Raw genomic sequence first — 57671 nt, 5'->3', positions numbered from 1 at the left:
GTAAAAAAGGGAAAGTGACGGATGCTGAGGGTTTAAATTCGTTAATCAACGAGTATGGTATCGGCAAGTCTGCAACGTTCGCTATTAACGAGCTAGTAACTAGATTTAATAACGTTTTCTCTGAAAACCTAGATGCAGATATGGAACACGTTATTCTCCTCGCCGAAATAGCACCTAGTAAAAAACTTATGGGTCGAATTTCAACAGGTCGTTCCGTAACCTCAGGCATGGCATCATCTTTAATTATTGACGTTGCTGTGTCAATAAGTAGCAATGGAGATGTGGTTAATTTTTCAGTTTCTTCATTAGGTGAGCCATCATCATCTTACAGTAAGATTAAACCTATAACTTGTTCATACGAAGGGAGAAATTATCTCGCAATTGATTTGGGGGAAGTCGGAAAGTATAGATGCTCGAAAGCATACGCATTTGACGGCTACTCCGTAAATAGTAATTTATATGTTGCTTATCGGGATGATTGCTCAAACATTCAACCAGCCAACACCAAGAAAATGCGAGTTAATGGGGAGTTTGTTTTAACTGAGGATGAAAAAGCAACAACCTCTGAAGCCGAATCTGGAACTAATGATAAGCTGTTAGATGCGGCTGGCGGCCACGCGATACTGAATAAGTATGGGATCGGAAAAACCCCAGTTATAAATAGTGAAGTAGATCTAAATAATTTAATAGGTCAATCAGGATACCTTGGATTTCGTAGCTTTAGGTGCTTTGGTGGTATCAAAGGACTAACAGGAGGAATTACTTCACAAGACAAGTTCAATGTGATTTGGCTTGGAGGCTTGGGGGGTCGTCAGGTTACCACGATAATTACAGACTATATCGGAACGAACCTGTACACATGGAACTCATCAAACGGTGAATTTAGCGAAATAATCAAATCCACAGACAGAGCAACCAACACTCAGGCTGAGAGAAGCGATGATTTTGTTTATATGACACCAGCATCTAGCAGCCATGTTGCGTACGGTAAAGACCAAGTATTGCGGGATGTAACTTCAGATCGCATCATCGGGTCTACTTACACTAACAACAAGCCAAAACCGATTACCATCACATTGCGCGTAAGCTTATCAAGTCAGGGCGGATTTGTAGCAATCGATCTTAACGGTGAGGAGTTTTGCGAAGCAAAAAACGAAACAACAACAGGAGTGGCACAGCAGTTAATTTGTGTTGTGCCCCAAGGAGCTAAATATAAAGTCAGAAAAGCTGGCTCTAATACTCAAATGAATTATTGGAAGGAACTTAGTTAATGATTTATTTCAAAGATGAACACGACAACGTTTATGGATATGAAGAAATAGACCTTTTACACGACAAAGAAATAAATATTCAGATTTCTTCGCTGGAACAAGAAGGCAAAAATGAAGCATTAATTGCTGAACTAAGAAGTAAAATACTAATTAGTGAGGATTTAGTGCAGATTAGTGAACAAGAAGCTAGAGATATAACTTCACCATCTCAAGAAGAACGAGCACAGCAGCACGCGCGCGAAGAGCATTGTTGGGTTAAATCCGAGCTCGACAAAGTAGAAGTACAGCTGATGTATCACTGGACAAGCGACCCGCGCGCAAAAGCAACCGTTGAGGCATGGTCGCAATACGCGCAACAACTACGCAACTACACATCAACGGGTGATGACGGAAATCCGTACATCAGAGATGGTGAGACGCGCCCAGTTTCACCGCTGGATGCGCCAGCACAGGAGTAACCCATGCTCTCACTATCTGGCACCCCTATTCAGCTGAAAAACCTCAAAGTCACCGCTAGGCATCGCCTAGCAGGTGACGATATGTCAGGACAATCAGCAGCAACAGACCAAGCCGAAACAGGCGATAAAGCTAAAGTGCTGGCTGTGACAGGCACCCTGAACTATGCAGAGCACAATGCACTAAGCCAGCTGTTCGCGTTGTCCAGCGCAAAAGATAAAGGTGCCCGCAAGATTTATCGCATCCAAAACCGCACCGCGAAAACCGTCAAAATCCGTGAGGTGAAGTTTCAAGGCACAATCACGGCACAGGAAGATGCGCAAAAACGCCAGTGGATGATCAGCTTTGAGTTGGTGGAGCATCACAGCGTGCCCGAACGCCAAGAGCAGCGCGAAGACGATAAAAAGGCACAGCAACAAAAAGTGGATGGCGCGACGACACCGGTAGAGAACGGCGAAGCCACCGCACAAGCCGATGTGCCGCCGGATACCGACGTGGAGCTGACCGGCTTCATGGGTTTGCTGAAAAAGCTCGATGAGGCGCTAGCATGAACAACCAGCGCTTTGTCATCCAAGCATACATTGGCAAACAGAAAGTAAACGTTAGCAGCCACCGGCTAACGTTTAACTACAACAGCCCCGGTACCGCGATGCTCACCGTAAAAGCCGAGCCAGAAAAAAACGCGATTGTGGCAATCGACATCGGCTGGGGTGAAAGCGTTAAACGCACGTTTATCGGTTTTATCGAGCGCACAACACGAGAAGCTGAGGGCTACACACGCATCTTTTGTCGCGAACTAGCGGCGATGCTCTATCACCCACTGGATGTGATCATACGCCACCCGACCCTGATGCAAACGCTGAGCAATGTCACCGAGCAAACCGGCTTGCAATTCGTCGTGCCGGAACGCGCATACAGCCAAAGCGCCATCCCCTGCTTTTATTCAGTTGGCAACGGCTATCGCATCATGGATGAAATAGAGCAGGCGTTCAGCGTGCCGGATTTATTCTGGCAGCAACAAGGCAATGGCCAAATCTACGTAGGCAGCTATCAAGATAGCTACTGGGCATCCAAACCAGTCAGCATTCCACAAAGCATCATGCAGCCGCACAACGGAAAAAAATCCGCAAAACTTTCGTGCGTTCCCCACGTAAAGCCGGGGGCAATCGTCAACGGCCGCCGCTTGCAAAAAGTTGAACACATCAAAACAGAAACGGTGCTCGAATGGATGTAAAAGCAATAAAGCGCATCATCTACCGCCTATTCCCTGAACTGACAGGCAAATGGCACGTGCCGCGCTGGGGTAAAGTCGTCGCCCTACCTGAGCTGCCGAGCGAGGGCGATTTGTCCGATCGATTCTATCCGCACTATGCCGCCGATATCGCACTACTCGACGAAAAAGGCCGCGAGCTGGATAAGCCAGTGCTGCAAGCAGTGCCGCTCCCCGTGCCCGGCATTGGTGATCATGCAGGCCGACTAGAGCCGCCCAATATTGGCGCAATCGTCGAGCTGGGCTTTATCTTTGGCCAGCCAGACAAACCCTTTATTCGCACCGTGCTCCCACTGGGTTGGAAGTTGCCAGCCATCAAAGAGGGAGAAAGCCGATACCAACAGCGCCAAGGCGTTTACCACCTTGTTGACCAACAGGGAAACTTTCGCAGCATCACAGACAAGCTAGCGCAACTGCACTGCGACTTACGCGAAGTACGCGCGCAAACAGAACAAGACCACCGCAGCCCCAAAAGCTGGTTTGGCTCAGAACAAGAGAACGTGCTGCGTTTACTCAGCGAGCTAATGCAAGTCGTCACCGACCTATCAAACACATGCGCTAGCCACACGCACAGAAGCCCCGAGACTGGTGCACCAACTAGCGCGCCACATCAAGCCGCCACATTCACCGGCCACGGCAAAGACTCAACAAAACTGAAAGACCGCCTAGACCCCATCACCAAATAACCCGCCAAAGGATCACCCGCGCACCGATGGGTGCGCTTTTTTACGCGCCTAACAACGCCACACAGCACCGCAGTACACTCACAGACATAATCACGCACCAAGCCGACAAACACACCGCTACGCGCCAGAAAACGCGCTCGAAACTCACGTAACAGAGCGCCCACGTGACGGAATCCGCACTCCTCCTCCCCGCCCGCGACGTTTTCGGGGTAAAAAATTTCGCAATAATCCTGAGTGCAAAAATATAGCGCCAAACCCCGCCAATACTGGGGTTTGGCGTCTAATCCAAAATTTCAAAAATTGAAAAAATTTTCAGTTAATTGCAAAAGCAAGGATCCCAAAAGATCGCGCTAGTGTTTGCAAACTATTGATTGGTATGGGTTGCACGTGTTTTTCGTCACAATTGCAACGATCTAACGCAGCGAATAAACGATCTTGAGAAGAGGCAGAAGAGTCAGAGTTGGCGGGGGGTCGAGAGCGGTTTGGAGGTAAAACAGAATTTCAATTAATCGCAACACTGAGCGAGTTGCTGTTTGTCCAAACAAAAAGCGTTAAGGGGGACTGTTTAGGGATACCGAGGGAGACCAGATAAAAAGAGCAGGTTTGCAGTCTCCCTATGAGTACCCCTTTCACCATAACACACTGTTTTTATTAATCAGTAAAACCAATCGAGCATGGGCGCAACAGAGAAACGCTGCATCACCGTTTTTGGCGTCATATCAGGGCTGGCGGCGGTTTTGCTGGGGGTAGTCATGGTCTCGAATCTCTGCAAATTACGTTGAACGACGGTCGTTTTCGACAAGCGGACGCGGATTATACACATTGCATCGGTAAGATTTAAGCAGAACCATCCCGCTTGACCACGAGGCAGAGGAAACGCATAAGCTAATAGTATGGCAGCCGTTATGATGGCTTAAACGAAGCGTGCCCCTGTGAACCTATAACTGCTGCGAGAGCCGAAAGTATTTCTCTGCCACCAAGTAGCTGATCACCGCCTCTTTTTGTCGGTCGCGGAATTGATTCACCCATTGGTGAGCATTGTTGATGATCGCTTGTGCTTCATTTGGATGAGTGAGGTAATAGTCGATAACTGCCTCTAGGTTAGAGAAATCCGCATTAACCTCGGCATAGTGAACACCGGGAATCAATCGGCCCTCCATAAACCAAGTTTCATACTCCATTGGTGGTGACAAACAAAGCGAGTTAGATGACATGATCCATTTTAAATTGGTGGCAACGTCTTTCCCTTCCACACTGAGAATAAACTTATGCTGTAGCTGCGTTTTCGGTGTCAGCGGGGCTTTTCGGTAGGCTTGGTCAGTATCATCCACGGGCCGTGAATTCCCGACATCAATGGTTGGATGCGTGTAAAAGCGCTGAAGAAGCTGGCGGCGCTTGTCATTGAAGCATCGCCCGCGCCATACCGCGCTATCGCGTTTTTGCCCAAACGGTACGGGATCATTAATAAATTGGAAGTGACGCACCGCATTGAGCTTGAGCAGGACGGCGTTTTGATTGTCGCCATGAATCGGTCGGCTTTTTACAAATGCTGGCGTGAATGGTGGTTGTGTCACATCGCCGCCTAAGTAATGTAGAAACAAGCCATTTGGGAACCAGCGCATTACCCGCAATATATCGAAAAAATACACCGAGCCGTGATCTTGTCTCACTCGGCCCGTCTGGTGATCACAGTATTGCTCGGACAAGCAAAATGGTGCAGCCATACGGTTGTAGTAGCTGACGCGCTGGTCGATATCGGATTGATGCTGCTGATAAATGGGTAAAAGTTGCCGGCACATCCATGAGCGATACCAATCATTAGGGATCGCATTGAGTGCCAAGTTATAGCTATAGTAGCGGAGTTTTTTCACCCTCTTGCTCCGTCAATCCGTTGGCGGGTGTCGGTTTACAGCAAAGCCTAATCGAGCAAGGTGACGAGCAAATGAAATGGGCGAGAGAGCCAGTTACTCTGCTCTCTCGCAACAAGACTTATTCGATAGTGAATTTGCCTTTCATTACCGTCCAATGGCCGGGGAAAGAGCAGAAATAAGTTAAGTCTTTGCCTTGCAACCCATCGGTTGAGAAGGTGATAGTGGTGCTTTCGCCGCCGCCAACCAGCTTAGTGTGTGCCAAGATGCGGTCGTCGCCTTGTGGTAGATAGTCGTTATCTGCCCCTGCACCGGCGCCTTTCATGGCGATATCTTGCAAGTTAGACGTTTCCGACAGCACCCAGTTGTGGCCCATAGAGGTCACAGGCATTGAGCCTTGATGCTCAAGTGTTAGCGTGACTTCGCTGCAGCTTGCTGGTACGGACAACGATGACTGGTCGTAGGCCATTTTATCGCCGGTGGTGACAGTTAACTCACACTCATTGGCAGCCGCTTGCGTTGAAACAGACGCGAACGCCAAGGCGGCGAGGGCTAACAGTTTTTTCATCGGTACATACTCCTATTATGGATGTAAAGGTATGTTTTTAATGCCTGTGGCACGCTGTCATCATACTGACATAACAGCGCAAAACAGTTAGCCGATTCAAAAATCGACTGATTGGTTTTTATTTTTACTTCTATCATTACTGTAGGGTGACTGATCGCGATCAAGTGATATTGGACTACCTATTTACACTTGTGGCAAAGCGCATAGGATGACGATAGGTGGGGTGCGATGTTATACAGCTATGATAAGATAACTGACTGACTGTTAGCACTTTGAGGCGCTATGACCAACACCACTGGGTTACTGCACCACGCACAGCAGCTTTGTGAACAACGCGGCGTGCGATTAACGCCACAGCGAACGCGCGTTTACGAGATTATCGCCAACTATTCACGCGCGATCACCGCCTATGAGCTGCTAGATGAGTTGCGTGAAACAGAGCCACAAGCCAAACCGCCAACGGTTTATCGTGCGCTAGACTTTCTGTTAGCGCAGGGGTTTGTGCATAAGGTGGAGTCAACTAATAGCTATATCGCTTGTTGTCATCTTGGCCACCAGGGGCACTGCTCCCAACTGCTCATCTGTGATCAATGCGGCACCGTGGAAGAGTGTCACACTGAGGAGCTTTCTGAGGCGTTGCGTGAAAAGGCGCAAACAATGGGGTTTAAGGTTCAACATCACGTGATTGAAACCCATGGTACCTGCGCACAATGCCTAGCCCACTAATACTGAATTGATTAGGACGGACATTCTTTATGGAAGCACAATTCGTCAACCCATTTCTTACTTCACTGATCAATGTGCTACAGACGATGGCACAGCTGGAAATCCAGCCAGAGAAGCCTCACTTGAAAAAGTCAGAGATCGCCAAAGGGGACGTTTCTGGGTTAATTGGTATGGTCGGCCCACAGACTAAGGGCTCCTTTTCCGTTACCTTTGATGAAGATATGGCGCTTGAAATCATGCAGCGTATGCTCGGAGAGCGGTCCGAGTCGATTGATGAAGAAGTGACGGATATGGTCGGTGAGATCACCAATATGGTGACAGGTGGCGCGAAGCGTATTTTGTCAGAAAAGGGCTTCGAATTTGAGATGGCGACCCCTGTAGTCGTATCCGGCAAAGGCCATACCATCAACCACAAAAGTGATGGTCCAGTGATCATCATGCCATTTAAATCCCCGCACGGCACTGCCTTTATTGAGATCTGTTTCGATCACTAAGCGGACGTACGTCGCTGACGGCCACAAAATATAAAAACGCCGCGATAACCATCGCGGCGTTTGACTTTCTCAATCGCGGTTAGCTCAGCTTAGGCTTGGCGCCACTGCTTAAACGCGTTGATCAATCCATTGGTCGAGCTATCGTGGCTTTCAACCTGTTGCGCATCACCGAGCTCTGGCAGGATGTTACTCGCCAGCTGTTTACCCAGCTCAACACCCCACTGATCAAAGCTGAAGATATTCCAAATTACCCCCTGGGTGAAGATCTTGTGCTCATACATGGCAATCAAAGCGCCGAGTGTATAAGGGGTCATTTTCTCTACCAAGATCGAGTTGGTTGGGCGGTTACCTTCAAACACTTTAAATGGCGCAATCGCAGCCACGTCTTCGGCGGATTTGCCCGCTTGCATTAACTCGGCTTCAACTTGCTCACGGCTCTTACCAAACGCGAGCGCTTCCGTCTGGGCGAAGAAGTTCGCCATCAATTTTGCGTGATGATCGCCAATCGCATTGTGGCTGTGCACAGGGGCAATGAAGTCACATGGGATCAGCTTGGTGCCTTGGTGAATCAGCTGATAGAAAGCATGCTGACCATTGGTGCCTGGTTCACCCCAGATGATTGGGCCGGTTTGGTAGTCAACAGGATTACCGTTGCGGTCGACATACTTACCGTTTGATTCCATATTGCCTTGTTGGAAATACGCGGCAAAACGGTGCATGTATTGGTCATACGGTAAAATCGCTTCTGATTCCGCCCCGTGGAAGTTGTTGTACCAAATACCAATCAACGCCAATAACACCGGCATGTTTTGTGCCATGGGTGCGGTTTTGAAGTGGTTATCCATTTGGTGCGCGCCATCGAGTAAGGTGACAAAGTTGTCATAACCTACGCCCAAGCAGATAGAAAGACCAATCGCTGACCACAGTGAATAGCGGCCGCCAACCCAGTCCCAGAATTCGAACATGTTGGCCGTATCGATACCAAATTCAGACACCGCCTTTGCGTTGGTAGAAAGCGCAGCAAAGTGCTTCGCCACCTGTCTCTCATCGCCTGCTGCGTTCATTAACCAGTCACGCGCCGTGTGCGCGTTGGTCATGGTTTCTTGGGTGGTAAAGGTTTTTGACGCCACCAAGAACAAGGTGGTTTCCGGGTTAAGGGCTTTTAACGTCTCGGCCATGTGGGTGCCATCGACGTTAGAGACAAAGTGCAGGTTGAGATGGTTCTTATAAGGGGCGAGTGCCTCGGTCACCATATAAGGGCCCAAATCTGATCCCCCGATACCAATATTCACTATATCGGTGATCGCTTTACCGGTATAACCTTTCCATTCGCCACTGATCACGCGCTCGGAGAAAGACTGCATCTGTGCCAATACCGCGTTGACCTTAGGCATCACATCTTCGCCGTCAACCATTATAGGCGTGTTGCTGCGATTCCGTAGTGCTGTGTGGAGTACCGCGCGATCTTCTGTACGGTTGATTTTCTCACCGCTAAACATTGACTCAATCGCTTCAGCCACCCCGGTTTCGTCGGCGAGTGCCAATAACTTAGTCAGTGTCTCTTCACTGATCAGGTTTTTGGAATAATCCAACAGAATGCTGTCTTCGAATTGCGTTGAGAAGTGGGCAAATCGCTCTGGATTATCAGCAAACAGATCTGCCAGTGTATAGTCCTGCGCTTCTTCAAAATGGGCGGTCAGTGATTGCCACGCCACGGTCTGAGTGGGATTCGTTGTCTTTAGCATCATGTCATCCAAATCGCGTTGTGAGTGCTGCTGTGGGTATCACAGCAGGCAAGGATCCTGTATAACGTCAGCACCACCACGCTGTACGCAGCGGTCATTGGTGTAATATTACATAATCATGGCTCGATTCTCACATGCAATCGCTGTGAGTAGGTTGCGATCAATCATAGAATAGTTGGATCGCCTTTGAGCCAACTGCATACAATAAAGATCACAACAAGGATTGCTTATGTGGTATCAAACTGAGATTCGTCTACGTGCCCGGCCGCGCGGCTTTCACCTAATCACCGACGAGATCGTTCACGCACTTCCTATGCTAAGCGATATTGATGTGGGTATGGTACAGGTGTTTATCAAGCACACCTCGGCGAGCTTAACCCTCAATGAAAACGCCGACCCAACCGTGCGCCAAGATATGGAAGCGCACTTTAACCACTCAGTGCCTGAGCGTGCGCCTTATTATCGCCACACCGACGAAGGAGACGATGACATGCCAGCGCACATCAAAGCGTCATTATTAGGCGCAAGTATCACTGTCCCCATCAGCCAAGGTCAATTGAATCTCGGTACGTGGCAAGGGATTTATCTGGGCGAGCATCGCGATCAGGGCGGCACGCGTACCTTGGTGGTGACCTTGCAAGGCGCGCCACAAGCCAACGTCTAATCTCGCTGGCCAACATGCGTTCAGAGAGGGGTGACGCCGCCTAACCCGTCGCCCGCTGATCAGAGGGGATGGTCAGGTATTGGCGAGGCACACGGCCAGTTACTTGGCATACGAGCTCATAGCCGATGGTGTCGACGAGACGTGCAATCCGTTCAACTGGTAGCTCAGGCCCCCACAGTACCGCTTCGTCGCCCACGCTATCGGTTGCATCTGGGCCAAGATCAACAGTGATCATATCCATCGATACCCGCCCGGCGAGTGGCACTTCACGGCCATTCAACCAAACAGGGGTGCCATCGGGAGCCAGTCGAGGGTAGCCATCGCCATAACCGATGGCTATTACACCAATCAGCGTGTCGCACTCGCTACGCCAGCGCGCGCCGTAGCCTACCGGTTCACCGGCTTTTAGCTTGCGAACGGCCATCACCCTTGAGGTTAAGCGCATCGCCGGTTTCAGGCCCAGCTGTTCACCCGTCAGTTCAATCCGCGACGAAATGCCGTATAGGCAAATACCGGGACGCACCCAATCAAAGTGACTCTGCGGCCAAAACAAGGTCCCCGATGACGCTGCCAGAGAGCGTTCTCCAGGCAGCCCTTCCGTCACTTGTGTGAAGGTATCTATTTGCGCTTGCGTAATGGGATTATCCATCTCGTCGGCGCAACCGAAATGGCTGAGAAAGCCAATTTGCGGCGCCACATTGTCACACGCTTTCAAGGCAGAGAGTGCGTCTGGCACTTGCTCAGGCTCAAAGCCTAAGCGATGCATTCCAGAGTCGACCTTTAACCATACGGGTAAAGGCTCACTCAGTGCTGCGTTGGTCAGCATGGTAACTTGCTCATGGCAGTGCACCGTGGCGGTCAGCTGGTGTTCAACCAATAGCGGTAGCTCGTCGGCTTCATAGAAACCTTCCAGCAAGACAATAGGCAAGCGTATACCGGCCTGGCGTAACGTCAGTGCTTCTTCAATCCGTGCCACCCCAAAGGCATCGCTATAAGGCGCAAGTGTGGTGGCAACCGACACTAACCCGTGGCCATAACCATCGGACTTCACCACTGTCATCACTTTGCTATTGGGCGCTTGGCGACGCATCACCTGGATGTTGTGTACCATCGCCTCCGGGTCGATAACGGCTTTGGCGGCATTGGTCATGATAAAAGGATTACTCGTCATCAAACGCCGGCCCTGCATAATTATCAAATCGCGAATACTGGCCTTGGAACGTCAGCCGCACCGAGCCAATCGGGCCGTTACGCTGTTTACCAATCAGGATTTCTGCAATCCCTTTCATCGCACTTTCCGGGTTATAGACTTCGTCTCGGTAAATAAACATGATCAAGTCAGCATCCTGCTCAATCGCGCCTGATTCACGCAAGTCTGAGTTTACCGGGCGTTTGTCGGCGCGCTGCTCCAACGAGCGGTTAAGCTGTGATAGCGCCACCACAGGCACATTCAACTCTTTGGCGAGCGCTTTGAGCGAGCGAGAAATCTCAGCAATCTCAAGGGTTCGGTTCTCTTGCAAACCAGGCACCCGCATCAGCTGCAGATAGTCGACCATGATCATGCTGACCCCACCGTGTTCACGGGCAACGCGGCGCGCTCGCGAGCGCACATCGGTGGGCGTCAAGCCGGAGCTATCATCGATGTACATGTTCTTTTTCTGCATTAAGATCCCCATCGATGAGGAAATACGCGCCCAGTCTTCATCATCAAGCTGGCCGGTACGGATCTTGGTTTGGTCAACCCGTGATAGCGAGGCCAACATACGCATCATCAGCTGTTCCGCTGGCATCTCGAGCGAGAAAATGAGTACCGGCTTTTCTTGATCCATCGCCGCATTTTCACACAGGTTCATCGCAAAGGTGGTTTTACCCATTGAAGGACGAGCCGCCACGATCACCAGATCAGAAGGCTGCAAACCTGCCGTCTTCTTGTTCAGATCAGTAAAGCCTGTCGATACGCCCGTGACGCCATCTTGTGGGGTTTTAAAAAGCTCTTCGATACGTTCAAGGGTTTTACTGAGCACCGAGTCGATATGTTGCGGCCCTTCTGTCTCGCTGGTGCGCGACTCAGCAATGGCAAACACCTTACTCTCTGCCATATCGAGCAGATCTTCTGATGTGCGACCTTGGGTATCATAACCGGCGTCCGCAATTTCATTCGCCACCCCAATCAAATTACGCACCATAGCCCGTTCACGAACAATATCCGCATAAGCGACGATATTCGCTGCACTTGGGGTGTTTTTCGCCAACTCTGCGAGATAGGCAAACCCGCCCACATCATCCAAATGTCCGCCTTTTTCTAAATGCTCAGACAGGGTGATTAAATCCAGCGGCTTGCCTTCATCGAGCAACGACTTGGTAGACTCATAAATCAATCGATGCGGGCGGCTGTAAAAGTCATGGCCAACCACTTTTTCCGCAACCGCATCCCAGCGCTCGTTATCCAACATCAAGCCACCCAGCACAGACTGCTCGGCTTCGATGGAATGCGGGGGCACTTTAAGGTTAGCGACTTGCTGATCTTTTGCGGGTTTACGATTGTCTGCCATAAAAACTCACCTATTGCTACTGGAGGTCATTATACCCGCTGTCCTCGCAAGACGCTGCCCCACGCAGCATTTTTTTCCCAACGCTGAAGAAGTCGCCGCGATTTTAACGGAAATTTGACCGCTTATGGCGCCCATGCACCTAGGATAAGGCGCGATATTGTCAATAGGTGATTCATAATGAAAACGCCGTCTCTTTTTCTTCTGATGTCCGCACTGTCTATGCCATATAGCCACGCCGCGGAAGCCGATTCGTCGCCTTGGCAAAGCGAGCTGTCTTTAGGCCTACAACAGTTGAGCGGCAATGCCGATTCACAGACAGTCAACGGGGAAGTCAATGGTCAATATGATGGCGAACAAACACGTTATCAAGCCAGCGCGAGCGTGCTACAAGTGGAAAAAGATGGAGAAGAAGATAAACGTAAAACCGAGTTAGAAACCCAAGCAAACCGCGGTATTAGCGCACGCAGCTATGTTTTACTCAACGCTACCTATGTCGCAGATCGCTACGGTCCTTATTTCGATGATTTTATGCTAGCGACAGGACTCGGTCATCAATGGTGGCAAAGTGACACACTCTCACTGAGCACAGAAGTGGGGCCAGGGTATCGCTACCAGCGCCCCAACCTTGATGAAATCGACGATGACGATCTCATCATGCCTTACTCGGTTCGCGAGCCGGTGATTCGTGCACAAGCCAAAGGAGAGTGGCAACTGGTCGACAGTGTTCGCTTAGAGGGGAGAAGCATAGTGATATCAGGTGCCAGTAATACCAGCGTGGAAGGCGCCGTCACTCTGGCTTCCACCATTACTGAGAAGCTTTCGATAAAAATAACCAGCAAACACAATTATATGACGGATGTACCACCAGGACTCAAAAATCACGATAGCGTGCTCACACTCGGTCTTCGTTATCAGTGGCTATAAAAGACGAAAAAAAACCAGCCCGAAGGCTGGTCTTTTATCAACGTATTGATGCGCAATTACGCAGCAACAACGTTTACTTTTACCGTTGCGAACACGTCATAGTGCAGCTGTACGCTGATTTCGTACTCGCCAGTGTGACGCAGTGCGCCCTCTGGTAGACGAACTTCGTTTTTCGCAATTTCAACGCCGGCTGCAGTCACAGCATCAGCGATGTCACGGGTACCGATAGAACCAAACAGTTTACCTTCATCACCCGCTTTAGAAGCGATTTCAACCGCTTCTAGTGCTTCAACTTTCTCTGCACGCGCTTGAGCAGCGGCCAGTTGCTCAGCAACTTTTGCTTCTAGCTCAGCACGACGTGCTTCAAAATGTTCGATGTTGGCTTTGGTTGCCATAACTGCTTTACCCTGAGGGATAAGGAAGTTACGCGCATAACCAGATTTAACAGTTACCTGATCACCTAGGCCACCCAGGTTACCGATTTTATCAAGTAGAATAACTTGCATTCTTCAATCCTCTCTAACTTGGACAGTTCCGATTACTGATGCTTGTCAGTGTACGGCAGCAGGGCCAGGTAACGAGCGCGCTTGATAGCACGAGCCAGTTGACGCTGATACTTAGCACGAGTACCAGTGATACGGCTAGGTACGATTTTACCTGATTCGGTAATGTAGTTTTTTAGAGTCGCTACATCTTTGTAGTCGATCTCTGTAACGCCTTCTGCAGTGAAACGGCAGAATTTACGACGACGGAAGAAACGTGCCATGGGCTTATCTCCTGATCTAAATGTCTATGATGTTGTCGGCGTGCAATACCAATTTTCCCTCGCCTTGTCGGCTGGTTTGGTAGGCGAGAAACCCGCTTACCTTGATATGGCTGCCTAAAGCTAAATGTTGCGTTTGTTGTGTTGACACTTGCCCGCTGGCTACCACTGATAAGCGACAAAACACTTGTCGAGGTAGGTCAGCTTCAACCTGCGTGGAACGATGCTCTAGCACAAAGTGACAGTGCGGAATTCCAGCGGGGCTTTGGCGACGGACCGGACCTTTACTGATAACACCAGCAAGCTCCAACCGATTGGTCATCACAGCAATTACTCAGCTGCGTTTTCGCCTTCAGCTTGCGCTTCAGCTTTTGCTTCTGGTTTCGCTTCTGCACGCTCTTCGCGCTCAGGGCGATCTTCACGCTTAGCGGTACGCTCTTCTTTAGCCTTCATCATCACAGATGGCTCAGTGATAGCGTCTTTGGTACGCATGATCATGTTACGGATCACCGCGTCGTTGAAGCGGAACATGCTTTCCAGCTCGTCAATCACAGCCTGCTCAGCTTCTACGTTCATCAGAACATAGTGTGCTTTGTGCAGTTTGTTGATTGGGTAAGCCAGTTGACGACGGCCCCAGTCTTCTAGACGGTGAATCTGACCGCCTGCATCTTTGATAGACGCAGTGTAACGCTCGATCATGCCAGCAACTTGCTCGCTCTGATCAGGGTGCACCATGAATACGATTTCGTAATGACGCATTGAGTTGCTCCTTACGGATTAATCAGCTTCCACAATTGGCTCGGTCGTCCAGCGGAAGCAAGGAACGAAAAGTAAAAGACCGAGAATCAGGCGCGAGATAGTACAGAATTGCAGCGGTATAAGCAAACAGATTTTCTCTTTATCTGCCAATCTTTCTGTCACCGTGTCACCACAACGTCACAAGGCCCTCGCTGCGTTTTTATCGTAACACGCTCCTTACCCTCACCCTTTAAAACATAGAATATGCAGGCCACTTAATTCGCTTAAAACAACAACCTACTGATAACATTCTCCGTGATATCGGCCGAAAAAACATGACTAATCGCAAAAAAATCAAGAAATCAAGCCTGCAAACTGTCAAGTTTGTTCAATTTCCCACCAACATCACGCTATTGATGTACTTATTTTTTACCGATAATTAATTTCTGAACCCGCGCTCAAATTATTGCATCCTCGCCTCCATTTCTTGGCAAACATTGCCCAATATAACGATTTCATTGCCTAGGATAGACCTATAAGTCGGTTTTTTACTGCAAAAAGCGTAGGGAAGAACGCATCAAGCACTGACTGCATTGATGAAATTCGCTTCAAAAATTTTGGGAGCAAAATATGAAACTAATGACGCCATCGCGTGCCGTCGCGCTAGGCTTGGCGGGGCTCGCATTAAGTAGCCCCAGCGTGTACGCTGCGGTTGATTGCCAGCCATTGCCCGCTTGGCAGGACGGAAATACCTATACCTCAGGGGATCAAGTCAAAGCAGACAATACCGCCTATGAGGCAAGGTGGTGGACGCAAGCCGATCCTGCGACTCAATCTGGCGAGTGGAAAGCATGGAAAATCCTCGGCCAGTGCGCGGGCAGCGTTAACCAAGCCCCTAACGCAACCTTAACCGTGTCACCGTCTGGGCCCGTTGAGGTTAGCGACACACTCACCTTCACCCTCGCCGGAAGCGACACGGATGGCACGGTGACCTCATTTGCGCTCTCCCAAGGCGACACCGTCTTATATGAAGGTGCAGAAGCGACCACCATTGACTGGAAAGCTGAACAAACGGGGCGTTTTACCTTTACCCTCACCGTGACCGACGACAAAGGCGCCACCGACACCCAAACATTGCAACAGGTGGTGGGTGATGACCCAACCGGCGGCGATGAGTATGCCTGTCGCCCGGCGGGTTTATACACAACCCCAGATGTCGAGGTGCCGTATTGCTCTGTGTATGACGAAAACGGCCTTGAAGACATGGGCGCTGATCACCCTCGTCGTGTTATCGGCTATTTCACTAGCTGGCGAAACGGCGCTAACGGCCAGCCCGCTTATTTAGTCAGCGATATTCCTTGGGAAAAGATCACCCACATTAACTACGCCTTTGCTCACGTCAACGCGGACAACCAACTGTCTATCGGCGATCCTAATGCCCCCGATAACCCCGCGACCCAGATGACTTGGCCAGGCGTGGCCGGCGCAGAGATGGATCCAACCCTGCCGTACAAAGGCCACTTTAACTTGCTCAACAAGTATAAAAAGCAGCATCCCGACGTGAAAACGCTGATCTCCGTGGGCGGCTGGGCCGAAACCGGGGGCTACTTCGGTGAAAACGGCGAGCGCATCGACAGTGGCGGTTTCTATACCATGACCACCAATGCCGATGGCAGCGTCAACCAAGCCGGCATCAAGGCTTTCACCGACAGTGCCGTCGCCTTCTTGCGTCAGTATGGCTTTGATGGTTTGGACATTGATTATGAATACCCATCGTCGATGAAAGACTCTGGCCACCCTGACGATTTCGAGTACTCCAACCCACGTCGCGCGCACTTGAATAAATCCTATCAAGTGCTGATGAAGTCGCTGCGTGAAGCGCTCGATAAAGCCAGTGCACAAGATGGCAAGCACTATATGCTGACCATCGCCGCACCGTCATCGGGTTACTTATTGCGCGGGATGGAAACCTTCCAAACCACCCAATACTTAGATTACGTCAACATCATGAGCTATGACCTGCACGGGGCATGGAACGATCATGTTGGCCATCAAGCGCCGCTGTATGACACCGGAGAGGATTCCGAACTTAAACAGTGGAATGTCTACCAAACCCCTGAATTTGAGGGGATTGGCTATTTAAATACCGACTGGGCAGCCACCTACTTTATGGGCGGTATGTCACCCGGCCGCATCAATATCGGTATCCCGTATTACACCCGCGGCTTTAAAGACGTACAAGGCGGCGATAAAGGCCTTTGGGGACGCGCGCCATTGCCAAACCAAAGTGAGTGTCCAGCCGGCACTGGTGTCGGTGAGAAAAACAAATGCGGCAACGGTGCAGTCGGCATTGATAACCTTTGGCATGATGTGGACGAGCTCGGCAACGAAGTGCCTGCTGGCTCCAACCCTTTATGGCATGTGAAAAACTTGCTCGATGGCAAACTCCCGGCCTATGCGGCGGAATACGGACTTGACCCTGAGCAAGACCCCACTGATCGCCTTACTGGTAGTTATCAGCGTTACTACGATGACATCGCCAAAGCGCCATGGGTTTGGAACGAGGAAAAACGCGTATTCCTGTCGATGGAAGACGAAACCTCGATGGCCGAGAAAGTGGACTACGTAATCAACAAAGGCCTAGGCGGGGTGATGTTCTGGGAGCTGGCGGGGGATTATCGCTATGATGATCAGCGTCAAGCCTATTTTATGGGTGACACCCTGACCTCGCTGGCATACCAAACCTTTAAGCAATCCGGCAGCGACTACTCACTGCAACGCGGCGATGCCAACTTCCAAGTGCCAAGCGAGCAAGTGGATGTCACGTTTGACGCGCTGAACTTCCCAGTGGGCGATGACAACTACCCTATCCGCCCGACGTTCCGCTTTACCAACCACTCGGATCTGGACTTATCGGGCGCCACCATCAGCTTTGATGTGCCAGTGTCTACGTCGGCCATTTTTAAATCTGACTGGAACGCTCAGAAAAAGCTGCGCATGGAAGTCGTGCGTGATAGCAGCAACGCCAGTGGTAACAACATCGGCGGGTTTGATACCACGCTTCATCGCTTTGCCATCACCTTGATTAACGAATGGGGTGGCATTGAGCAAAGCTTTAAGCCGGGTGAAACCTTGGACGCTCAGGTGATGTACTACATGCCGATCACTAACCCGACCAATATCACCATCGAAAAAGATGGCCAGCGCTATGCGGTAAAGCAGGAGTATCCAAGCCTTCCGCCTGCGCTCCCCGGTAGTACCGGCCAAAGTGGCGGAGAGTCTCAGTGTCCCGGCGTCGATGTCGCCAGCCTGAGTACCTACCCCAACTGGCCTAACGGGAGCAATCATGCCAGCGGTGGCGACCAACTTATCTACCAAGAGGCGGTGTGGGAAGCCAAGTGGTGGACCCAAGCGGCCCCCGGTGGTCAAGCTTGGCGCCAAGTCTGCAGCCTCTAATCCATTTCTGGTCTTGAATACGGGGGCTAAGTGCCCCCGTTAAGGAGTCGTTATGTTCAAGTCTTCGTTTACTCAACTTTCCTGCCGTACCGCCATCGCCCTTGCATTGGCGGCAAGCAGTACACAGGTGATGGCACATGGCTATTTAGAAAGCCCCAAAGCGCGCCAGGCGATTTGCCATGAGCAAGGGGGTTATTGGTGGCCTTCAGATGGGTCAGGTATCCCTAACGCCGCCTGTCGCGCGGCGTTCTTAGAATCGGGGCACTACCCGTTTGTGCAACACCATGAATCGGCGCAATTGGTGGCGGATTATCGCAATATGAATGCCGTGAAAGCAGCCGTTACCGATGGCAACTTATGTGGCGCCGGCGATCCCAATAAAGCCGGGATCAGTTTGCCCTCACCGGACTGGCAACGCACCGAGGTCACCCCAGATGGCAATGGTCAAATTGACGTGCGCTTTCGCGCCACCACACCTCACAACCCAAGTTACTGGGAAATTTATCTAACCAAGCCAGATTACAACGGCGCGACCGATGCGCTGACGTGGGATAATCTCGAAAAGATCGACACCTTTGGCGATCTGCCCATTGTGGTCGGCGATGACGGTAACCGTTATTACGAGATGACCGTGACCTTACCCGCCGATCGCCAAGGTGATGCCATTCTCTATAGCCGTTGGCAACGCATTGATCCGGCCGGTGAAGGCTTCTACAACTGTGCCGACATCACCATCACCCCTAGTCAGACAGCGCCAGCCCAGTGGCACGAGCTGGGCTACTTTGTCGCGCATCCACAAATGGCAGCATTAGGCGATCGCGTGCGTGCCCGCTTGCACAATCGCCAAGGCCAAGAAGTGGTGGATGTCACACTCACCCTGACCGACCAAAATGTAGCTAATTGGCCACAAGCGCTGGCCAATCTTATCGAACAACAAGCTAACGAGCCCTTGCGTATCGGGGTGATGCGTCACGGCGAGATCCAGTTTAATGCCGATGACGTGGTGCAAAACCAAGTCTTTAGCCACCACGATAGCTATAGCTTCAATCTGTCGGTGATCCCGGCTACCGACGAACCCACCAGCAACCTGCCCGCGTGGCGCGCTTCTGAGGTCTATGTGGCCAAGGATCGCGTGCGCTACGGCGACAACATCTACCAAGCCAAATGGTGGACACGCAACGAGCAACCCGGCGCTGCCCTTGTTTGGCAACGCGTGACACAATAAGGAGCAAACATGAAGCCAATGACCCTACTCTCTCTGGCGATTGCTGGGGCACTGGGTGCCAGCCACGCCGTGGCGGCCCCCTCAACCCCAAGTTTGGACTGGAAGCCACAAAACTATTCTTTTGTTGAAGTCGACGAATATGGCCGCGGATCGTACAAAGATCTGGTGCAACGCGTGGATGAAGTCCAAATTGAAATTAAATGGAATGCCTGGTCCGGTGATGGCGGTGACAGCTACAAGGTGTACTTTGACGATCAGGTCGTCAATCAAGGCACCTTACCGGCAGGCACCAAGTCTGGCACAGTTACATTCCCTTATGACAAAGGCGGCCGCCATCAACTTAAACTCGCCTTGTGTGAAGGCGGCGTGGATGGCCAGTGTGCGACCAGTGCCGCCAAACCCATCGTGATCGCAGACACCGACGGTGTGCATCTTGACCCACTGCCGATGAATGTCGACCCCAACAACAACGACTACCCCAAACAACCTGATACCGTGGTGGGGGCATACTTTGTCGAATGGGGCATTTATGGTCGTAACTTCGATGTCAGTCAGGTGCCCGCGGGGAATCTCACCCACATCTTGTATGGCTTTATCCCCATTTGTGGCCCCAATGAGTCATTGGGCGACATCGAAAATGGCAACAGCTTGCGCGCGCTGGAGCTTGCCTGCCAAGGCTCAAAAGACTATGAAGTGGCGATCCATGACCCTTGGGCGGCGATTCAGAAAAAACTGCCCGGCACGCCAGCTAAAGATCCGATTGGTGGCACCTACGCGCAAATGATGGCGCTCAAACAGCGCTACCCGGATCTGAAAATTCTCCCTTCGGTGGGTGGCTGGACCCTATCCGACCCCTTCTATGATTTCACCGACAAGGCCAACCGTGATGTCTTTGTTGCCTCAATGAAAGAGTTCCTGCAAACCTGGAAATTCTACGATGGGGTCGACATTGACTGGGAATATCCAGGCGGTGGCGGTGCCAACCCTGATTTAGGTGACCCAGATAAAGATAGCCAAGCCTACGCGGCCTTAATGCGTGAGCTGCGCGCGATGTTGGATGAGCTCGAAGCCGACACGGGCCGTGAGTACCAACTCACCTCGGCCGTCGGGGCCGGTTATGACAAAATCGCCAATGTCGATTACAGCGCCAGCGCGCCGTACATGGATTACATCTTTGCCATGACCTACGACTTTTTCGGCGCGTGGAACAATGTCACCGGTCACCAAACCGCGATTTACTGCGGCAGCCATATGAGCGCAGATGAATGTGATGGTACTGGCGTCGATGACAACGGCGAGCCCCGTAAAGGCCCTGCCTACACGCTCGATAATGGCGTGCAATTACTGCTCGAAAGCGGCGTGCCACCGGAGAAAATGGTGATCGGTACTGCGATGTACGGCCGTGGCTGGGAAGGCGTTTTCCCTGCCAATGCGACCGATCCTAGCAACCCAATGACCGCCCCCGGTAACGGCCCCATCAAAGGCAGCACCGCTGATGGTATTTGGGAAGCGGGCGTGATTGACTATAAAGGCGTCGTTAAATCAATGCTCGGCAGCGCGGGGAACGGTATCAATGGCTTCCAACCCGGTTATGATGAGCAAGCTGAAGCGGCCTACGTTTGGAACCCAGATAACGGCAAGCTAGTCACTTACGACAACCCACGCTCGGTCAAAGCCAAAGGCCAGTATGTGCGTAATCATAACTTCGCCGGTTTGTTTGCTTGGGAAATCGATGCCGACAATGGCGATATCCTCAATGCGATGCACGAGGGATTAGCACAGGATGGTCAACCACCCGTCAATAATGCTCCTACCGTCACCCTTGCGCAGCAAAGCTATACGCTGGCGCCCGGAGCGTCGTTAACCATTGCTGCCAATGGGCGCGATCGGGATGGCGATGCCCTGACCTATCGCTGGCAAGGCGATGCGGCGTTGGCGCTGACCAATAGCGACACGGATTCGGTCACAGTGACCGCCCCCGATGTGAGCACCAGCACCGACTATTCTCTGTCGGTGACGGTATCGGATGGCCAAGCCAATGCCGAGGCCAATGCGACTATCGAGGTGGTGGTACCGGGTGAAAACCAAGCCCCTACCGTGACACCTATCGCCCCAGTTAGCCTGAAAAGCGGTGAGCAAACCCGCGTGACGGTTGAGGCGAACGACCCAGATGGCGATACACTCAGCTACACCTACCGTGCATCCGGCGATCTGGCCGCTTCTGGCACCGGTGATCAGGTATCGCTAACCGCGCCCACAGTGACGGAGAGTCGCGACTATGTGGTCACGGTCGAGGTCAGCGATGACGACAACACCACGCAAGCACAATTCACGGTCACCGTGACGCCGGCCAGTGGCTTGCCAACGTGGGATGAAAATACCGTGTATGTGGGCGGCGATCGCGTCCTGTATCAAGGGGTTGAGTATCGTGCCAAGTGGTGGACCAAGGGTCAGCGCCCAGACCAAGGCGGGCCATGGGAGCGCGTCGGGGATAGCCAATCCAACCAAAGCAGTGAATGGCAAGCAAACGTCGCTTATTCCGGCGGCGATGAGGTTGAATACAACAACCAACGCTACCAAGCCAAGTGGTGGACCCGAGGCGAAAAGCCAGGCAGCGCCGCGGTCTGGCAATTACTGTAATGGTTTTTCACTTCCCAAAATGACAAAACGCCCCAAGCCGGGGCGTTTTTCTTCAACGGTGAACAAGAGAGGCGGTACTTAGGGTATTTAGCGACGCTGATGCACCGCTTCATACAAACAGACGCCAGTCGCCACGGATACATTCAAGCTCGACACGCTGCCCGACATCGGGATCCGGATCAGCTCATCACAGGTTTCACGGGTCAAACGGCGCATGCCATCTCCTTCTGCGCCCATCACTAAGGCCAACGGTCCCACTAATTTGGTGTCGTAGACATCATGATCGGCCTCACCCGCGGTGCCCACAAACCACACGCCCTGCTCTTTGAGCGCACGCATGGTTCGCGCCAAGTTGGTGACGCGCACGAAGGGCACGACTTCAGCCGCGCCACAGGCCACTTTTCGCGCCGTGGCATTGAGCTGCGCGGACTTGTCTTTCGGGACAATCACCGCACTGACTCCCGCCGCATCCGCGGTACGTAAGCACGCCCCCAAATTGTGCGGGTCAGTGACACCATCAAGTACCAGCAACAAGGGGCTCTTGGTATTAGCGAGGATCGCCTCCAAGTCATTTTCGTTATACTGACGGCCCGCTTTGACACGGGCAACAATCCCCTGATGCGATGCACCTTGGGTTTTGTCGTCTAACGCTTTGCGGCCGACTTGCTGAATACTGACACCCAGCATCGCAATCTCATTGAGCACAGGTACCAGACGTTCATCCTGACGCCCCTTTAACACCATCACTTCAATAAAGCGGGAAGGATCGGTCGCTAAAATCGCTTTAACGGCATGGATACCGTAAATTACTTCATTACTCATGATTTACTTCTTTTTCTGACCCGCTTTGGCTTTTTGTTTCTTCGCCTTTTTCTTACGCGCTTTTTCCGCTGGCGATTTCACTTTACGCTTTTTGCCGTTTTTATCTGCAGGCGCCTTATCGGCTTCAACATTTGGCACCGCACCGCGTTTGAGCTGTTGGCGAACCGAGGTTCGCTCACGACGGGCTTGCGGGTCTTTATTCGACTCCGCACGGCCTTTCTTGCGTTTATCGCGCGCGGTTTTGCCCGGGCGACGAGCTTTGCGTTCAGAGCCTACCAGCTCAAAGTCGATTTGTCGCTCATCCAAGTTCACCGCCAAGACTTTCACGGTCACCTGATCGCCGAGCCGGAACACACGACCCGAGCCTTCGCCCACCAAGCGTTGCCCTACCATATCAAAGCGATAGTAATCGTTATCGAGGTTAGAAATATGCACCAAGCCATCGATATGTAGCTCATTAAGGCGGACAAAGAAACCAAAACCAGTGACATTGGCAATCACGCCCTCTAGCTCATCGCCAACGTGATCTTGCATGTACTCACATTTAAGCCAGTCTGACACATCACGGGTGGCATCATCGGCACGGCGCTCTGTTTTCGAGCATTGTTCACCCAGCACATCTATATCATCAAACGAGTAGTGATAGCCGCCAGTGGGTGTCCAACGGTCTTGGTTTTTACCCGCTTGCTTGGCAACCAGGTATTTAAGCGCTCGGTGCAACAGCAAATCTGGATAGCGACGAATAGGCGAGGTAAAGTGCGCGTATTGCTTGAGCGCCAAACCGAAGTGGCCTTGGTTATCCGCTTGATACACCGCTTGCTTCATCGAGCGGAGCAGCATGGTTTGAATCAGTTCACTGTCAGCACGACCATGGACCACATGCATCAGTGCCGCGTAATCTTTCGGCGTCGGCTCTAGACCACCGCTCAGGCTTAAGCCTAACTCGCCTAAAAAGTCTTTAAAGCCGCTAAGACGTTCCTCTCCTGGCGCTTCGTGAACACGAAAGAGCGCCGGCTCTTTGTGTTTTTCCACAAAGCGCGCCGAGGCAACGTTGGCCAAGATCATACATTCTTCGATGATCTTGTGTGCATCGTTGCGCTCCACCGGCACAATACGGTCGATTTTGCGCTGCGCATTGAAAATAAATTGGGTTTCCACCGTCTCAAATTCAATCGCCCCACGCTGCTGACGCGCACCACTGAGCACCTTGTACATATCGTGTAAAGTTTCTAAGTGCGGCACTAATGAGCGGTAGCGCTCACGCAGTTCCTCATCGCCTTCCAGAATATGAGACACCTTGGTATAAGTCAGACGCGCGTGGGAGTTCATCACCGCTTCGTAATGTTTGTAACCAGATAACGCCCCTGATTCTGAAATCGTCATCTCACACACCATACATAGGCGGTCGACTTGCGGATTCAGCGAGCATAAGCCATTAGAAAGCACTTCCGGCAACATAGGCACCACTTGGTTCGGGAAGTACACCGAGTTACCGCGGTTTTGCGCTTCTTTATCCAGCGCCGAATCAGGACGCACATAGTAACTGACGTCGGCAATCGCCACCCACAGGCGCCAGCCGCCCGAGCGTTTACGTTCGCAATAGACCGCATCATCAAAGTCGCGGGCATCTTCACCATCGATGGTCACCAGTGGCAAATCACGCAGATCGACACGGCCCTCTTTGGCTTTTTCTGGGACCTCTTCACTCAAGCTTTTCACTTGCTTGAGCACCGCATCCGGCCATTGATGAGGAATATCGTGGGTGCGCATCGCGATCTCGATTTCCATGCCGGGTGCCATGTTCTCCCCCAGCACTTCAACAATCTTACCGACAGGATTGGTTTGTCGGGTCGGACGCTGCATGATCTCAACCACCACCACATTGCCCATACGCGCGCCCTGAGTATGATCTTTATCAATCACGATATCTTGGCCCAGGCGGCTATCGTCAGGCACGACAAAGCCCATGCCATCTTCCACAAAGTAACGGCCTACAATCTGACCTTGGCGCGCTTCGGTTACGCGCACCACACGGGCTTCTTTACGGCCGCGCTTATCGGTGCCAACACCTTGGGCTAAAATCACATCACCGTGCATCACACTACGCATTTGGTGGTGAGGGAGCATCCAGTCATCGTGGTTGCCTTTGCCTTCTGGGCGCAGAAAACCAAAGCCGTCACGGTGACCAATCACGGTGCCTTTGACCAAGTCTAACCGCTCGGGTAAGGCATAGCATTGACGACGGGTGAACACCAATTGTCCATCACGCTCCATGGCGCGCAGGCGTCGACGTAGCCCTTCATACTGCTCATCACCAGCTAAGCCAAGGTGTGAAAACAGATTATCGCGGCTCACTGGCGCCTTGAAGCTGCGGATTACTTCCAGCAAATGCTCTCGGCTGGGGACCGGATTGTCGTATTTCTCCGCTTCACGTGCCTGGTGTGGATCCGCAGCGATGTTGTTTGGGGTATTATTTGTCGAACCTGTGTCTTGCGACATAGACCTTTTCCTATTGGCGTATGTTGATTTCATTATATCTGTAAACTGTCGCTATTGCGCCGCGATGATCGCAGTTTGACGTTTTGTTTCAGCGCCTTGCTTGCAGGCAACGAGAGGAACATGGCGCATCGGCCATATCAAATCAGATTGGGAACAGATGTGTATAGAGAGTGTAACGGATTTTGCGCATAAAGTCGCCTACTGGCGCCTTTCGCGGTCACCAATAGCTGGTACGCCGTTTGGCGCGGGCGATAATATTCTGTGGCATCCGTGCTTCAAGTGCGGCACGAAGCTCTGAAATACGGTTGCGGGTACGAGAGTCTGCGGTGATGGTTTGATATAACCAGCGATAAGCGTCTTCATAATCAAGTGGCGAACCGACATCATCCACTAGCAACTCAGCCAGTTGGATCCGGGCACGCGTATCACCCAATGAAGCGGCTTCGCGCAGGTAAGGAATCGCCCGACGTTGATCCTGTTGGACCAGTGTGCCATTGGCGTAGTAACGGCCAATTTGCTCTAGCGCAGCGGGTAGCCCTTGCTGCGCCGCTTGCTTCATGTAGTAAACACCGAGATCCGCGTCTTGATCCACACACACTCCCCACGCCAGCATATCGCCATATAAAAACTCGTAGGCGGGAGAGCCGACACGGGTGGCTCGGGCTTCGATGTCTTGCACGAGCTGGCATTCGTCTTGTTCGACGCGCTCAAGGTGAGAGTTGGTTTCAAAAAGGGTGATAAGTTCACTTTCTTCGTATAATGGCACAGCCGCCCCGACGTCCGCACGGGCCGTTGCTGTCGTCAGCGTCGCTGTCGTCAGAGAAAGTGAAAAAATCAGCGTTCGAAACTTCATGCCTACTCGCTATTCAACCAAGAAACCCAACAGCAACGCGCACGCTCGCCGTGTGCTTTTTTGTATCGGCACCTTGCATACTGACTTTAGCAAAGGCGGCAAGTTTTTTCCGCTTTCACGCGATCTGGCTTCCAACGCCACACCAAAATAGTAAAAAAGCCAGCGATCAACGCTGGCTTTTAGTATCGAACCGTCTCAAGTGCTTAGCTATTAAAAGGATGCACTTTGATGATGGTTTCGTTACGGTCTGGACCGGTCGAGATCACATCGATAGGCACACCAGTCAGCTCTTCGATACGCTTGATGTAATCGAGCGCTGCTTGCGGCAGTTCGTCGAGAGATTTCACTCCAAAGGTGTTTTCACTCCAGCCCGGCATGCTTTCATAGATAGGCTCGATGTGCTCATACGCGTCAGCTGCTAGTGGAGACACCTCAACCGTGGAACCGTCTGCCATCTTGTAACCGGTGCAGATTTTGATTTCTTCCAAGCCGTCCATCACGTCTAGCTTGGTTAAGCAGAAGCCTGATACCGAGTTAATCTGCACAGCACGACGCATTGCCACCGCATCAAACCAACCACAACGACGCTTACGGCCAGTGGTCGCACCGAACTCAGCGCCCTTGGTGCCGAGATGCATGCCAATCTCGTCATCCAGCTCAGTCGGGAATGGGCCTGCGCCTACTCGCGTGCAATAGGCTTTGGCAATACCCAGCACATAACCAAGATGACGCGGACCAAAGCCAGAGCCTGCCGCGACACCACCAGCGGTGGTGTTCGATGAAGTCACATACGGATAGGTGCCGTGGTCGATATCAAGCAAGGTGCCTTGTGCGCCTTCAAACATGATTTTGTCACCACGCTTGCGGGCATCATCCAGCTCTTGGGTGACGTCCATCACCATACCAGTGAGAATGTCCGCTTGCTCCATGACTTTCGCCAAGGTCTCTTCGTAGCTCACCGGCTCAGTTTTGTAAAAATGCTCGAGCTGGAAGTTATGGAATTCCATCACTTCTTTGAGTTTTTCAGCAAAAGCTTCTTTATCAAACAAGTCGCCAACGCGTAGGCCACGACGGGCAACCTTGTCTTCGTATGCAGGACCAATACCACGGCCTGTGGTACCGATAGCTTTCTTACCGCGTGCTTGCTCACGTGCCGCGTCAAGCGCAATGTGATAAGGCAGGATCAGTGGACAAGCTTCTGACAGGAATAGGCGCTCACGAACCGGCACGCCACGTGCTTCCAGCTCACCCATTTCTTTCAGCAAGGCGTCCGGGGACAGCACCACGCCGTTGCCGATAATGCATTTAACGTTGTTGCGGAGGATACCAGAAGGAATCAAGTGTAGGACGGTCTTTTCACCGTCAATGACAAGAGTATGACCTGCGTTGTGACCGCCTTGATAGCGCACCACGTATTTTGCATCTTCAGTCAAAAGATCAACGATCTTTCCCTTACCTTCGTCACCCCATTGGGTGCCGAGAACGACTACGTTATTACCCATCTTCTTCGATATGCAGCTAGTTAAAAATGGATTCTAGCACCTTAAAAACTCGGTTGCAGTCATTTTTTAACCGTATTGACATTTTCACCGCTCTTCTCGGTACCAGGTGGCTGAATGCTAGGTTAAAAACTGGTAAGCCAACACACACCCAATCACCACCAAGCAACCGCCAATACGCCGCAACTGGGTGTCAGATTGCTCACCTAAAGCCATGACCATTTGTCGCCACTGTTTGGGCAGTAACATCGGCCCTAACCCCTCAACCACTAATACCAGCGCTAGCGCGCCCCACAAGCTAGTCATCCTTACCTCCTACGTCGAAAACAGGGGATGACGACATAAAAAAAGACAAGGCCGGGACCTTGTCTTTTATGCGTCGCTACCCATCTAACGATTTACTTTTCTATCGCTTCAGGTTGCTTCATGTATTTGAAGAAATCACTCTTCGGATCCACAACCAGCATATCGCTCTTACTGTCAAAGCTCTTACGATACGCTTGTAGCGAGCGAACAAAGCTATAGAACTCAGGCTCTTTTTTGAACGCACTGGCAAATAGCTTCGCCACTTCTGCGTCAGCTTCACCACGAGTGATCCGCGCTTGACGTTCTGCTTTGGACAGAATTGTCGCCACTTCTAGCTCGGCTTGCGCTCGAATAATTTCCGCTTGCTCGCGACCTTGTGCACGATGACGACGGGCAACGGCCTCACGTTCAGCACGCATACGGGCATAAATCGACTCACTGATTTCACTCGGGAGGTTGATACGCTTGATACGCAAGTCAATCAACTCAATCCCTAAATCACGCGAGCCCTCGCTGGCCGCACGCTCAAGGACGCTTTCCATCACTTGATCACGTTTTTCAGACACAATCTCTTTGATGGTCTTATTACCAATTTCGGCACGCAGGCCATCGGCGACACGACGTTGCAACAGAGATTCAGCCGTCAATTTATTACCGCCCCCCGTGGACAGATAATACTGGCCAAAGTCTTTAATACGCCATTTGACGTAAGAGTCGATAATAACGTCTTTTTTCTCTGCGGTGACAAAGCGATCAGCGCGATCATCCATGGTTTGAATACGCGCATCCAAGGTCTTAACGCGATCAAACAATGGCAGTTTGAAGTGCAGACCCGGTTGGTAGATCTTGGCAATATCATTGTCCGCTTTTAGCACGCGTCCAAAACGGATAACAATGCTGCGCTCACCTTCACTCACCACGAAGATCGACATCAAAAAGACCACTGCCGCTAGGACGACAACGGGGATCATCATCTTACGCATGCTTAGTATCTCCCTTCTCGTGATGAACCAGAACGCGGCGCCGACTCTTGCTGTTTAGGCTGCGAGCTTTGCTCAAGCTCAATACCGTACTGGCTGCTCGACGTCTCTTTACGCTGGTTAGCGCCAACGGCTGCGCCTCCCATTAACTTATCCAGTGGGAGATACATGAGGTTGCTGTTTCCGCTTTGCGAATCCACCATCACCTTACTGGTATTGCTATATACTTCTTCCATGGTCTGGATGTATAGCCGGTTACGCGTCACGCGTGGCGCATCACGATACTCAGGCAACAGTTTCTCAAATTGAGAGACTTCACCCTCAGCTTCGTTAACCGTACGCTCTTTGTAACCCAGTGCCGCTTTTTTCAGCGTTTCTGCACGACCCGTTGCTTTCGGCAACACATCATTGCGATACGCTTCAGCTTCACGGATAAAGCGGGCCTCATCCTCTCGCGCTGCAATCGCATCATCAAAGGCGTCTTTGACCTGCTCAGGTGGGCGCGCATACTGGAAGTTAACATCCACCACCAACAAGCCCATTTTGTACTTGTCGATGATGTCGTTCAGCTCAACTTGGGTGCGCTCACGCACTTCTTGACGACCACGGGTGATGATGTCATCCATCAAAGAGTCACCCACGACCGCACGCAATGCCGAATCAGTTGCTTGACGCAAGCTATCATCGGCGTTGGTCACGCTATACAAATACTGCTGTGGATCCATCACGCGGTACTGAACGTCCATCTCGACGTTGACCACGTTTTCATCTTTGGTCAGCATCAGGCCAGAGCTGTTGAGCGAACGAATCGACTCCACGTCCACCGTGCTTACCGTATCCACAAAAGTTGGTTTCCAGTTCAGGCCCGGTTGAACGATACGATCATACTGACCAAACCGTAAGACCACACCACGCTGAGCTTCTCCGATGGTATAGAACCCGGAAATCCCCCAAACAATGATGCCCACTAGCGCGAGGACGCCTAGCCCTGCCATACCACCGCCGAACGATGGTCCTTTACCTTTGCGGCCACCTAAGCCGCCCAGTTTGCGACTTAGTTTGTTAAACAATTCATCAAGATCCGGTGGCCCTTGATTACGGCCTCCACGATTCCCCCAGGGGTCTTTGTCGGGACCGCCATTGTTTCCTGGCTCATTCCACGCCATTCGCGCACTCCATCAAATTGATCTGACGATAATTTTTTACTCTAGCAGCCTAATCACTGACGATAAAGTCGCCGAGCTGGTTGCCTTCTCTTTTTTCTAGTCGATACCAGTCTGTTTGTGGCAGCCTGACATCGACAAGTAGATGCCCATCATCTTGGTACTCTTCACTGACAATGCATCGCATCTGGTGAAATTTACTTTGCATTCGTCCGGCCATGCTGGGTGGTAGCCGTAATTGATGCCGCACCATGGTGCCAGATAAACGCTCGGTAAGGGCTTCAAATATGAGCGCGATACCCTGACCAGACAACGCTGACACCCATACTGCTTTCGGAACGCCCTCTTCGTCCCGTTCAATACGAGGCTCAGCCTGATCCAGACTATCTATTTTGTTCATAATGATAAGATGAGGCACATCCGCCGCATCGATTTCATCCAACACACTGTTGACCGCCTCAATGTTGTCACCAAAGCGTTCATCACTGGCATCGACCACGTGTAACAACAAGCTCGCTTCTTGTGTTTCTTGAAGCGTTGCTTTAAATGCCGCGACCAAGTCATGCGGTAAGTGACGAATAAAGCCAACGGTGTCCGCCAATATTGCGGTACCGACGTCGTCGACTTCAATACGGCGTAAGGTCGGATCCAAGGTGGCAAACAGCTGATCGGCCGAATATACCCCCGCTTCGGTGATCCGATTAAACAAGGTCGATTTGCCCGCATTGGTATACCCTACCAATGACACAGTCGGTACTTCTGCCCGTGCGCGAGCGCGCCGCCCTTGCTCTCGCTGTTTCGCCACTTTATCCAGTCGCTTTAAAATCGCTTTTACCCGATCACGCACTAAGCGACGGTCTGTTTCTAACTGAGTTTCACCCGGGCCACGCAAGCCAATCCCGCCTTTTTGACGCTCAAGGTGAGTCCAGCCTCGCACAAGCCGGGTAGATAAGTGACGTAACTGTGCCAGCTCAACTTGCAACTTACCCTCATGGGTACGCGCGCGCTGGGCAAAAATATCGAGGATTAATCCGGTCCGGTCTAACACTCGGCATTTAAACCGTTGCTCTAGGTTGCGCTCTTGCGCCGCGGATAAGGTGTGATTAAAAATCACAATGTCCGCGCCGACTTGTTGCACTGTATCTGCTATTTCTTGGGCTTTTCCCTCTCCAACAAAATATTTGGGGTGAGGGGACTGACGGCTGCCGACAACAACTTGCAAGGCGTCGACACCCGAGGATGACACCAGCATTTGAAATTCGCTGAGATCATCCCACTCGCCATCATGGGTAAAATTTATATGAACGAGTACAGCCTGTTCACCGGCCTCGTAACGGTCAAACAAGCGATAGACTCCTTAGCAATAGAATGCTTTATTCCTCAGGTTTTTCTTGCTGACGTTCGCCCTGTGGACGCTCACCAGCTCCTTGGTTATTGTTGTGGTGGCTCACAGCTCGTGCCGGCACAACGGTTGAAATCGCGTGTTTATACACCATTTGATTAACCGTATTTTTTAGCAGGATCACGAACTGATCAAACGATTCGATTTGGCCTTGCAACTTAATACCATTTACTAAGTAAATGGAAACAGGAATGCGTTCACGACGTAACGCGTTCAGGAATGGGTCTTGTAATGATTGCCCCTTAGCCATTATTTCTTTTCCTTATTTGTTTGTAATTGTAGTCAATTGTCGCGGTTAAGCAGCGTCCTTGTCAGTGACAGTATACATCAAGTTTCCGTCCCTGCCGTCAACGCTTTTGTCACCGTTTGTAAAGACAGCGACGGCGTGTCGCTATCAAGCCAAGTCACATTATCCCAGCCTCTTAGCCAGGTTATCTGACGCTTGGCTAACTGGCGCGTCGCGCAAATCCCACGGTAAACGGCTTCATCATGGGTGCAACGTCCGGCCAAATAGTCCCACATCTGACGGTACCCGACACAACGAATCGAGGGCAGATCGACATGCAGATCTTCGCGTTCGTATAGTGTGCGTACCTCTTTTTCAAACCCCGCGTCGATCATTTTATCGAAACGACGCTCGATGCGGCGATGCAATTCACCTCGATCCTGAGGCGCTATTGCAAATTGGTGTACCTGATACGGCAAAGGTTCACCTTTTTTTTCTGTTAATGCTGTTAGGGTCTGACCACTGATCCGATAGACTTCTAACGCCCGCGTAATTCGCTGCGGATCGTTGGGGTGGATCCGCGCCCCCGACACGGGATCAACCTCGCACAACTGAGCATGTAATGCTTCCCACCCATGCTGTTGCGCCTCGTTTTCTAACGCTTCACGGATGTCAGGAACCGCACTCGGCAACGGTGATAGTCCTTCTAGCAATGCTTTAAAATACAGCATGGTGCCTCCCACCAACAGTGGGATCTTACCATCCGCGACGATCCGCGCCATTTCTGTGAGCGCATCGTCACGAAAGTCTGCCGCCGAGTAGGCCTGAGACGGATCACGAATGTCGATCAAACGATGGGGGGCTTGCGCTAATTCCTCCGCGGTTGGCTTAGCTGTCCCAATATCCATCCCGCGATAAATCAGTGCCGAATCAACACTAATGATTTCCACTGGCAAAGTCTGGCGTATTGCAATGGCCAAATCCGTTTTCCCGGATGCAGTCGGCCCCATCAAAAAAATCGCTTTAGGCAGCGGATTAGTCATGCTGTAATGCTTCTATCACTGAGGTCAGGTCGAGGCGTTTAAAGTAGCGCTGGCGCCCCTTTTCTAACGCATCCCCCTGCCAATATTGTTCAATGTCCGATACGGTTTGTACCGCTTGCGCAAGGCTGACTGGATCCGATGCTACTGTCAACTGCTTTGCCAGCCAACTGCACATACTCGCGCTGTGATCCGTGTGGGATTGGTCGGGGTCTAACCCACCCAAACAATCCAACAGTGCCGGTATAAACGCTTGCAAGTTATGTTGGCGTAGCGGCTGACAGACTGACATCACCATTAATTGCTGCCCTTTGGGGCGAATATGAATGCCAAACTGGCCAAGTAACGCCTGATACTGGATCACGCGCTGACACTCCTCTTCAGAGGCCGATAACCGTTGTGGGATCAATAGAGGTTGAGTGACTAACCCCTCATCCAGAGCGGGTTGTAACGCCCCTTGATGACGCCAGCATGCCAAGCGGTGATGATCGGCTAACCATAATCCCTCCCCCCAGGACATCAACACATAGTGCTGCTCAACCACTGCAAGCACCTTGCCTAATCCAGACTGACCCGTGCTCGCCACTGTTGAGGCGGTATCGATCGTTGCTGGGACGCTGTCAAAATGCGACAACGTCGTCGAACTCGCTGGCGTGGCCTTACCAAGGTCAGCCCCGGCATCAGATTGGGGGGTCATCAATGCTTGATACGCTTGCGTCGCCTGCTTTGAAGGTGAGCTTGAGGGAGCAGACGGTCTTCCCGGCCAGTCTGAACCGTGAGAGGGCCGGCCACTGCGTGAGCCGTCACTGGCGTCGTGATGATACGATACCGTATCACGCGGCAACGTGGCCTGTGACCCACCGCTCCCCTCGCGCTTACCCGGGTAATCAGGAAACGCGTCTACGGCTTGTTGGTATGGATTAGGTTTGGCGGTCGCAGAGGCTCGCGGCTGATAAGTGACGGCTTCTCTCACTTCGCCCGTCTCAGGGTCCACACTGTGATCTTCAGAGAACAACGCTTGCTGTAAGCCGTCATAAATGGCTTGATAGATAAAATCATGCACCAAGCGCGCCTGATGAAAACGGACTTCATGTTTGGCCGGGTGCACATTGACATCTACTTGATGCGGATCGACATCAATATACAGCACGAAAGCGGCATACTGATCCTGGGCAAGGCTTTGTTCATAGCCTTGACGAATCGCGTGGTTAATCAGCTTATCTTTCATCATTCGCTGATTAACAAAACAATGCTGCATATCGTTTTGTTGTCGTGCGCCTGCCGGTGTGCAGATCCAGCCTGTCAGTGCCATGTCGTGGTGATGCAGGTCAATCCGCAACGCATGCTCAACAAATTTTTGCCCACAAATCGCCTTAACGCGACGCAGTGGATCGCCATTTTCTGGTACACGTCGATATTGGCGCACTTGCGTGCCGTTGTGGCGTAGATTGATGGTGATATCAAACCGGCTCAATGCAATGCGGCGTAATAGCTCATCAATGTGGCCAAATTCGGTTTTGTCGGTGCGTAAAAATTTGCGCCGCGCTGGAGTGTTAAAGAATAAGTCCACCACTTCCACGGTACAGCCAACCGGATGGGCGGCGGGTTTGACATTCACCGCCATCTCTCGCCCTTCGGCAAACGCCGACCATGCTTCTTGCTGGTCAGCTGGACGCGAGGTGATGGTAAGACGTGATACCGAGCTAATACTCGCCAGCGCCTCGCCGCGAAAGCCGAGGCTCATGATCGCCTCAAGATCGTCAAGGCTATGGATCTTAGACGTGGCGTGTCGACTCAGGGCAAGCTGCAGATCGGCTTTGCTGATCCCACCACCATTATCACGCACCCGGATCAGTTTGCTCCCGCCTTTTTCAATATCCACATCAATGCGGGTGGCCCCGGCATCAATGCTGTTTTCTACCAGCTCCTTGACCACCGAGGCAGGACGTTCGACCACTTCCCCTGCTGCAATCTGGTTGGCAAGGCGCGCGGGTAAAATCTCAATCGCCATATTAGCTTCCTGGGATGATCAGCGTTTGCCCGACCGCCAGCGTATCAGAGCGTAATTCATTGGCGCGACGAAGGCTCTCAATCGTCACCCCGTAATTGCTAGCAATTTTGCCAAGGTATTCACCGCGTTTGACTTTGTGCTTCACCGCTGGCGGTGTTGCGCCCGGCACTTTCAGCTTTTGCCCGACCCAGAGCGTGTCAGACTTCAAGTTATTCGCACGGCGCAGCGTCGCCACCGAGACGTGATACTGCTCGGCAATTTTGCCGAGAAACTCGCCGCGGCTCACAGTGTGCGTCAGCGTGCGTGTTGATGTTGCTTTACTTGTCTTTCCTGCTAATTTGGCGACATCCACATTGGGGATCGATAACACTTGGCCCACCCGCAACGTATTAGAGGTTAACCCATTCGCCGATTTTATCGCGGCGACGGAACTCTTATATTTTTTAGCAATGACCGACAGTGACTGACCGGCACTGACTTTATGTTTGACGCCGTTTTTGCGCGCAGCAAACAAGGTGCCATCCGGCGGGAAACGCTCAAAATAATTGCGAATACCATGATAGACCGCATCCGCGAGCCGGCGCTGGTGATCACGCTGAAATAGCAGGCGTTCTTCTTGCGGATTCGAGATAAAGCCCACCTCGACGAGCAAAGACGGTATGTCTGGTGATTTTAATACGGCCAGACTGGCGTGCTCTGGACTCGATTTATGCAATTTAGTGACTTTGCCAAGCTCCTTTAATACCCGTTTCGCGACATTAAAGCCTTCCTTTTGCGAGTTACTAAACTGCAAATCCAACACCGCACGGCTTAAATACTCGTCCTCATTATTCTGTGCCAGTAAAGAGCCTCCACCCAACAAGTTGGACTGCTCTTCGTGTTTTTCAATCCAGCGACCAATTTCACTGTTCGCCCGGCGACGAGAGAGTACCCATACTGACGCGCCACGAGGCTGTGGCTTATGGAAGCCATCCGCGTGTACCGAGACCAATAAATGGGCTTTGTGTTTACGTGCAATTTCGGAACGACGGTTCAAGTCGACAAAATAATCGCCCGTACGGGTTAAGACCGCACGCATGCCGGGAACAGCGTTAATACGCGCCGCCGCTTGCTTAGCGATGGAGAGCGTGACATATTTTTCAAATTTGCGGCTCGGCCCCACCGCACCGGGATCGTTACCGCCATGCCCGGCATCAATTGCCACCACGATATCCTCGGTGCCAAAAGGCAATGCGGCCACCGTCTCACGCCGCTTTTTTTCAGCAACAGACAATGCCGGTTTATTTTTATCCACTTTCTTAGGATGGGGTAAATCAACCACCAGCCGGTGGCCATATTCCCCCCCAGGGGCGAGCGAGAAGATATGTGGTTTGGCACCGTCTTTTAACTCAAAGACTAATCGATACGTCGATGCCTCGGGCGGACTACTTTTACGGATTTTACCCAGGATATCGCTGCCTTTAACCGGCTTAGGTAAGCGCGTAGCCAGCTGGCTCTGCTTTAAGTCAACCACCAACCTATCGGGGCGTGACAGTGAGAAATAGCTAAAATCCGGTTTATCTTCAAGATCCACCACCACCCGTGTCTCATTGGGGGCGGGCCATACGCGAATATTTTCAATCTTATTGGCCCAACTTGTTGCACTCAACAAACTGGCGATCATCAAGATGCAAAGCCGCTGCCACATCATGCTAGTCTTCCCATTCTAGACGGTCGATAATTGCTACCCCAACATGGGTATTCGCGTCAATAACCAGTTCACGTTGCTCGCCGTCATAGCGCAGCCTAATGTCTAGATCGGCGCGCGGTAACCAGCCTTGGCCTTTTTCCGGCCATTCAATCAAGCAAAGCGACTGATCATTAAAATAATCACGGATCCCCATAAACTCCAACTCTTCTGGATCGCCCAGTCGATAAAGATCAAAGTGATAAACCTGCCATGGCGTTAACAAGTAAGGCTCCACGAGCGTATAGGTCGGGCTTTTCACATTACCGGTATGTCCCATTGCTTGCACAAAGCCGCGGCAGAACGTGGTTTTGCCGGCGCCAAGATCACCGTGCAAGTAACAAGTGGTACTTTGCGTACATGCACGCGCCAACGCGGCACCAAACGCCACGGTGCGATCGGCATCCGTCAATGAGGTGGTAAAAGTCTGGGTCATACTACAAAGGGATCTCATCTTTATATGGGTATTCGTCGCACCTTGCATGGCTACCGCCACCTGTGCGCTAATCAACTAATTGTTGCAAATAGGGGAGTAAATCGCTGGCCAATAATCCCCGTTCTCCTGCCTCGGCCGCCTTATCACCCGCTTTGCCATGAAGATAGCACCCCAGAGCCGCGGCAGGAAATAAGTCCACGCCTTGCGCAAGTAGGCTGCCTATTACACCCGACAGCACATCGCCCATTCCCCCTGACGCCATGCCAGGGTTGCCGACATTAGCAACAGCATAATTTGTGCCATCATATACGATTGTTCCCGCGCCTTTAAGTACGGCAACGCCACCATAGCGGGTGTGTATCGCTTTGACGGCAGCAAAGCGGTCAAGTTCCACATCTTTGGTGTCACAACCTAATAAGCGCGCCGCCTCTCCGGGATGGGGGGTGAGGATCCAGTCATCACGGTGTTGTGGCTGCCGCGCTAGCTTGTTAAGGCCATCGGCATCAATCACCTTGGGCGTCCGAGCACTCACGGCGATCGTCCACAACGCATCCGACCACGCACTCTGGCCCAGTCCCGGGCCAATGACCAAATGGGTTGCCCATGCGAGTGTCTCGCTGAGTGATTGACCGGGGGCCCAATCTTGTGTCATCAACTCCGGCTGACGGGTGACCAGCATCAACGTATGCGCTTTTTGTGTCACTACTTTGACAAGTCCGGCACCGGCTCTTAACGCCGCTTGCGCTGATAAGGTCACCGCGCCCGCCATACCTTGATCGCCACCTAAACACAGTACACGCCCAAACTGGCCTTTGTGTGCACTACGCGCGCGCTTTGGTAAATACTGTTCAATCCAGTCGTCGCAAACAAGGTAGCCGGCGGGTGTGCACTGACGCGAGAACGCCGTCGCCACGTTCAAGCCCGCGAACAATAATTTACCGCGATAAGAGACAGCTTGGCCGGTGAGCAATCCTTGTTTTAACGCAATCAAGGTGACGGTCATATCCGCATCAATGGCCGCGCCTTTCACGCAGCCACTATTGGCACAAAGCCCAGAAGGAATATCTACCGCCACCACAGGTACATCCGCGAGGTTGATAGCGCTGATCGCCTGCGCAAACGTTCCCTCCACGGCACGCGATAATCCAGTGCCCAAGATAGCATCGACCACGACATCAAACTGGCTGATGGTGGGTGGGTATTCCACATAGCTACCACCACAATCTTGCCACTCTTGCCAAGCAGTCGCCGCATCCCCCTCCAGTTTATTTGGGGTCACTAACGACCAGACGGTAACGTTCAACCCTGCGGATTTGGCAAGCCGCGCAATCACATAACCATCACCCGCGTTATTCCCGGCGCCACATACGATTAATAGTCTGGCCGCATTGGGATAATGTTGATTGATACAGTCAAACACTGACTGTCCCGCGCGTAGCATTAACTGATACAGGGGAATCGACAATGCACGCGCGACCGCTTGCTCGCCTTCTCGAACTTGCTCTGCGCGATAGAAACTCTGTGGTAAACTTGTTGCCATTAAGTGCCTCCATTGATTGTTCTGCACCACCCAAGGCCTCAGGATCTACCGCTATGTCGCAACCCAAGTCCGATGCATCCATTGATTTCGACCACCTCGCCCAACGTATCAAGCAATGGGGGCAAGCGCTAGGCTTCCAGCAGGTGGGGATCACGGATGTTGATCTCAAGCAACATGAAGCGCAATTACAGCGCTGGCTTGATAACGGCTATCACGGTGAGATGGCGTGGATGGCCAGACATGGCATGATGCGCGCGCGCCCCGATGAGTTAGTGCCAGGCACGGTACGCGTGATCAGTGTGCGGATGAACTACTTACCCCCCAATGCCGGTTTTGCGCATACGCTGGCGCATCCAGAGCTTGGGTACATTAGCCGTTACTCTTTGGGACGGGACTACCATAAATTGATCCGCAACCGCTTAAAAAAGCTTGGACAACAGATTGAACAAGCGGTCGGCCCCTATGGTTACCGCCCTTTCGTCGACTCCGCGCCAGTCCTTGAGCGTCCTCTAGCGGAAAAGGCAGGACTGGGTTGGACAGGCAAACACTCCCTGATCCTCAATGATGAAACGGGATCCTGGTTCTTCCTCGGTGAGTTATTGGTGGATCTTCCTTTACCTGTCGACACCCCTGTCGAGAATCAATGCGGTAAATGCGTGGCCTGCATGACCAGTTGCCCCACCCAAGCGATCATCGCAGAGGGCGTGGTCGACGCCCGTCGCTGCATTTCTTACCTGACTATCGAATATGATGGTGTGATCCCCTTAGAATTTCGCCATGCCATCGGTAACCGTATCTATGGTTGCGATGACTGCCAGTTGGTTTGCCCGTTTAACCGGGAGGCCGAACTGACCTTAGAGGCCGACTTCCACTGTCGCCCCAGCCTTGATCAGCAGCCGCTCACCACGCTTTTCAACTGGGATGAGGACACTTTTTTATCGCTAACCCAGGGCTCAGCAGTACGCCGGATAGGGATTAAAAAATGGCGGCGCAACTTGGCTATTGCGATGGGTAATGCCCCCTTCGATCAGGCGATCATCGATAGTCTCAAGGCGCGGCTCGGTGAGGACGAGCTGGTTGACGAACATATTCACTGGGCGCTCAGCGAGCAAGAGAAAAAACGACAGCGTATTGATGTCAAAACGCTACCCACAGGGACGCGTCGTCTCGTGCGCATCATAGAAAAAGGATTGCCTCGTGACGCTTAATCAGGGCTTACAAGCAGAAAGATGACGCTATTCACATAATGTGGAAAACCGTCACGCAATGCGCATTTATGGTGCGCTTTTTGATAGTTAAACACATTGATGGTGCATTAAGCGAGCAAGATCACGTAAGTGAATAACACTGTGGAAAAGCGTTAGCTAACCTGAAAGAAAAGCCTAAATTTCCCTTATTTAACAATCAGTTAAGGTATTTTTGCGTTTATTGCACGTGTGCAACATAGATACCGTGCCTGATGATAAGATAACCAGCACTATACACAGCAACAAATCCATTAACTGGTTTATCCACAGCGCTTGACCTGTGGATAAGTCTGTGCAGTGTTGGTAAAAAACCGCGCCACCATGCGCTTTCAGAGAAAGCATGGACAGATGGGATTTGTGTAAGAAATGATGCTTCACAGCATTAAAGATGGCGCTGTCTTAAACGCCACACTGGTGGTTAACCAAGTGATTGGAGCGACACACGGGGTTCGAACCCGTGACCTCAACCTTGGCAAGGTTGCGCTCTACCAGCTGAGCTAGTGTCGCTTATTCCGAATTGTTGTTTGGAGCGACATACGAGGTTCGAACTCGTGACCTCAACCTTGGCAAGGTTGCGCTCTACCAGCTGAGCTAATGTCGCATTGCTGATGCACTACATCGCATTTTAATTTGGAGCGACACACGGGGTTCGAACCCGTGACCTCAACCTTGGCAAGGTTGCGCTCTACCAGCTGAGCTAGTGTCGCTTAGATCGACCTGATCAATCTCAGATCGAGACTAAATTTGGAGCGACATACGAGGTTCGAACTCGTGACCTCAACCTTGGCAAGGTTGCGCTCTACCAGCTGAGCTAATGTCGCTTTCAACAGACGTTTCACGTCGTTAGGGCTGCGAATTATACGAAGAAAAAACCGGGTTGCAAGTGCTGATGAGCAAAATTTTGGTTTTTTCTTTTAATCGCTCAAAAGAGCATCAGATCGATGACTGACTCATCAGATCGTTAAGATCCTCTCGCGATAGAAGCGTAATTCTGCAATTGATTCTCGGATGTCGTCAAGCGCTAAATGGGTTCCCTGTTTAGAGAAATCATTCAACACCTCTGGTTGCCATCGACGTACCAGCTCTTTTAACGTGCTCACATCCACGGTGCGGTAATGAAAATAGCGCTCAAGTGCTGGCATGTGTCGGTAGAGGAAGCGCCGATCCTGTCCCACACTATTACCGCAAATCGGTGACGCGCCAGACGGTACCCATTGCGATAAGAATGCGATGGTTTGCTCAATGGCGGTTTGTTCATCAATATCACTCTGTTGTACGCGCGCCACTAAGCCAGACTGGCTATGCGTTCGCGTGCACCAATCATCCATTTTGTCGAGCTCACTTTGCGGTTGATGTATCGCCAGCACGGGCCCTTCCGCCAGAATATTCAACTGTGCGTCCGTCACAACGGTCGCGATCTCAATGATCTTATGGGTATCCGGATCTAGCCCTGTCATTTCCAGATCAATCCAGATTAAATTGTTTTCACTGAACGCCATTGAACTTGCCTTTTTTATCGATAAACCATGTATCATACTGTGCTTGATATGAAAGCCAACTTAACCGATAAGAGTCAACGTGGCAAAAAAGAAAAAACTGACGAAGGGTCAACTGCGACGGGTAAGATCCAACCAACAACGCCGGATCAAAGACAAAGATACCGATCGGCAATGGGACGATGCCGCGCTAGAATCCGCACGGGAAGGGCGGGTTATCACGCGGTTTGGCCAGCATGCCGATATTGAAGATCCCGACACAGGTAAGATACATAGATGCAATATTCGCCGCACTGTCCATAGTTTGGTCACTGGCGATCGTGTGGTATGGCGACCCGGAAAAGAAGCGCTCGATGGCTTTGCCGGCGTTGTGGAAGCGGTGCATGAGCGTGACTCCGTGCTCACTCGTCCCGACTATTACGATGGGGTCAAGCCAGTAGCCGCAAACATTGATCAAGTGGTGATCGTGGCCGCTATTTTACCTGAGCTGTCGACCAACATTATCGATCGTTATCTGATTGCCTGTGAAGCACTGGATATCGCCCCCCTGATTGTGATTAACAAGGTCGATTTGTTGGATGAAGAAGGCCATGAGATGGTCGATGATCTGCTCGATATTTATCGAGATATTGGTTATCCCCTCGTGATGGTTAGTGCGGACTCGGGCGAAGGCATGTCAGCGTTGATGACACACCTAGACCAGCATGTGAGTGTTTTTGTTGGGCAATCCGGCGTCGGGAAGTCCAGTTTGGTCAATACCCTACTCCCTGATGTGCACGCACATACGCATCAGGTGTCAGAAAATTCAGGGCTTGGTCAACACACCACCACCGCCGCACGCTTGTATCATTTTGATCAAGGCGGCGATCTGATTGACTCCCCCGGCGTCCGTGAGTTTGGCTTGTGGCATTTAGAGCCGGAACAAATTGCTCATGGCTTTGTCGAATTTCGTGATTATTTAGGTGGCTGTAAGTTCCGCGATTGCAAACATGGCGATGATCCGGGGTGTCTACTGCGACAAGCGGTCGAAGACGGACACATTAGTGTCGAACGTTTTGATAGCTACCACCGCATCATTGAAAGCATGAAAGAAGCCAAAGACAACCGTCAGTTCTCTCGTAATAAGCAACACTGAGCGACTGTCACTTCACTCAGATCCGCGACACGGCGCGCCCGTATAAGCGCGTCACTGGCATCATCAACCCAATAAATGGTTAGGACTACACTGTGCGAGACGATTTGAAAGTCGGCCTACAATACCTTACGCCGAAACACGCGTTAACCCGATTAATGGGCAAGCTTGCGAGCTTAAAAGGTGGCTGGTTAACCACTGCAGTCATCAAGTGGTTTATCAAGCAATATCATGTGGATATGAGCGAAGCGAAAGTCAGCGATCCGAGTTACTATCGCACCTTCAACGACTTTTTCGTCCGCGAGCTAAAGCCCGCACTACGCCCAATCGATGGCGACGAGACAACACTGATCTTTCCGGCTGACGCCTGTGTCAGCCAAGCAGGCGCGATTGAACAGGGTCGTTTGATTCAAGCGAAAGGCCATAGCTTCTCACTGACTGAACTTATCGGTGGCGATGACAGCTTAGCAGCAAAGTTTGATCAGGGAGAGTTCGCCACCTTATACCTCTCTCCCCGCGATTATCACCGCGTCCACATGCCGTGTGACGGCGTATTACGAGAGATGATCTATATTCCTGGCGATTTGTTTTCAGTGAATCCACTGACGGCAGAAAACGTACCAAACCTCTTTGCGCGGAATGAGCGCGTGGTGTGCGTCTTTGATACTGCATTTGGCCCCATGGCGCAAATATTGGTCGGCGCCACCATTGTTGGCAGTATCGAAACCACCTGGGCCGGGACGGTGACCCCGCCAACCGGTGGCAGTATTCGTCGTTGGCAATATCCAACCGACGGTGAGCAGGCGATGCACTTTGCTCAAGGAGAGGAAATGGGCCGATTCAAACTGGGCTCTACCGTGATTAACCTCTTCCCCAAAGGGGCGGTACGCTTTGATGATGCCGTCTTACCCGGTGAGCCGACACAATTAGGGCAAGCTTACGCACATTGCCAGCACTAGCTCCCGCTAAAAATCTAGAAAAATGTGAAATATGGGGCATTTATGCCCCTTTTTTGTGTCGAAATTCGGATATTTTTCCCGTTAATTCAAGATAAAGCACCGTATCATAAAGATATTCTATTTCTGATAACAAGGCGCACGCGAGTCTTCGCGTCTCAGGCGGAACGCGCTCGCCCACCCATGACGAAGGAGCGTATCTGTGGTCAATGCTCGTCTTATCAAATTGCTGGTCGCCCTCGGTTTACCGCTGTTATTACTGTTAGCCCCTACCGATTGGTTACCCATTGCTAACCTCACTATCATTCAGCACCGTTTATTGGCGATCTTTCTGATGGCGGCCTTGCTGTGGGTTCTTGAGCCTGTGCCTGTTTTTTCGACGTCTTTATTGATAATCACACTACAACTAGTGATGATATCTGATAAAGGCTTACACTGGTTTCGCGGTATCACACAGCATCACCCCCGCGGAGACTTAATTCCTTATACCGACATTCTCAGCGCCTTTTCATCCCCTATCATTATTCTGTTTATGGGCGGGTTTTCACTGGCTATTGCCGCGTCAAAATATGAACTCGACATTAATTTGGCACGTGTGCTGTTAAGGCCATTTGGGCAACACCCTAAATTTATCATGCTTGGCCTGATGCTGATTACCGCGGTATTTTCGATGTTTATGTCCAATACAGCCACCACGGTGATGATGCTGGCCCTATTAACACCCATTATCGCGGTGTTACCCAAAGGGGATCCTTTGGTCAAGGCACTCGTGCTGTGTATTCCCGTGGCGGCGAATACCGGTGGTATTGCCACCCCTATCGGCACACCGCCTAACGCCATTGCGTTACAGTATCTAACCGGGGAATATAAAGTCTCTTTTCTGGGCTGGATGCAAATGGGGCTGCCTTTTGTCATTGTTCAACTCACCTTCGCCTGGTGGCTATTACAACGGCTCTTTCAGAGTCAACATACCCGCGTGAATCTCGCTTTAGAGGGACGCTTTTTACAAAGTTGGCAGGCGTATACTGTCTATATCACCTTCGCCCTCACGATCGTGCTGTGGCTCACCACCAGTTTGCATGGCATGAACACTTATGTGGTGGCGGTAATTCCACTGGCGATTTTTACCCTCACCGGCATTATTGGTAAGCCAGAACTTAAACAAATCAACTGGGATGTATTGTGGCTGGTTGCCGGCGGGATTGCGATGGGGATCGCGCTCGACCAAACCGGTCTCGCCGCGGCGCTCGCCCATGCGGTCGACTACAGCCTGCTTACCGCAATGACAGTACTGGTTACCTTATCGATTATCTGCTGGCTGATGGCAAACTTTATGTCTAATACAGCGACCGCTAACCTCTTAATGCCGATAGCCGCAGCCATTGCTTCCTCCATGCCCGCACTGGCAAGCATTGGCGGTATGCAAGGCCTATTAATTGTCGTCGCCTTCTCGGCCTCCTTGGGGATGATACTGCCAGTTTCGACGCCACCCAACTCCTTGGCGTATTCAACTGGCTTTATCAGCAGTCAAGATTTGGTCAAAGTCGGTCTGATCTTAGGCATAAGCGGCTTAGCCCTAGTTTACAGCGCGGTTGTCTTACTTACGTGACATGCGTTTAACAATTGAGAAATAAAAGCGATAAATTCGCCTCATTCTGTGTAAGTGGATATTTTTCATCGAGTAAAAATGGGATAACACTGATGATGTGAGTAAGAAAGCCAGCTGAGCGTTGAGGATAAACCCACTTTTTGCAAAATTCTTTATCCCTCATTGACTCAAGCTTTCTACAATTAAGCAGATACTCAATAAGAAAGTATCATCAATACGTGGTAGTACGAGGGATCTTTAATGAAATTCACCATCAAGACCAAAATATTGCTTGCTGTTGCTTTGGTCGTTGCCTTAGTCAGTGCCGTACAGGCATGGTTTTCTGTTAATCAATTGGAAGAAGAGACGCAACAAAACGTCACTGAACAAATGCGCGATGTCGGTCTTTCCACCAGCAACTTTATCGAGGAGTGGCTAGATATTCGCAGCGACATGCTGGTTGCCAATGTGCCACTGATTGCGACACAACCCAATGTTGATCGAGAACTCTTATTAACCAAACGCCAAGGTGACTTTCTCACCGTTTACGCCGGCTTTGCCGATGGCTCTGTTGCTTATGGTGACAAAACGGAGAGCTGGCCGGCCAATTACGATCCACGGACTCGGCCTTGGTACAAACAAGCCAACGCCGCCAATGAACTAATCATCACCCCGCCTTATGTCGATGCTAATGGTGCCGGCATGGTGATCAGTTTTGCTAAATCGTTCAATCAACGCTATGAAGGCGTCATCGCGGCCGATCTTTCCGTTGACGCCATTGTGCAAGAAGTGCTCAATGTGCGGTTGCCCAATCAAGGCTTTGCTTTTTTGGTTGATAGTCACAACAACGTCGTCGCTTATCGGGATACCGCGCTCAGTACCAAAGCGCTCACCGAGGTTGACGATGAGCTCACCCCCGCTTTTATCCAACAGGCACGTAACAGTGATGCACTCGCGACCATTACCTTTGACGGTGATGACAGAGAAAAACTGCTCGCCGTGACGCCCGTTGAAGGCGCTGACTGGAGCCTTGGCGTGGTGCAAGACAAAAAGTTGGCGTTTGCGTCTGTCTCAGAGCAGATTGTTTCCACCTTGGTGACGTCAGTGATTCTCTTTGTGATCATTGCATTGATTGCCGGTGCCCTTATTCACCGGATGTTGGCACCGCTAACCCAACTCACCCATGCAGTAAGCTCACTGTCAAAAGGCAGTGGGGATCTGACTCAGCGCCTTGATATTGTCCGTAAAGATGAAATCGGTGAGTTAGCCGGGCACGTCAATGCGTTCCTGGAACAGTTACAAGCGATGATAGGCCGCAGCGTCACCCAGAGTGTGACCTTGTCTGACAGAGCCGACCAATGCCGCAACCTCGCCCACCAATCCAGTAGCTTGGTGGGTCAGCAGCAAGGCGATGTGGATCAAATTGCTACCGCCATCCATGAGATGTCGACCACGGCCAACGAAGTGGCCAGTAACGCCGAACAAACCGCTCGCTCAGCCCAAGAGGCAGAGGGCTCATGCCGTGACGGCCTAGAAGTGGTGGAGAACAACCGTGATGCTATTACCCAACTGGCAGAGCAAGTCGAGCAAGCGACGGATGTGATCCGTGAATTGGATACCAACTCACAAAGCATCAACCAAATTATCTCCACTATTCAGGATATTGCCGAACAAACCAACCTACTCGCGCTTAACGCCGCCATTGAGGCAGCTCGTGCCGGTGAACAAGGGCGTGGCTTTGCTGTGGTCGCCGATGAAGTGCGTGTGTTGAGCCAGCGCACTCATGACTCCACGGAAGAGATCCGTAACATGATTGAAACGCTACAAAACACCACTCAACGCGCGGTGGATGGCATGACCCAAAGTAATGATATGGCGACCTCGAGCGTCGAGCGCGCCGCCTCTGCGAGCGAGAAACTCAACGAAATTACCCGTGCCATTGGCGATATTTCGGAGATGGCTGCACAAATTGCCAGCGCGGCTGAAGAGCAGCGTGCAGTGACCGAAGATATCAACCGTAATACCCAAGCGGTGCGTGACCTCTCGTTAGAGATCCACCAAAAATCCAATGAAACGGGCGAGCAAGGTGAGCAAATGGCGCAAGACGCGCAAGAAATGCACAACGACCTCTCCAAGTTCAAAGTATAACTTGAGCCACCGCAGTCTGCCTGCCGAGGTAGGCAGACTGTCACTGGCAGAAAGATCACAAATTCATCCTTCTTCTCTCTCTTCGCCGCTTTTATGACCACATTTTGTCTGATCGATCCAACTATAGTGCAAACGTTGCGTATACACTTGTGACACTTTTCAACGAGATGGAAATGTGTCTATGCCCAAGCCGACAATTAAGCTGAAAATCATTGTGGTCATTGCCTTTATTGTGGCTCTGGTCAGTGCAGTGCTTGCCAGCATTTCTGTGCGTCAACTCCAAAGCGAGACGACCAGCAGTATTACCAAACAAATGCATGATGTCGGGGATGCCACTGTTCAGTTTATCGACAGCTGGCTGAGTACGCGTGCCGATATGCTATTAGCAAACGAATCACTGATCGCCAATCAGGCCAATGTCGATCGCGAGCTTTTGGTGACCAAGCGAGCGGGGCATTTCCTCTCCGTGTATGCCGGCTTTGAAGATGGCCGCATCGCCTACGGTGATAAAAGCGAAGATTGGCCCGCCGACTATGACCCGCGCACTCGCCCTTGGTATCAAAGCGCCAGTAACGCGAATGGCTTAATCATTACCGAGCCCTATCAAGATTTCGATGGCAGTTTGGTGGTCAGTCTTGCCAAGGCCTTCAATGGTCAATATCAAGGGGTACTGGCTGCCGATGTCACCGTCACCGATATTGTCGAGCAAGTGTTAAATTTAAAACTCAGTAATGGCTTTGCCTTTCTCGTCGATGGTGACAACCGCTTAGTGGCCTATCGCGATACCGATCTCAGTCGCCAACCCCTCACTGAGCTGGATGAAGAGCTCACACCCACATTTATGGCTAGCGCGAGCGCACAACGTCAGCTCACCACCTTTCAACTCAATGGCAAAGAAAAGCTCATCGCCGCTATCGAGGTCCCGAATACCGATTGGACCTTGGGTATCGTCGAAGATAAGGCGCAAGCCTATGCCTCGGTATCAGAGCAAATTACCTTTGTGGTGATTGCCTCCGTGATCTTGTTTATCGTGATTGCCTTTGTCGCCGGCGCGTTAATCAAACAACTACTTAAGCCATTAGGCGAGCTGACAGGCGCTGTGCGTACCCTCTCTGCCGGTGAAGGCGATCTCACGCAAAGGATCAACATCGCCCGCCAAGATGAAATTGGCGAATTGGCTGGGTACGTCAATGCCTTCCTTGCCCAGCTCCAGCAAATGGTAGGTAAAGCGGTTAGTCAGAGCATGACATTGTCAGAAAGTGCAGAAGAATGCCGAACCCACGCCCTGCAATCCAGCCAGTTGGTTGATAAACAGCAAAATGATGTTGACCAAATAGCGACGGCTATCCACGAAATGTCAACCACAGCCAACGAAGTAGCAAGCCATGCTGAAGATACAGCCTCATCCGCACAACAAGCCGAGCAATCTTGCCAAGAGGGGTTAAGTGTGGTCGGTGATAACCGCAACGCCATTACTCAACTCGCCGAGCAAGTGGAGCGTGCCACCAATGTGATCCGTGAGCTGGATGAAAATGCACAAAGCATTAACCAAATCATCGCGACCATTCAAGGAGTGGCCGAACAAACCAACTTGCTTGCCCTTAACGCGGCGATTGAGGCGGCCCGGGCTGGTGAGCAAGGGCGCGGCTTTGCGGTGGTTGCCGATGAAGTGCGAGTATTAAGTCAACGGACGCATAGCTCCACCGAAGAGATTCGCAATATGATTGAGACACTGCAGCACACCACGCAACGCGCGGTCGATGATATGACCCAAAGTAACGAAATGGCGACATCAAGTGTGGAGCGCGCCGAAGCGGCCAGTGAGCGCCTCAATCAAATCACCAGCGCGATTGGTACTATCTCGGAAATGGCGATTCAAATTGCCAGCGCCGCAGAAGAGCAGCGCGCGGTGACCGACGACATCAACCGCAATACCCAAGCGGTAAAAGATCTCTCCTATGAGATCCACCAGCAAGCCAGTGCTACCGGCGATCAAGGTGAAAGCATGGCACAAGCCGCGCGGGACATGCATCAAGACTTATCCAAGTTTAAAGTCTAACGTCTTGTCGTCACGCCCCTAACGACGAACGCCGCCTTCGGGCGGCGTTGTTTTTCCCGCTTCTACGCACGTGATACCGGAAAAGCGGTGACCGCATCAATGTGGTGGCAACCGAGTGCCAACATCACTAAACGGTCGACGCCCAATGCTACCCCAGCGCAATCAGGTAAACCACTTTCCAGCGCGGACAGTAAGTGCTCATCGATAGGCTGTGGCGATAAACCGCGCGCGACTCGTGCGATATTATCCGCCTCAAACCGCTGTCGTTGCTCGTTGGCGTCTTGCAACTCATAAAAGCCATTAGCCAGTTCAATGCCTTGGTAATACACCTCAAACCGATGCGCAACACGCGTGTCTGCTTCGCTGATTTTTGCCAGCGCGGCTTGCGATGCAGGAAAGTCATAAATAAAGGCGGGCGCCTGCTGGCCAATATTCGGCTCGACCATCACGGAGAAAAGCAGCTGCAGCAAGGTGTCTTTGTCCGTTTCATCTTCAGTGATATCGGCAAGCCCTTGGGTCGCGGCAAGTGCACGCAGCTGAATAATATCCGCGGTTAACGGGCACAGTTCGGTGAAGGATGCAAATGCCGTTTGATAGCTCATCCGTGTCGCACCTTGGCACCTGAGTACCGCTTGCAACAAGGCATCCATTTCATCCATTAGGTCATGGTGGGTATAACCAGGTTGATACCACTCCAACATCGTAAACTCAGGGTTGTGGTAGCGCCCGGCTTCTTCATTTCGAAACGCTTTACTGATCTGATAAATAGCCCCACTTCCAGCGGCCAATAGCCGCTTCATATGGAACTCTGGACTGGTCATGAGGTGCAAGGCGACGCCGTCAGCAAAACCCGGCCCAACCAAAGACGTTTTGAAACTATGAAGATGCACATCGGTCACCGCTGCTTGACTCAGTGCCGGGGTATCCACTTCCCATACCTCACGTTCAGCAAAAAATTGACGGATACGGGCTATGATAGCAGCGCGTTTTTTTAATTGTGACACGCTTGCCGTTGGCTGCCACTGATTCATCTCACTCATTCGTTACTCTTGCGCTTTCTGGTGACGCCAGTCTATCGCTGCCGTCTGGAATGACAAGTACTCACAACCGGTGTCGCACGACGCACATGTGTCACATGCCGCATTTTCTTTGTCAGCATTTTCCCTTTTTACAAGAGAGGCCGACACTTAACGACCCACCTCACACTTTTATGCAATTTAACACCCATGCCCGCAAAATCGCGACAATTCCCCGACTGAGTCAATTTTTGCTTTGCACAGATTGCCTACCATGACAGCAGAACAATAAACAAGCCAAGCACTGGCTTTCCCTACACTGGAGGATGAACGTGCAGATCCTTACCACAGATATTGCAGTGATTGGCGCCGGTGGCGCTGGGCTGCGCACTGCTATTGCGGCCGCTGAGGCCGATCCCTCGCTTAATATTGCGCTGGTATCTAAGGTCTACCCGATGCGCTCCCACACTGTGGCCGCAGAGGGTGGCTCGGCTGCCGTCATCAAGGATGAAGACAGCCTAGACAACCACTTCAATGATACCGTCAGCGGCGGCGACTGGTTATGTGAACAAGATGTCGTCGATTACTTTGTTAAACATTGTGCCCACGAAATGGTACAACTCGAGCAATGGGGCTGCCCTTGGAGCCGAAAAGACGATGGCAGTATCAATGTCCGCCGCTTTGGTGGCATGAAAGTGGAGCGCACCTGGTTTGCTGCCGATAAAACCGGTTTCCATATGCTCCACACCCTGTTTCAAACCTCGACCAAATACCCGCAAATCCAGCGTCTCGATGAATACTTTGTGATTGATTTGATTGTCGATGACGGCCAAGTACAAGGTTTGATTGCCCTCCATATGGCGGAAGGCGAGCTGGTCTGTATTAAAGCCAAATCAGTGGTGCTAGCCACTGGCGGCGCGGGACGCGTTTATAGCTGTAATACCAATGGTGGCATTGTCACCGGTGATGGCATGGCCATGGCTTATCGCCACGGCATCCCGCTGCGTGATATGGAATTTGTCCAATATCATCCCACTGGATTGCCTGGTACGGGAATTTTAATGACAGAAGGCTGCCGTGGCGAAGGTGGTATTATTGTCAACAAAGACGGCTATCGTTACCTGCAAGATTATGGTCTCGGGCCAGAAACACCGGTCGGGCAGCCAAAAAACAAATACATGGAGCTCGGCCCACGCGATAAAGTCTCGCAAGCCTTTTGGCATGAGCAACAAAAAGGCAATACCATCAAGCACACGCTCGGTGACGTTGTGCATCTTGATTTGCGTCACCTCGGCGAAGATTACATTCAAGAACGACTACCGTTTATTTGTGAGCTCGCCAAAGCCTATGTCAATGTTGACCCTGCCAAAGAGCCGATCCCAATTCGTCCTACCGTGCACTACACCATGGGTGGCATTGAAACGGATGCCCAAACCGAAACGCGCGTTAACGGCTTATTTGCGGTTGGTGAGTGCTCCTCCGTCGGTTTGCACGGCGCTAATCGACTCGGCTCAAACTCGCTCGCTGAATTAGCGGTATTTGGTCGTTTAGCGGGTGAAGGCGCCGCAAAACGGGCAGCGGCCTTCACAGGTTGGAATCAAGCGGCTATTGATGCCCAGATTCAGAACGTCAAAGCGCGCATTGATAAGCTCTTGAGCCATCAAGGCGAAGAAAACTGGGCGGATATTCGCAAAGAGCTGGGCGAGACAATGGAAGCCGGCTGCGGTATTTATCGTCGCCACGATCTAATGCAAGCGACCATTGATAAAATTGCTGAACTCAAAGCACGCTATCAAGATGTTGCCATCCAAGACCAAGGCAGTGTGTTCAATACCGATCTGCTCTACGCCATTGAGGTCGGCTATGGCTTGGAAGTCGCAGAAGCCATGGCACATTCTGCCATCCAGCGTAAGGAGTCTCGTGGCGCTCACCAACGGCTAGATGAAGGCTGCACCGAGCGTGATGATGATAACTACCTCAAACACACCTTGGCGTTCTATCAACCCGAGAGCGGTCCTCGCATTGACTATGGCGATGTCAAAATCACCAAATCACAACCACAAGCGCGCCTATATGGCGATGCGGCGGAACACGCCAATGGTGGCAATGTGGATCAACAAGAGGAGCCCGCATCATGACGCAAACTACCTACCAGGTCTCAGTGCTCAGATACGATCCGGCAACGGATGATGCGCCTTACTCGCAATCTTTCGTTGTACCCGGCGATGAAACCATGTCGGTCTTGGATGCGCTGGGGTATATCAAAGACAACCTCGATAAGTCGCTCTCTTATCGCTGGTCGTGTCGCATGGCCATTTGTGGCTCATGCGGGATGATGGTCAATGGCGTGCCCAAGCTCGCTTGCAAAGCGTTTTTACGTGATTACGCCAAAGGGGTGGTGATTGAGCCTTTGGCTAATTTTGCCATCGAAAAAGATCTCGTTGTCGATATGACGCCCTTTATTGAGCGTCTTGAAGCGATCAAACCTTATATTTTGGGCAATGATCGCCGCCCTGAAGACGGGCCCAATACGCAAACGCCTGAACAAATGGCACGCTACAAACAGTTTGCCGCTTGTATCAATTGCGGCTTATGCTACGCCGCTTGTCCTCAGTTTGGTCTCAATCCCGACTTTCTTGGTCCTGCCGCGATCGCGCTGGCACACCGCTATAATCTTGACAGCCGTGACAAGGGGAAAGCCCAACGCATGCCATTGATTAATAGTGATAACGGCGCGTGGGGGTGCACTTTCGTCGGCTACTGCTCAAAAGTGTGTCCGAAGAGTGTTGATCCTGCAGGTGCAGTCAACCAAGGCAAGGTGGCTTCCACCCAAGATATGGTGATTGCCATGTTTAATCCTAATAAAGATGGGCAGGAGGTAAGAGGATGAGTAATCGCAAACCCTATACACGCTCCATGCCGCGTACTTGGTGGCTCGACCATCCGTTCTACCGCTTTTATATGGTGCGAGAAGCGACAGTACTGCCTTTGGTCTTCTTCACGCTTAGTCTCACCGCTGGGTTAATCTGCTTGGTTCAGGGACCGCAAGCATGGCAAAGCTGGCTGGATTACATGGCCCACCCGGTTGTGATTATCTTGAACCTGGTTGCCTTGGTCGCCAGCCTGTTTCATGCCACCACATTTTTCAGCATGATGCCGCAAGTGATGCCGATTCGCATTAAAGGCAAACTACTCGACGGTAAATGGGTGATTGGTGCGCAATGGGCCGCGGTGGCGGTGATATCACTGATTGCTCTGGTGCTCATTTAGGAGGTGTTATGATCGATCCCAAACCCAAACGTTCTGATGAGCCCATTTGGTGGAGTTTATTTGGCGCCGGGGGGACCTGGTTCGCGATGTTTACCCCGGTGACTGTCTTGATTCTAGGGGTGCTCATCCCACTTGGCGTTATTGACCCATCCGCATTGAGCTATGACCGCGTGATGATGTTTGCTGATCACTGGCTGGGCAAACTGCTGATCCTCGCCACGCTGGCGCTACCAATGTGGCACGCCATGCACCGCATTCATCACGGGCTGCATGATTTGAAGCTGCATGTGGGGTTAGCAGGCAAAGTGGTGTGCTATGCCATCGCTTTTGCCGTCAGCATTGCCGCCGTGCTGTTGGTGTTGATTGTTTAATCCCAGTAAAAACGAGGCATAAAAAAAGCCCTGGCTGAAGAAGCGCAGGGCTTTTTTGCAAAGGTTACTTAACCCGTCCAACGTACTCACCCGTACGGGTATCGACTTTAATCACTTCGCCGATTTGAATAAACAAAGGCACGCGAACCACAGCGCCTGTGCTCAATGTCGCTGGCTTACCACCCGTGCCTTGCGTATCACCTTTCAAACCAGGATCAGTTTCCGTCACTTCGAGTTCAACAAAGTTAGGTGGGGTAACCACGATAGGGTCACCATTCCAAAGCGTAAGCGTACAAGTGTTGTTCTCGACTAGCCACTTGACGTTATCACCCACTGCGCTCTCATTAGACGCAATTTGCTCAAAGGTTTCATTGTTCATGAAGTGATAGAATTCACCGTCTGTGTACAGGTAATCCATCTCGACTTCAATCACGTCGGCCGCTTCAACGCTGTCACCCGATTTAAATGTTTTCTCTAGTACTTTACCGGAGATCAACTTACGGATTTTGACACGGTTAAACGCCTGACCTTTGCCTGGCTTTACGAATTCATTTTCGGTAATGACACACGGCTCGTTATCGAGCATAATTTTCAAACCGCCGCGGAATTCATTAGTGCTGAAAGACGCCATCTTGATCCTCTTAACATCTTCGAGTTTTCACAAATGTCGCACATCATAACCCGAATCCAACCTGCTGTTGAGCGAAACTGGATCAAAGAACTCGCAGAGGCGATCACAGATCCCAATGAACTGCTGCAAACGCTTGAAATTTCACCAAAGGGGTGGGAGGCCGGCTTTGCCGCGCGCCGTTTGTTTACACAGCGCGTCCCACGTAGTTTTGTTGCCCGAATGGAAAAGGGCAACCCTAATGACCCGCTGCTTAAGCAAGTGCTTCCAGTGGCAGACGAGTTTACTGAGGTTGACGGGTTCAGCGCTGACCCACTGGAAGAGCAAGATAATGCGATTCCTGGCTTGTTACACAAGTACCACAACCGTGTGTTGCTGATCGTTAAGGGAGGCTGTGCGATAAATTGCCGTTATTGCTTCCGCCGCCATTTCCCTTATCAAGATAACAAAGGCAGCAAACGCGTGTGGCAAGGGGCGCTGGATTATATCGCCGCTCATGCAGAGATAGACGAAGTGATTTTATCTGGTGGTGATCCGCTGATGGCAAAAGACGAGGAGCTCGATTGGCTCATCAGTGCTATCGAGCAAATAACGCATGTTAAACGGCTGCGTATTCACTCTCGCTTGCCCGTAGTGATCCCTGCGCGCATCACCTCAGCGCTGACCGAGCGCTTATCGCGCTCGCGTTTACGAGTGGTGATGGTCACCCACATCAACCATGCCAATGAGATCGATGACGAATTAAGCGACAAACTCCACGCATTGCGACAAGCGGGGATCACGCTGCTTAACCAAAGCGTGCTCCTTAAAGGGGTGAATGATAGCGCTGACGCTTTGATGGCTCTGAGTCAACGACTGTTTGAGGCCGGCGTTTTACCTTACTATCTGCATGTATTGGATAAAGTCCAAGGCGCCGCCCACTTTCTAGTCTCGGACGATGAAGCGCGCGTATTAATGCAGGAGATTATCGGCCAGCTTTCAGGCTATTTGGTCCCCCGACTGACCCGAGAAATTGGCGGGCGAGCCAGTAAAACCCCGCTTGATCTACATTTAGAGTGAATAATCAGTAACTTAATTAATATACGCTGTTGATTTATTTTTGCTTCCATGGCTTATTAGAGAGGAAAGCTCACCACAAGGATGTGTTATGTCTCTGATTATTCGTCAATACCACGTCGACGATATTCCTGCGATACGTGAAATCTACGCGCAACCTAACGCCCAAGCGGGTACCTTGCAGTTGCCGATGCCAAGCCTCGCCATGTGGGAAAAGCGGCTTAATAACGTGCCAGATGGCGTATACCCATTGGTTGCCGAGCTAGAAGGTAAAGTGGTCGGCAACCTAGGCTTAGTCATTGCCACAAATCCTCGCCGTCGCCACGTGGCAGACATTGGTATGGGCGTTCACGATGCCTATCAAGGCCGCGGCATTGGTAGCGCGCTAATGGAAAAAGCGATCGATTTAGCCGAAAACTGGCTGAACGTATCACGGATAGAGCTAACCGTTTATACGGATAACGCGGCTGCGACTCGCCTCTATCAAAAATTTGGCTTTGAGATTGAAGGCACCGCCAAACAGTTTGCGTTCCGTAACGGCGAGTTTGTCGATGCCCATTATATGGCACGTAATCGCTAACCAAGCCATTCAGGCATGCTATCGGGCTTAGCGTAGCTCAGACGACCAACACAATCGGTGGTATGGTAGCTGTCTAAGCCACTCAAAGCGACGGAGCCTGCTTGCTCAATATCGACAAAACCATCATGGCTGATACAGCTATCTGGAACATGCGCCTCAATGATCTCACCCACCAACAGGTGGGTGCCATTGATCGCCATAGTGTGCTCTTCACGAAGAATGAGACCAAGACGTATCGCAGCCTCTTGAACATAAGGCGCATTAATGCGCTCCCGCCATAAGGGCGTCAACCCCACTTGCTCAAATTCAGACACGCCGTGTGGGTAGCGTGCTGACGTTTGATGCGCCGCGACAACCATTTCCTTTTGAACATGGTTGAGTGTATAAATCCCAGTTTCGCGAATGTTTTCTAAGGTATCACGCGGTACGGTATCAGGGCGGATAATCACACCCATTAACGCTGGGTTGGCCCCTAGATGAAACGCAGAGCTCACAATGCACAAGTTTGTCTGTCGATTTGAGTCACTGGTGCCTAGCAGGTTCGCCGATTTAAAGCCGGACAGGCTGTTCACGAACGCCGCGCGATAACGCTTTTCCATCGCCAGTATATCGTCTCTCTCATACACACTCAGAGCCATATCCATCCTTACTTAAGTTGGCATTGTTGACAGCGAGCTTGCCCCGTTAACAGCGCGGATATGCGATAACGGTGTTGGGCAAAGAACAGGTACAGTTTATCAGCGAACCAAGCAATACCAGGCCAGCGTAGCCACTTCACCCAATATCCTTTATTCACAGCCCGCCAAGCTACATAAGTCGCATCTAAACCATACACTATCTGCCCGCCGCTATCTTGCGCATGCAAAATGCGATTGGCGGCACTGGGATCTATGTCAGGAAAACGAACAGAGAAGTCAGCTTGATGAATATCAACCAGCTGTAACGCACCCTGGATATCCCAGCGAGACAGTTTACGCATTTCTTTCACGCATAAAGGACACATGCTGTCATAAAATACAGTCACCATAATCACTCCTCCTAATAGCAAGATTACGCACAGAAGGGAAAAGAAGATCAGAGAAACGCACGGTAGAAAAGCTAGCAGGAAGGGAAAGCATAACGCTCAGTACAAAAATAACAGACACAAAAAAGCCCCGACCGTCAGGTCAGGGCTCTGTATTTTCTCATCAAAGTCTTACATCTATCTGCTTTGATGTTTAAATTTTTGCTAACTAAAGCCCAACATTAAGCTCTAATTAGATTATCAAAGCCTGGCGATGTCCTACTCTCACATGGGGAGACCCCACACTACCATCGGCGCTGCTTCGTTTCACTACTGAGTTCGGCATGGAGTCAGGTGGGTCCAAAGCGCTATGGTCGCCAAGCAAAATTTGGTGTGTCTTCACTTTTCAGTCAAAACACGAATCTAGAAAGCTGTTCGTTCTCGCCACAATCAACTGGCTTTATTTAAGTCCAACCCAAAACCTCTTGGGTGTTGTATGGTTAAGCCTCACGGGCCATTAGTACAGGTTAGCTCAACGCCTCACAGCGCTTACACACCCTGCCTATCAACGT

At 51.4% G+C, this 57671-nt stretch carries 52 protein-coding genes, 4 tRNA genes and 2 rRNA genes (1 of these 58 running past the window's edge); 24 read left to right on the top strand and 34 right to left on the bottom strand.

Translation table 11 applies throughout. The annotated features are described in order from the left end of the window. The 5 genes in view from BGL48_RS04895 to BGL48_RS04875 are tightly spaced (at most 3 nt apart) and all read left to right on the top strand, a layout consistent with a single transcriptional unit that may run on beyond the window. Positions 1 to 1271, top strand: the 3' portion of a protein-coding gene (locus BGL48_RS04895; RefSeq protein WP_069361605.1) for a phage tail protein. 916 nt of this gene lie to the left of the window's left edge; 1271 of the gene's 2187 nt are visible here — the last part of the coding sequence; its start codon lies beyond the left edge, outside the window; its stop codon occupies positions 1269 to 1271. Further along, positions 1271 to 1729, top strand: a complete 459-nt coding sequence (locus BGL48_RS04890; protein ID WP_218089795.1) for a hypothetical protein — start codon at positions 1271 to 1273, stop codon at positions 1727 to 1729. Before BGL48_RS04895 ends, BGL48_RS04890 begins: the two co-directional genes overlap by 1 nt. Before the next feature lie 3 nt (positions 1730 to 1732). Continuing rightward, positions 1733 to 2278: an adenine glycosylase gene (locus tag BGL48_RS04885; RefSeq protein WP_069361604.1), complete on the top strand. Its 546-nt coding sequence runs from the start codon at positions 1733 to 1735 to the stop codon at positions 2276 to 2278. Next, on the top strand, positions 2275 to 2961 hold the full coding sequence (locus BGL48_RS04880; protein ID WP_069361603.1) for a hypothetical protein: 687 nt from the start codon (positions 2275 to 2277) through the stop codon (positions 2959 to 2961). Before BGL48_RS04885 ends, BGL48_RS04880 begins: the two co-directional genes overlap by 4 nt. Next, a complete protein-coding gene (locus BGL48_RS04875; protein ID WP_069361602.1) occupies positions 2952 to 3683 on the top strand; it encodes a hypothetical protein in 732 nt (243 codons plus the stop codon). The genes BGL48_RS04880 and BGL48_RS04875 overlap by 10 nt, the downstream gene beginning before the upstream one ends. A gap of 938 nt (positions 3684 to 4621) precedes the next feature. On the opposite strand, the gene BGL48_RS04870 is transcribed toward BGL48_RS04875, so the two are convergent. Both BGL48_RS04870 and azu read right to left on the bottom strand, forming a co-directional pair. Next, positions 4622 to 5554 carry a glycosyl transferase family 90 gene (locus tag BGL48_RS04870; RefSeq protein WP_069361601.1) on the bottom strand — a complete coding sequence of 311 codons (933 nt, stop codon included), beginning with the start codon at positions 5552 to 5554 and terminating at the stop codon, positions 4622 to 4624. A gap of 118 nt (positions 5555 to 5672) precedes the next feature. Then, a complete protein-coding gene (gene azu / locus BGL48_RS04865; RefSeq protein WP_021023502.1) occupies positions 5673 to 6119 on the bottom strand; it encodes an azurin in 447 nt (148 codons plus the stop codon). 282 nt (positions 6120 to 6401) lie between these two features. Between azu and zur the strand changes: the two genes are divergently transcribed. Together zur and BGL48_RS04855 are read left to right on the top strand one after the other, a co-directional pair. Further along, positions 6402 to 6845, top strand: a complete 444-nt coding sequence (gene zur / locus BGL48_RS04860; RefSeq protein ID WP_069361600.1) for a zinc uptake transcriptional repressor Zur — start codon at positions 6402 to 6404, stop codon at positions 6843 to 6845. A gap of 29 nt (positions 6846 to 6874) precedes the next feature. Continuing rightward, positions 6875 to 7339: a chemotaxis protein CheX gene (locus BGL48_RS04855; protein WP_046074362.1), complete on the top strand. Its 465-nt coding sequence runs from the start codon at positions 6875 to 6877 to the stop codon at positions 7337 to 7339. Positions 7340 to 7428: 89 nt separating this feature from the next. On the opposite strand, the gene pgi is transcribed toward BGL48_RS04855, so the two are convergent. Beyond that, positions 7429 to 9084 carry a glucose-6-phosphate isomerase gene (gene pgi / locus BGL48_RS04850; protein WP_069361599.1) on the bottom strand — a complete coding sequence of 552 codons (1656 nt, stop codon included), beginning with the start codon at positions 9082 to 9084 and terminating at the stop codon, positions 7429 to 7431. A gap of 229 nt (positions 9085 to 9313) precedes the next feature. On the opposite strand from pgi, the gene BGL48_RS04845 reads away from it, so the two are divergent. Further along, positions 9314 to 9748, top strand: coding sequence for a secondary thiamine-phosphate synthase enzyme YjbQ (locus tag BGL48_RS04845; protein ID WP_069361598.1), 435 nt, complete (start codon positions 9314 to 9316; stop codon positions 9746 to 9748). A gap of 40 nt (positions 9749 to 9788) precedes the next feature. Here BGL48_RS04845 and alr read toward each other — a convergent pair whose 3' ends face one another. Then, positions 9789 to 10919 (bottom strand): alanine racemase, encoded by a 1131-nt coding sequence (alr, locus tag BGL48_RS04840; RefSeq protein WP_255377324.1) that lies wholly within the window; start codon positions 10917 to 10919, stop codon positions 9789 to 9791. Then, the gene (locus tag BGL48_RS04835) at positions 10909 to 12300 is read right to left on the bottom strand and encodes a replicative DNA helicase (protein ID WP_046074366.1); all 1392 of its coding nucleotides are present in this window, start codon (positions 12298 to 12300) and stop codon (positions 10909 to 10911) included. Before BGL48_RS04835 ends, alr begins: the two co-directional genes overlap by 11 nt. A 177-nt stretch (positions 12301 to 12477) precedes the next feature. On the opposite strand from BGL48_RS04835, the gene BGL48_RS04830 reads away from it, so the two are divergent. Then, entirely contained in the window at positions 12478 to 13224 is a 747-nt protein-coding gene (locus BGL48_RS04830; RefSeq protein ID WP_069361597.1) for a DUF481 domain-containing protein, read from the top strand. 56 nt (positions 13225 to 13280) lie between these two features. Here the strand turns inward: BGL48_RS04830 and rplI are convergent, their stop codons facing one another. From rplI to rpsF, 4 genes are read right to left on the bottom strand one after another with little or no spacing between them, the layout of a single operon-like run. After that, positions 13281 to 13730 carry a 50S ribosomal protein L9 gene (rplI, locus tag BGL48_RS04825; RefSeq protein ID WP_046074368.1) on the bottom strand — a complete coding sequence of 150 codons (450 nt, stop codon included), beginning with the start codon at positions 13728 to 13730 and terminating at the stop codon, positions 13281 to 13283. Positions 13731 to 13762: 32 nt separating this feature from the next. Continuing rightward, positions 13763 to 13990 (bottom strand): 30S ribosomal protein S18, encoded by a 228-nt coding sequence (gene rpsR, locus BGL48_RS04820; RefSeq protein WP_021023493.1) that lies wholly within the window; start codon positions 13988 to 13990, stop codon positions 13763 to 13765. 16 nt (positions 13991 to 14006) lie between these two features. After that, positions 14007 to 14309, bottom strand: coding sequence for a primosomal replication protein N (priB, locus tag BGL48_RS04815; protein ID WP_069361596.1), 303 nt, complete (start codon positions 14307 to 14309; stop codon positions 14007 to 14009). A gap of 8 nt (positions 14310 to 14317) precedes the next feature. Beyond that, positions 14318 to 14746 carry a 30S ribosomal protein S6 gene (gene rpsF, locus BGL48_RS04810; protein WP_069361595.1) on the bottom strand — a complete coding sequence of 143 codons (429 nt, stop codon included), beginning with the start codon at positions 14744 to 14746 and terminating at the stop codon, positions 14318 to 14320. A 609-nt stretch (positions 14747 to 15355) separates the two neighbouring features. Here rpsF and BGL48_RS04805 point away from each other — a divergent pair. Genes BGL48_RS04805 through BGL48_RS04795 form a run of 3 tightly spaced genes read left to right on the top strand, consistent with a single transcriptional unit; the run spans position 15356 to position 22046 of the window. Further along, positions 15356 to 18181 carry a glycosyl hydrolase family 18 protein gene (locus BGL48_RS04805; protein ID WP_069361594.1) on the top strand — a complete coding sequence of 942 codons (2826 nt, stop codon included), beginning with the start codon at positions 15356 to 15358 and terminating at the stop codon, positions 18179 to 18181. A gap of 52 nt (positions 18182 to 18233) precedes the next feature. Continuing rightward, the gene (locus BGL48_RS04800) at positions 18234 to 19406 is read left to right on the top strand and encodes a lytic polysaccharide monooxygenase (protein WP_069361593.1); all 1173 of its coding nucleotides are present in this window, start codon (positions 18234 to 18236) and stop codon (positions 19404 to 19406) included. Positions 19407 to 19415: 9 nt separating this feature from the next. Next, a complete protein-coding gene (locus BGL48_RS04795) occupies positions 19416 to 22046 on the top strand; it encodes a glycosyl hydrolase family 18 protein (protein ID WP_069361592.1) in 2631 nt (876 codons plus the stop codon). An 87-nt stretch (positions 22047 to 22133) separates the two neighbouring features. On the opposite strand, the gene rlmB is transcribed toward BGL48_RS04795, so the two are convergent. From rlmB to BGL48_RS04725, 14 genes are all read right to left on the bottom strand, one after another. Then, a complete protein-coding gene (rlmB, locus tag BGL48_RS04790; RefSeq protein ID WP_069361591.1) occupies positions 22134 to 22868 on the bottom strand; it encodes a 23S rRNA (guanosine(2251)-2'-O)-methyltransferase RlmB in 735 nt (244 codons plus the stop codon). 3 nt (positions 22869 to 22871) lie between these two features. Continuing rightward, positions 22872 to 25367 carry a ribonuclease R gene (rnr, locus tag BGL48_RS04785; protein ID WP_069361590.1) on the bottom strand — a complete coding sequence of 832 codons (2496 nt, stop codon included), beginning with the start codon at positions 25365 to 25367 and terminating at the stop codon, positions 22872 to 22874. 217 nt (positions 25368 to 25584) lie between these two features. After that, positions 25585 to 26220, bottom strand: coding sequence for a flagellar protein MotX (gene motX / locus BGL48_RS04780; protein WP_069361589.1), 636 nt, complete (start codon positions 26218 to 26220; stop codon positions 25585 to 25587). A 203-nt stretch (positions 26221 to 26423) separates the two neighbouring features. After that, positions 26424 to 27722: an adenylosuccinate synthase gene (locus BGL48_RS04775; RefSeq protein WP_069361588.1), complete on the bottom strand. Its 1299-nt coding sequence runs from the start codon at positions 27720 to 27722 to the stop codon at positions 26424 to 26426. Between the two features lie 117 nt (positions 27723 to 27839). Further along, positions 27840 to 28025, bottom strand: coding sequence for a DUF2065 domain-containing protein (locus tag BGL48_RS04770; protein ID WP_069361587.1), 186 nt, complete (start codon positions 28023 to 28025; stop codon positions 27840 to 27842). 92 nt (positions 28026 to 28117) lie between these two features. Then, the gene (gene hflC / locus BGL48_RS04765) at positions 28118 to 29008 is read right to left on the bottom strand and encodes a protease modulator HflC (RefSeq protein ID WP_069361586.1); all 891 of its coding nucleotides are present in this window, start codon (positions 29006 to 29008) and stop codon (positions 28118 to 28120) included. Positions 29009 to 29010: 2 nt separating this feature from the next. Continuing rightward, positions 29011 to 30171 carry an FtsH protease activity modulator HflK gene (hflK, locus tag BGL48_RS04760; RefSeq protein WP_069361585.1) on the bottom strand — a complete coding sequence of 387 codons (1161 nt, stop codon included), beginning with the start codon at positions 30169 to 30171 and terminating at the stop codon, positions 29011 to 29013. Between the two features lie 49 nt (positions 30172 to 30220). After that, positions 30221 to 31513, bottom strand: coding sequence for a ribosome rescue GTPase HflX (gene hflX, locus BGL48_RS04755; RefSeq protein WP_069361584.1), 1293 nt, complete (start codon positions 31511 to 31513; stop codon positions 30221 to 30223). A 28-nt stretch (positions 31514 to 31541) separates the two neighbouring features. Then, entirely contained in the window at positions 31542 to 31820 is a 279-nt protein-coding gene (gene hfq / locus BGL48_RS04750) for an RNA chaperone Hfq (RefSeq protein WP_046074381.1), read from the bottom strand. A 77-nt stretch (positions 31821 to 31897) separates the two neighbouring features. Beyond that, positions 31898 to 32839, bottom strand: a complete 942-nt coding sequence (gene miaA, locus BGL48_RS04745; RefSeq protein ID WP_069361583.1) for a tRNA (adenosine(37)-N6)-dimethylallyltransferase MiaA — start codon at positions 32837 to 32839, stop codon at positions 31898 to 31900. Continuing rightward, positions 32832 to 34847 (bottom strand): DNA mismatch repair endonuclease MutL, encoded by a 2016-nt coding sequence (gene mutL, locus BGL48_RS04740; protein WP_069361582.1) that lies wholly within the window; start codon positions 34845 to 34847, stop codon positions 32832 to 32834. Before mutL ends, miaA begins: the two co-directional genes overlap by 8 nt. A 1-nt stretch (position 34848) precedes the next feature. Next, a complete protein-coding gene (locus BGL48_RS04735; protein WP_069361581.1) occupies positions 34849 to 36537 on the bottom strand; it encodes a LysM peptidoglycan-binding domain-containing protein in 1689 nt (562 codons plus the stop codon). Position 36538: 1 nt separating this feature from the next. After that, positions 36539 to 37009 carry a tRNA (adenosine(37)-N6)-threonylcarbamoyltransferase complex ATPase subunit type 1 TsaE gene (tsaE, locus tag BGL48_RS04730; RefSeq protein WP_069361580.1) on the bottom strand — a complete coding sequence of 157 codons (471 nt, stop codon included), beginning with the start codon at positions 37007 to 37009 and terminating at the stop codon, positions 36539 to 36541. Between the two features lie 67 nt (positions 37010 to 37076). Beyond that, entirely contained in the window at positions 37077 to 38549 is a 1473-nt protein-coding gene (locus BGL48_RS04725; protein WP_069361579.1) for a bifunctional ADP-dependent NAD(P)H-hydrate dehydratase/NAD(P)H-hydrate epimerase, read from the bottom strand. A gap of 80 nt (positions 38550 to 38629) precedes the next feature. On the opposite strand from BGL48_RS04725, the gene queG reads away from it, so the two are divergent. Further along, positions 38630 to 39757 carry a tRNA epoxyqueuosine(34) reductase QueG gene (gene queG, locus BGL48_RS04720; RefSeq protein WP_137317908.1) on the top strand — a complete coding sequence of 376 codons (1128 nt, stop codon included), beginning with the start codon at positions 38630 to 38632 and terminating at the stop codon, positions 39755 to 39757. 470 nt (positions 39758 to 40227) lie between these two features. Here the strand turns inward: queG and BGL48_RS04715 are convergent. From BGL48_RS04715 to orn, 5 genes are all read right to left on the bottom strand, one after another. Further along, positions 40228 to 40303 (bottom strand) — tRNA-Gly (locus BGL48_RS04715). An 18-nt stretch (positions 40304 to 40321) separates the two neighbouring features. Further along, positions 40322 to 40397, bottom strand: a tRNA-Gly gene (locus BGL48_RS04710). Between the two features lie 30 nt (positions 40398 to 40427). Continuing rightward, positions 40428 to 40503, bottom strand: a tRNA-Gly gene (locus BGL48_RS04705). Positions 40504 to 40541: 38 nt separating this feature from the next. Then, positions 40542 to 40617, bottom strand: a tRNA-Gly gene (locus tag BGL48_RS04700). A gap of 132 nt (positions 40618 to 40749) precedes the next feature. After that, positions 40750 to 41295 carry an oligoribonuclease gene (orn, locus tag BGL48_RS04695; protein WP_069361577.1) on the bottom strand — a complete coding sequence of 182 codons (546 nt, stop codon included), beginning with the start codon at positions 41293 to 41295 and terminating at the stop codon, positions 40750 to 40752. A gap of 79 nt (positions 41296 to 41374) precedes the next feature. Between orn and rsgA the strand changes: the two genes are divergently transcribed. The 5 genes from rsgA (at position 41375) to BGL48_RS04670 (ending at position 49175) form a co-directional block, all read left to right on the top strand. Then, a complete protein-coding gene (gene rsgA, locus BGL48_RS04690; protein ID WP_069361576.1) occupies positions 41375 to 42427 on the top strand; it encodes a small ribosomal subunit biogenesis GTPase RsgA in 1053 nt (350 codons plus the stop codon). A gap of 155 nt (positions 42428 to 42582) precedes the next feature. Beyond that, the gene (gene asd, locus BGL48_RS04685) at positions 42583 to 43383 is read left to right on the top strand and encodes an archaetidylserine decarboxylase (protein WP_369801950.1); all 801 of its coding nucleotides are present in this window, start codon (positions 42583 to 42585) and stop codon (positions 43381 to 43383) included. A gap of 199 nt (positions 43384 to 43582) precedes the next feature. Further along, on the top strand, positions 43583 to 44989 hold the full coding sequence (locus BGL48_RS04680) for an SLC13 family permease (protein ID WP_069361574.1): 1407 nt from the start codon (positions 43583 to 43585) through the stop codon (positions 44987 to 44989). Positions 44990 to 45229: 240 nt separating this feature from the next. Next, a complete protein-coding gene (locus BGL48_RS04675; protein WP_069361573.1) occupies positions 45230 to 47116 on the top strand; it encodes a methyl-accepting chemotaxis protein in 1887 nt (628 codons plus the stop codon). A gap of 181 nt (positions 47117 to 47297) precedes the next feature. Next, a complete protein-coding gene (locus BGL48_RS04670; protein ID WP_069361572.1) occupies positions 47298 to 49175 on the top strand; it encodes a methyl-accepting chemotaxis protein in 1878 nt (625 codons plus the stop codon). Positions 49176 to 49237: 62 nt separating this feature from the next. Here BGL48_RS04670 and epmA read toward each other — a convergent pair whose 3' ends face one another. Beyond that, entirely contained in the window at positions 49238 to 50206 is a 969-nt protein-coding gene (epmA, locus tag BGL48_RS04665; protein WP_069361571.1) for an elongation factor P--(R)-beta-lysine ligase, read from the bottom strand. Between the two features lie 317 nt (positions 50207 to 50523). On the opposite strand from epmA, the gene frdA reads away from it, so the two are divergent. Genes frdA through frdD form a run of 4 tightly spaced genes read left to right on the top strand, consistent with a single transcriptional unit; the run spans position 50524 to position 53832 of the window. Continuing rightward, positions 50524 to 52329 carry a fumarate reductase (quinol) flavoprotein subunit gene (gene frdA, locus BGL48_RS04660; RefSeq protein WP_069361746.1) on the top strand — a complete coding sequence of 602 codons (1806 nt, stop codon included), beginning with the start codon at positions 50524 to 50526 and terminating at the stop codon, positions 52327 to 52329. Further along, on the top strand, positions 52326 to 53081 hold the full coding sequence (locus BGL48_RS04655) for a succinate dehydrogenase/fumarate reductase iron-sulfur subunit (protein ID WP_069361570.1): 756 nt from the start codon (positions 52326 to 52328) through the stop codon (positions 53079 to 53081). The genes frdA and BGL48_RS04655 overlap by 4 nt, the downstream gene beginning before the upstream one ends. Further along, positions 53078 to 53461 carry a fumarate reductase subunit FrdC gene (gene frdC, locus BGL48_RS04650; protein WP_069361569.1) on the top strand — a complete coding sequence of 128 codons (384 nt, stop codon included), beginning with the start codon at positions 53078 to 53080 and terminating at the stop codon, positions 53459 to 53461. The genes BGL48_RS04655 and frdC overlap by 4 nt, the downstream gene beginning before the upstream one ends. A gap of 8 nt (positions 53462 to 53469) precedes the next feature. Then, positions 53470 to 53832, top strand: coding sequence for a fumarate reductase subunit FrdD (gene frdD, locus BGL48_RS04645; RefSeq protein ID WP_069361568.1), 363 nt, complete (start codon positions 53470 to 53472; stop codon positions 53830 to 53832). Positions 53833 to 53896: 64 nt separating this feature from the next. Here frdD and efp read toward each other — a convergent pair whose 3' ends face one another. Continuing rightward, positions 53897 to 54463 (bottom strand): elongation factor P, encoded by a 567-nt coding sequence (gene efp / locus BGL48_RS04640; RefSeq protein WP_069361567.1) that lies wholly within the window; start codon positions 54461 to 54463, stop codon positions 53897 to 53899. A gap of 33 nt (positions 54464 to 54496) precedes the next feature. Here efp and epmB point away from each other — a divergent pair, with 33 nt between their 5' ends. Beyond that, positions 54497 to 55519 (top strand): EF-P beta-lysylation protein EpmB, encoded by a 1023-nt coding sequence (gene epmB / locus BGL48_RS04635; protein WP_069361566.1) that lies wholly within the window; start codon positions 54497 to 54499, stop codon positions 55517 to 55519. A gap of 88 nt (positions 55520 to 55607) precedes the next feature. Continuing rightward, the gene (locus tag BGL48_RS04630) at positions 55608 to 56096 is read left to right on the top strand and encodes a GNAT family N-acetyltransferase (protein WP_069361565.1); all 489 of its coding nucleotides are present in this window, start codon (positions 55608 to 55610) and stop codon (positions 56094 to 56096) included. Here BGL48_RS04630 and BGL48_RS04625 read toward each other — a convergent pair. From BGL48_RS04625 to BGL48_RS04610, 4 genes are all read right to left on the bottom strand, one after another. Next, positions 56093 to 56734: a flavin reductase family protein gene (locus BGL48_RS04625; protein WP_069361564.1), complete on the bottom strand. Its 642-nt coding sequence runs from the start codon at positions 56732 to 56734 to the stop codon at positions 56093 to 56095. The genes BGL48_RS04630 and BGL48_RS04625 overlap by 4 nt on opposite strands. An 8-nt stretch (positions 56735 to 56742) precedes the next feature. Further along, entirely contained in the window at positions 56743 to 57123 is a 381-nt protein-coding gene (locus BGL48_RS04620; protein WP_083238435.1) for a thiol-disulfide oxidoreductase DCC family protein, read from the bottom strand. A 242-nt stretch (positions 57124 to 57365) separates the two neighbouring features. After that, a 5S ribosomal RNA gene (gene rrf / locus BGL48_RS04615) occupies positions 57366 to 57481 on the bottom strand. Between the two features lie 114 nt (positions 57482 to 57595). Beyond that, positions 57596 to 57671 (bottom strand): 23S ribosomal RNA (locus tag BGL48_RS04610); the annotation flags it as partial.

The sequence above is a fragment of the Salinivibrio sp. SS3 genome (assembly GCF_001722105.1).
Taxonomy (GTDB): domain Bacteria; phylum Pseudomonadota; class Gammaproteobacteria; order Enterobacterales; family Vibrionaceae; genus Salinivibrio; species Salinivibrio kushneri.
Note: the sequence above shows the minus strand (reverse complement) of the source record. Positions and strands in the feature narration are given on the sequence as shown.

Coding starts and splice junctions, on each gene's coding strand:
- BGL48_RS04890 (WP_218089795.1), top strand. CDS start 1,271: ATGATTTATTTCAAAGATGAACACGACAACGTTTATGGATATGAAGAA.
- BGL48_RS04885 (WP_069361604.1), top strand. CDS start 1,733: ATGCTCTCACTATCTGGCACCCCTATTCAGCTGAAAAACCTCAAAGTC.
- BGL48_RS04880 (WP_069361603.1), top strand. CDS start 2,275: ATGAACAACCAGCGCTTTGTCATCCAAGCATACATTGGCAAACAGAAA.
- BGL48_RS04875 (WP_069361602.1), top strand. CDS start 2,952: ATGGATGTAAAAGCAATAAAGCGCATCATCTACCGCCTATTCCCTGAA.
- azu (WP_021023502.1), bottom strand. CDS start 6,119: ATGAAAAAACTGTTAGCCCTCGCCGCCTTGGCGTTCGCGTCTGTTTCA.
- zur (WP_069361600.1), top strand. CDS start 6,402: ATGACCAACACCACTGGGTTACTGCACCACGCACAGCAGCTTTGTGAA.
- BGL48_RS04855 (WP_046074362.1), top strand. CDS start 6,875: ATGGAAGCACAATTCGTCAACCCATTTCTTACTTCACTGATCAATGTG.
- pgi (WP_069361599.1), bottom strand. CDS start 9,084: ATGCTAAAGACAACGAATCCCACTCAGACCGTGGCGTGGCAATCACTG.
- BGL48_RS04845 (WP_069361598.1), top strand. CDS start 9,314: ATGTGGTATCAAACTGAGATTCGTCTACGTGCCCGGCCGCGCGGCTTT.
- alr (WP_255377324.1), bottom strand. CDS start 10,919: ATGACGAGTAATCCTTTTATCATGACCAATGCCGCCAAAGCCGTTATC.
- BGL48_RS04835 (WP_046074366.1), bottom strand. CDS start 12,300: ATGGCAGACAATCGTAAACCCGCAAAAGATCAGCAAGTCGCTAACCTT.
- BGL48_RS04830 (WP_069361597.1), top strand. CDS start 12,478: ATGAAAACGCCGTCTCTTTTTCTTCTGATGTCCGCACTGTCTATGCCA.
- rplI (WP_046074368.1), bottom strand. CDS start 13,730: ATGCAAGTTATTCTACTTGATAAAATCGGTAACCTGGGTGGCCTAGGT.
- rpsR (WP_021023493.1), bottom strand. CDS start 13,990: ATGGCACGTTTCTTCCGTCGTCGTAAATTCTGCCGTTTCACTGCAGAA.
- priB (WP_069361596.1), bottom strand. CDS start 14,309: ATGACCAATCGGTTGGAGCTTGCTGGTGTTATCAGTAAAGGTCCGGTC.
- rpsF (WP_069361595.1), bottom strand. CDS start 14,746: ATGCGTCATTACGAAATCGTATTCATGGTGCACCCTGATCAGAGCGAG.
- BGL48_RS04805 (WP_069361594.1), top strand. CDS start 15,356: ATGAAACTAATGACGCCATCGCGTGCCGTCGCGCTAGGCTTGGCGGGG.
- BGL48_RS04800 (WP_069361593.1), top strand. CDS start 18,234: ATGTTCAAGTCTTCGTTTACTCAACTTTCCTGCCGTACCGCCATCGCC.
- BGL48_RS04795 (WP_069361592.1), top strand. CDS start 19,416: ATGAAGCCAATGACCCTACTCTCTCTGGCGATTGCTGGGGCACTGGGT.
- rlmB (WP_069361591.1), bottom strand. CDS start 22,868: ATGAGTAATGAAGTAATTTACGGTATCCATGCCGTTAAAGCGATTTTA.
- rnr (WP_069361590.1), bottom strand. CDS start 25,367: ATGTCGCAAGACACAGGTTCGACAAATAATACCCCAAACAACATCGCT.
- motX (WP_069361589.1), bottom strand. CDS start 26,220: ATGAAGTTTCGAACGCTGATTTTTTCACTTTCTCTGACGACAGCGACG.
- BGL48_RS04775 (WP_069361588.1), bottom strand. CDS start 27,722: ATGGGTAATAACGTAGTCGTTCTCGGCACCCAATGGGGTGACGAAGGT.
- BGL48_RS04770 (WP_069361587.1), bottom strand. CDS start 28,025: ATGACTAGCTTGTGGGGCGCGCTAGCGCTGGTATTAGTGGTTGAGGGG.
- hflC (WP_069361586.1), bottom strand. CDS start 29,008: ATGCGTAAGATGATGATCCCCGTTGTCGTCCTAGCGGCAGTGGTCTTT.
- hflK (WP_069361585.1), bottom strand. CDS start 30,171: ATGGCGTGGAATGAGCCAGGAAACAATGGCGGTCCCGACAAAGACCCC.
- hfq (WP_046074381.1), bottom strand. CDS start 31,820: ATGGCTAAGGGGCAATCATTACAAGACCCATTCCTGAACGCGTTACGT.
- miaA (WP_069361583.1), bottom strand. CDS start 32,839: ATGACTAATCCGCTGCCTAAAGCGATTTTTTTGATGGGGCCGACTGCA.
- mutL (WP_069361582.1), bottom strand. CDS start 34,847: ATGGCGATTGAGATTTTACCCGCGCGCCTTGCCAACCAGATTGCAGCA.
- BGL48_RS04735 (WP_069361581.1), bottom strand. CDS start 36,537: ATGATGTGGCAGCGGCTTTGCATCTTGATGATCGCCAGTTTGTTGAGT.
- tsaE (WP_069361580.1), bottom strand. CDS start 37,009: ATGACCCAGACTTTTACCACCTCATTGACGGATGCCGATCGCACCGTG.
- BGL48_RS04725 (WP_069361579.1), bottom strand. CDS start 38,549: ATGGCAACAAGTTTACCACAGAGTTTCTATCGCGCAGAGCAAGTTCGA.
- orn (WP_069361577.1), bottom strand. CDS start 41,295: ATGGCGTTCAGTGAAAACAATTTAATCTGGATTGATCTGGAAATGACA.
- asd (WP_369801950.1), top strand. CDS start 42,583: ATGGGCAAGCTTGCGAGCTTAAAAGGTGGCTGGTTAACCACTGCAGTC.
- BGL48_RS04675 (WP_069361573.1), top strand. CDS start 45,230: ATGAAATTCACCATCAAGACCAAAATATTGCTTGCTGTTGCTTTGGTC.
- BGL48_RS04670 (WP_069361572.1), top strand. CDS start 47,298: ATGCCCAAGCCGACAATTAAGCTGAAAATCATTGTGGTCATTGCCTTT.
- epmA (WP_069361571.1), bottom strand. CDS start 50,206: ATGAATCAGTGGCAGCCAACGGCAAGCGTGTCACAATTAAAAAAACGC.
- BGL48_RS04655 (WP_069361570.1), top strand. CDS start 52,326: ATGACGCAAACTACCTACCAGGTCTCAGTGCTCAGATACGATCCGGCA.
- frdC (WP_069361569.1), top strand. CDS start 53,078: ATGAGTAATCGCAAACCCTATACACGCTCCATGCCGCGTACTTGGTGG.
- frdD (WP_069361568.1), top strand. CDS start 53,470: ATGATCGATCCCAAACCCAAACGTTCTGATGAGCCCATTTGGTGGAGT.
- efp (WP_069361567.1), bottom strand. CDS start 54,463: ATGGCGTCTTTCAGCACTAATGAATTCCGCGGCGGTTTGAAAATTATG.
- epmB (WP_069361566.1), top strand. CDS start 54,497: ATGTCGCACATCATAACCCGAATCCAACCTGCTGTTGAGCGAAACTGG.
- BGL48_RS04630 (WP_069361565.1), top strand. CDS start 55,608: ATGTCTCTGATTATTCGTCAATACCACGTCGACGATATTCCTGCGATA.
- BGL48_RS04625 (WP_069361564.1), bottom strand. CDS start 56,734: ATGGCTCTGAGTGTGTATGAGAGAGACGATATACTGGCGATGGAAAAG.
- BGL48_RS04620 (WP_083238435.1), bottom strand. CDS start 57,123: ATGGTGACTGTATTTTATGACAGCATGTGTCCTTTATGCGTGAAAGAA.